The following is a 57671-nucleotide window of genomic DNA, read 5'->3' as shown; positions in this document are numbered from 1 at the left end:
CACGCAAGCCTTGCAGCAGGTCGGCAAAAATACGTTCGGCATCGCTGATATTCGGTAACGTGTCCTGGCCGCTGATGGTTTTCTCAATCATCGCCACCAGATGGTTGGTAATTTTTGCTGGTGCAGAGAGAACGGTCGCGACCTGTCCCTGTTGTGCATTGCTTTCCAGAATGTCCGCCACACGGAGAAAACGTTCCGCATTGGCTACTGAGGTTCCGCCGAATTTCAGCACTCGCATATTTGAAGCTCTCCTGAATTTTTGCCGAAAAAAAAGCCCGCACTGTTTAGGTGCGGGCTTTTTTCTTTGTTTTTCCTGTATGCGTCAGCCCGCACCGTTACCTGTGGTAATGGTGGTGGTAATAATAATTGTGGTGTTCAGGCTGAGTTTACGCATTTAGATTTTTTTCTGTCTGTCTTTGTCTTGTCCGTCTGCCTTCCAGAAGTAAAGCAAAGCGCACGTTAAGTCAACGAATTTGTCTTAGCCGCGCCGCTCTGCCCGCAGCGCAGTGCTGCGCTTGCTGGCGCGATTCATATCGGAATCGTTCAGCGGATGGCGCGGTTTCCCCGATCTGTCACTAGCAACTCAGGATTTATCCGAGCAATTATCTATAAGTTTTTTTTCTACATCGTGTAACAAGCGATGCAGCATGGCACTGTCACGCTGTTCCAGCAGACCGATACGTTGATCGATCCAGTCAGCCATTTTCACGTCATCGCTGACCTCCAACCTGACCAGCAACTGATGAAAGCGTTGACGTAATGCTTGCAGCTGATGCTCATTCGCCACTTCTGCGGTCTCAGCCGCGATCTGATTGAGTGCCGAGAGTTGATAGCAATACACCATCACTGCCTGGCCAAGATTCAGCGACGGATAATCATTTGCCATTGGAATGCCGGTTAACAGATCGACCTGATCCAGCTCCTCATTGGTTAAGCCGCTGTCTTCACGGCCAAACACCAGCGCGATACGGCTCAGCCATTGGCGCTTCTCCTGCAGGATGTTTTCGACCTGCGTCGGCGTGGCGTAATAGCGGAACTTCGCACGGCTGCGAGCAGTGGTCGCCACTGAGAAGTCGACATCTTTCAGCGCCTCGCTCAGCGTGGCAAAGGTCTTGACGTTATCAAGGATCTCACCGGCGCCGTGCGCGACACGACGCGCGGCAGGATCTTGCCAGGCATCACTCGCGACAATGCGCAGCTCGCTGAATCCCATTGTTTTCATGGCACGGGCAGCCGCACCGATATTTTCCGGACGGGCGGGAGAGACAAGGATTAAGGGGAAATGCATGATTTTTCCATCGAACTGTTAACAACTCGCATTATGTTGGCATGCAGGCGAGAAAATACCAAATGCGCTTAACAGAGAAAATAAGATGTTAACGATGTTAAAAGAGGGATAAATCCAGCGAGAGCAGAAATTCGCGGGCATAAGCTAAATTATAAGGCCTATTTAATATAAAACCCTTTTCTTTCATATTATTAAAATATAATTTTCCGCGGGTTCAAGTTTTGATTGTATAAGATATAAATGTAGCAAAAATGCTGCTTTTTGTGAGCTAAACTAGCAATCCTGGAGAAGTTTTTCATAAAAGTGTTAACGTGCTACACTTGCATTTGATATAAGTCAACGAAGCGTTGTTTTTATGCTTATCGGTTGTTGTTGGTGCTGTTAGGTTGCTGTTAATACGGTTAGGATGAGCGCCTGTCCGATATCCTCGGGGCGTGCAAATATCCATCCTGACTGGCTGAGCTAACACTGAAGTTGACGTAGATGGATGGTGTATTCCGAAGATTATTTCGTATACCGGTTACAGCAAAATAGCGTAACCGTCGTACGCCCTGTTTTCGATTTGTTGGCAAATTTTAGGTAGCGAAACATGCAGACCCCGCACATTCTTATCGTTGAAGACGAACTGGTCACGCGTAACACCCTCAAAAGTATTTTTGAGGCAGAAGGTTACGTGGTCTATGAAGCCACCGACGGCGCCGAGATGCATCAGGTTTTGACGGAAAATGACGTCAATCTGGTGATTATGGATATTAACCTGCCAGGTAAAAACGGTTTGCTGTTAGCACGCGAACTGCGTGAACAAGCAAACGTTGCGCTGATGTTCCTGACAGGTCGTGATAATGAAGTGGATAAAATTCTCGGTCTGGAAATTGGTGCCGATGATTACATCACCAAACCCTTCAACCCGCGTGAGTTGACGATTCGTGCACGCAATTTGCTGTCGCGCACCATGAATCTGGCCATGCCGAGTGAAGAGCGCCGCCAGGTTGAAAGCTATCGCTTTAACGGCTGGGAGTTGGATATTAACAGCCGTTCACTGATCAGCCCGAACGGCGATCAGTACAAGCTGCCGCGCAGTGAATTCCGCGCCATGCTGCACTTCTGCGAGAATCCAGGCAAAATTCAAACGCGTGGCGATTTGCTGAAGAAGATGACCGGTCGCGAGTTGAAACCGCATGACCGCACCGTGGATGTCACCATCCGCCGCATCCGTAAGCATTTTGAATCCACGCCAGACACGCCAGAAATCATCGCCACTATTCACGGCGAAGGTTACCGCTTCTGCGGCGAACTGCAGGATTAAGAGTTAAAAGAAAAAACGCCCGTCAGGGCGTTTTTTTATGCCTGTATTAATGCCACGGCATAATCGGCACGGCACTCAGCGCATTCTTCGGCGAGCCGTCGACCACCTTATCGGAGTAGCTTAAATACACCAGCGCATGACGTTTCTGGTCAAAGAAACGTACCACCTGCAACTTCTTAAACACCAGCGATGTACGTTTTTTGAATACCACTTCACCCTGCGCCTTGCCTTGTGCGATTTTCTCGCTAAGCTCTACCGGTCCCACCTGTTGACAGGAGATGGCCGAGTCGGACGTGTCTTCCGCTAAACCTAGTCCCCCTTTAATTCCGCCGGTTTTTGCCCGGCTGATATAACAGGTTACATTTTTTACATCGGGATCATCGAAGGCTTCGACCACGATTTTATGGTCGGGGCCAAATATCTTGAACACCGTGTCAACTGAGCCGATTTCTTCGGCCTGAACGCCAGCGCTGAACACATAAGTTGCCAGCGTGATTATAAGAATACGAGCTATTGTCATTGAGTTACCATTGCCAATCGAATAGATGAGACTGTAATGTACTGTCAATCGAACCGAGAACCAAACCTAAACGGGTTTTAACCCGCATTGATTTAGCACACTCGATTAGCAAACCGCCCCCACGCTTTTGTGCATTTCGTGCTATTATTCGACGACTTCATAGTTGCGCCACCAGAGAGTTATGAGGATGTTTTATGGACCAAGCCGGTATCATTCGCGATTTGCTTGTCTGGCTGGAGAGCCATCTGGATCAACCGCTTTCATTAGATAACGTTGCGCAGAAAGCAGGCTATTCCAAATGGCATCTGCAGCGGATGTTCAAGGAAGTAACCAGCCACGCCATTGGCGCGTATATTCGCGCGCGTAGGCTGTCGAAAGCCGCGGTGGCGCTACGCCTGACCAGTCGGCCAATCCTCGACATCGCTCTTCAATATCGCTTCGATTCACAGCAAACGTTTACCCGTGCGTTCAAAAAGCAGTTCAATCAAACGCCCGCCTGGTATCGTCGCTCATCGGAGTGGAACTCGTTTGGCATTCGCCCGCCGATTCGTCTCGACGATAACAGCATCCCGGAAGCCCAATTTGTCACGCTGCCGGAAACGGTGCTGGTCGGTCAAACGCAGAGCTACTCTTGCACGCTGGAACAGATTTCCACCTACCGCGATGAGATGCGCATGCATTTCTGGAAGCAGTTCCTGCTGGAAACCGACACGGTGCCGCCGGTGCTGTATGGCCTGCATCAGGTACGTGCCAGCCATGAAAAGGATGATGAGCAAGAGATTCTCTACACCACTGCAGTGCCCGCCGATCAGCTGGCAAAAAGCATGCAGTCGAATCAGAGCGTGGTGTTGGAAGCCGGGGATTACGTGCAGTTTACCTACAACGGTGCGCGTAGCGCCTTGGGTGAATTCATCCTGTTGCTGTACGGAACCTGCATGCCAACGCTCGGTTTAGTGCGTCGTCAGGGGCAAGACATCGAGCGCTTCTTCACGCACGGTGGCAAGAAGCGCAGCGAGCCGCCAACGGAAATCCGCTGCGAATACCTGATTCCAATTCGTCCGCAAAATAATTAGTCATATCAGTAGGGTCGCCATTCCTGGCGACCACACTTTCAGCGCTGCAACTCATCCAGCGCGGGCGCATCCAGATGCGAGACATCGCCCGCCGTCTCCACCACCCAACCGGCCGCCAGCCATGCGCTCTGCTGATGATCCACGCGAGAGATCGAGCAGTTGCGCAGACGCAAACGCCGTTCCGCATGCGCAGGCAAGCCGAGAATAGTGCTGACCAGCACGCCGAGCGCCATACCGTGGCTGACAATCAGCGGACGGCTGCCAGCAGGCAATTCCAGCAGCGCATTCAGCGCTTCATGCATACGCGCCGCCATCTCCGCCATTGATTCGCCACCCGGGATACGTCCCGCCGTGGTGCCATCCACCAGCGTTTTGCGCCAGTTTTCCTCTTCTTCCGTTAAACCATCGAGTGGACGTTGTTCCAGGCAGCCCATGTTGAGCTCACGCAGACGCGCATCGAGCGTAACGGTGCAGCCACACGCGTCGGCAATAATTTCTGCCGTGTGACGTGTACGCCCTAAATCGCTGGCAATCACGTGGGTAATGCCCAGCGATTTCACACGCTCGCCCACTTGATGCGCCTGCTGCTCACCTTTTTCCGTTAACGGGCTGTCAGACTGCCCCTGAATGCGTCGAGCCGCATTCCATACCGTTTCACCGTGACGAACAAGATAGACCTGTAGCATGCTTAATTTCCGTTATACTGCGACAAATTTGCCTCGAGGGTTCAACCAATTATGTACCACGTTGTCGCAGCCACCATCAACCCGGCAAAAATTCGCGCGATTGCTCAGGCGTTCAACGACGTTTTCGGCGAAGGATCCTGCCACATTGAAGGGGTTGAGGTCGAGAGCGGCGTTGCAGCCCAGCCACTCAGTGATGCCGAAACGCGAACTGGCGCACGTCAACGCGTGACAAACGCCCGTCAGGAACGTCCGCAGGCCGATTATTGGGTGGCGATTGAAGCGGGCATTGAAGGCGATTGCGCCTTTGCATGGATGGTGATTGAAAACGCGCAGCAGCGCGGGGAATCGCGTTCGGCCAGCTTTACGCTGCCACCGATTGTTGTGGCTGGCTTAGCGGCCGGGCATGAATTGGGTGATGAGATGGCACGCTTAACCGGCGTGGAGAATATCAAACACAAAGGTGGCGCGATCGGTGCCTTTACGCACGGCCTGCTGAGCCGCTCCAGCGTCTATCATCAGGCGTTAATTTTGGCGCTATGTCCGTTCACGCATCCGCTGTACAGCCAGCGTTAATCGCGGCCGAGACGCGCTTCCAGCCAGCGTTTTAGCTCTGGCGGCGCTTCTTTCAGACTATTGGAGCCGCGCGTAATGGTGGCGATGCCGACGCCCAACTCATTCTTCAGTTCACGCTGACTCAAATCGCCGTTCATCAACTCTTCAATAATGCGCAAACGCGTACCAAAGGATTCACGTTCATCCGGCGTCATCATCAGGTGTAACAACGGCAGCGCCACGCCATCGGCAAAGGCGTTTTGCATCAGTTCGATAAAACGCAGCCAGTTATCTTCAACAGGCTGAGCCGATTCCGGCTGGGAAGAAAGGGGTGGGCTCATGAAGGGCTTCCGTACTCATTAACGAGTACGGAAGCATAGCACAGTCAATACTGGCGATTCCACTCACTGTCGGCGAGAATCTTGTCCGGTTTGCCCATGAAGTAACGGTAATAGGCATCGTAGGCCAGCACGTTTTTCACGTAGCCACGCGTTTCTGAGAACGGAATGGTCTCGATAAACGCCACGGCATCCAGATTGCCCCCACTGGTTTTCTGCCAGCTGCGCACGCGTCCCGGGCCCGCGTTATAAGCAGCCGAGGCGAAGATGCGGTTCTGCCCAAACTGCTGATAGACATACTCCAGATACTGCGTACCGATCTGAATATTGGTCTGCGGATCCAGTAGCTGGCTGCTGTTTACATAGCCGGGAATGTTATACATCTTCACGGTATGCGTGGCCGTGCCGGGCATCACCTGCATCAATCCGCTGGCGCCCACCGGAGAACGCGCTTTTGGGTTCCACGCGCTCTCCTGACGCGAAATCGCCATCGCGTAACTCGGTGGAAGGCCTTTATCGCTGGTGTATTGCTGATAAAGATTTTGCCACGCCAGCGGGAAGCGCTCTTTCAGGCTATCCCACATTTTCGCGGTGATAGTGGCCTGCACGCTGAGATCCCACCAATCCTGCTCGTTGGCGTAACGCGCCAACATCTGCTGCTGCGCATGGGTTTTGCTGGCGATCAGATTGGCCCATTCGCTGCGCGCCAGGTTATCCAATCCCCAATACATCAGCTCGCGCACGCGCGCCATCTCGGCACCCTGCACCACGCTGTTGTCCGCTGCCGGTGCCTTATCGACCTGCAACGGATACTCGACGCCCAGACGCTGCGCCGCCACCATCGGATAGAAGCCGCGCGCCTGCATCAGCTTACGCAGAATATCGTTAGCCTCCTCTTTACGACCTTGCGAAATCAGCAAATCCGCCTGCCAGTATTGCCACTCATCTTTCTCTTTAGCTTCCACTGGCAAACGTGCGATCCAGGTATTCAGACCACGACGATCGTTCTGGCTCAGCGCCAGACGTACGCGACGCTCCACCAGCGCGGTAGATTCGCTGTTCATCACCACCGCATCACGCCAGCGCGCCTGCTCGCTGGTGAGATCCGCGCCCATCATGCGCCACACCACGGTCTCTTTCAGATCCTGCTCATCGGCCTGGCTCATCTTCTGCGCCTGCACCAGCTGCGGAATCATCATGCGCGCATTGTCCATATCCTCACGCGCCACGCGGGCGAAAGCGTAGCTGGTCGCCATGCGGGTGAAATCGGTGGGGCCCATGCTGCTGGCAAAGGTGGTGACGGTTTGCGGATTCTGCTGCAGCGCAATCAGCGCGCTGGCGGTGGTTTGATAATCCGCCGGCAGCATTTTCGCCAGATAGTTTACCAGGCTGTCATTGCCGGCTTTCATCGCCAGACGGATGCGCTCCAGAATGGTGATCGGCGAAAGTTGCCCGCTGGCTTGCCATACCGAGAACAGCTTGTCGCAGTCATTTGGCAATGCGGTGCCGCGCAGCCAAATCTCTTTCGCCCCGGCAAACGCCGCTTGCTGTTGGCCGGTCGCCCACTTGGCGTAATACCAGTTACAGCGCGCCTGCACCGGTTTCGGCTCATCGGGGCTGAAGCTGAGCACGCCCTGCCAGTCCTGACGATTGGCCAGCACATTCACAAAGCGCGTTGAGAGCGAGCGCGCCGGTGGCAGCGTGGGATATTGTTGAATAAAGTTTTTCACCGCCAGCGGCGTCTCTTGATCGAGATCCTGCGCCAGCAGCCGGTATTGCAGATACGGATAGAGCGGATAATCCTGCAGCGTTGGCATCAGCTGCGTCACCTGGTCCATCTGTTTGTTATCCCAGGCCTGCTTGATTTGCGCATAGCGCTCTCGCTGCTGATCCAGTGAATCGGCCCATGCGCTGCTGGCCGTGCTGACCAGACAGATCCCTAGCATCCAGTAACGCCACTTCTCCATTACGCTCTCCTCTCAGTGCTGCGATCCAGCTCATGCCAGACTTCCTTCATGCTAACCAGGCCAACCGCCTCTTGCCATGTTCTTCACAAAATTTACGCTCGCGCACCGCCATTGCGCACGGTTTGCGCCGTCGCTGTGCAATTTATCATCAGAAAAACGTATCACACATCAATTAACTACGCGCTTTCATCGAGTTACAAAAATGGCACGCGCTTTGCTCTGTTGAATTCCATCTTGTATACCAGTTGGAATTCACCCATGGCATCGACCTTTGGCTTTACGCTCCAGGATTGGCAACGCAGTTACCAACAGGATCCACAGCACATTAGCGCGCTGCTGGCGGCACATCTCGACGCAATCGATCCGCAGGATAACGCCTGGCTCTACCTCGCCACGCCCGCGCAGCTGCAGGCACAAATTGAACCGCTGCTGGCGAGCTACCAGCGTAATCCCGCCGCGCTGCCGCTATTCGGCGTACCGTTTGCAGTGAAAGACAATATTGATGTCGCCGGTTGGCCGACCAGCGCCGCCTGCCCGGCCTTCACCTACACCGCCGCCGCCGATGCATTTGTCGTTGCACAGCTCAAAGCCGCGGGCGCCGTAGTGATTGGCAAAACTAATCTCGACCAATACGCCACCGGTTTAGTCGGCACCCGTTCGCCGTTTGGTGCGGTGAGCAACACCTTCAATCCAGATTACGTCAGCGGCGGCTCCAGCTCCGGTTCCGCATCGGTGCTGGCGCGCGGCCTGGTCGGCTTCTCGCTCGGCACCGACACCGCCGGTTCCGGCCGTGTACCGGCCGGTTTCAACAATATCGTCGGCCTCAAACCGACCAAAGGCTGGTTCTCCGCCAGCGGCGTGGTGCCGGCTTGCCGCCTGAACGACACCATCTCCGTGTTCGCATTAACGGTGGAAGATGCCTTTGCCGTGGCCTCGGCCGCAGGCGGTTATGATGCCGGCGATGCCTATTCGCGCAGCAATCCGCATACCGCGCCCGCCAGTTTCAAAGCGCAGCCCGATTTCGCCATTCCCGCTACGCCCGAATTCTTCGGCGACCAGCAGGCCGAAGCCGCATGGCTGGCCGCGCTGGCGCAGTTACAAGCGGGCGGCGCGACGCTGCATCCCATCGATTTCTCCGTGTTCCACCAGCTGGCCGAGCAGCTCTATTACGGCCCGTGGGTCGCCGAGCGCACCGTGGCGGTGGGCGAGATGATCAATCGCCCGCAAGAGATGGATCCGGTGGTGTTTGGCATTGTCAGCAGCGGCCTGAAATATACGGCGGTGGAAGCCTATCAGGCGGAATACCTGCGCGCCGAACTGACGCGCCAGATCCAGCAAACGCTGGCGCAGTTCGATGCGCTAGTGGTGCCGACTTCGCCCACCATCCACACGCTGGCAGAAATGCAGCAGGAGCCGGTGCACTACAACTCGCAGTTCGGCACCTACACCAACTTCACTAACCTTGCCGATCTCAGCGCGCTGGCGCTGCCAGCCTCATTCCGCGCCGATGGTTTACCGGCGGGCATCACGCTGATTGCGCCCGCCTGGCAGGATCGTGCGCTGGCCGGTTTCGGTATCCGCTGGCAGCAGCAGATGGCGCTGCCGCTCGGCGCCACTGGCAAAGCCCAGCCTGTTGAATCGGTAACGTTGCCGGTTTCTGCCGATCACGTGCGCGTGGCGGTGGTGGGCGCACATCTCACCGGCATGCCGCTTAACTTCCAGCTCACCACGCGTCAGGCGGTGCTGGTGGAAGAGACACAAACCGCCAGCAACTATCGCCTGTTTGCCCTGCTCGATGGCCCGATCAAAAAACCCGGCCTGCTGCGCGGCGAGAGCGGTGCGGCGATCACCGTTGAGCTGTGGGATATCCCGCTGGCGCGCTTTGGCGAGTTCGTGGCGGAAATCCCCGCCCCGCTCGGCATTGGCTCGTTAACACTGGCCGATGGACGCAGCGTTAAAGGCTTTATCTGTGAACCGGCGGTGCTGTCGCAGGCGCTGGAAATTACCGAATTTGGCGGCTGGCGCAACTGGCTGGCTTCTCAGGGGAGTAAATAAGCATGTTCAGCACCGTTCTGATTGCTAACCGCGGCGAAATTGCCTGCCGTGCCATCCGCACCTTAAAACGCCTCGGCGTGAAAAGCGTTGCCGTCTATTCCGATGCCGATCGCAATGCGCGCCACGTCAAAGAAGCCGATGTGGCCATCGCTCTCGGCGGCGACAAAGCCAGCGACAGCTATTTACGCATCGATAAAATACTCGCCGCCGCGCAGGAAACCGGTGCCGAAGCCATCTGGCCGGGCTACGGTTTTCTTTCAGAAAGCCTGCCGTTTGCCGATGCCTGTGAAAAAGCCGGTATCGCCTTTGTCGGCCCGACCGCGCAGCAGATTGGCGAGTTTGGCCTGAAACACCGCGCGCGTGAGTTAGCTGCCAGCGCGGGCGTGCCGATGACGCCGGGCACGCCGCTGTTGAATTCGCTGGATGACGCGCTGAGCGCCGCCGACACCATCGGTTATCCGGTGATGCTGAAAAGCACCGCGGGCGGCGGTGGCATTGGCCTGACGCGCTGTGCCGATGCCGATGCGCTGCGCAATGCGTGGGAGAGCGTGCGTCGTCTTGGCGAGCAGTTCTTTAGCGATGCGGGCGTGTTTTTAGAGCGCTGTATCGACCGCGCGCGCCACGTTGAAGTGCAGATTTTTGGCGACGGCAGCGGCAAAGTGATCGCCCTCGGCGAACGCGACTGCTCGCTGCAACGTCGCAACCAGAAAGTGGTGGAAGAAACCCCGGCACCGAATCTGCCGCAGGCGACGCGTGAAGCGCTGCTCTCTTCGGCGGTGCGCCTCGGCGAATTGGTGAATTATCGCAGCGCCGGTACGGTGGAATACATCTACGATGCCGAGCAGGATGCGTTCTACTTCCTCGAAGTGAACACCCGCCTTCAAGTGGAACATCCGGTCACCGAATGCGTCACCGGCCTCGATCTGGTGGAATGCATGCTGAAAGTCGCCGCGGGCGATGCCATCGACTGGGCGCGGCTGCAACAAGCCCCACAGGGCGCGTCAATCGAAGTGCGCATTTACGCGGAAGATCCGCTGAAAAACTTCCAGCCCAGCCCCGGCGTGCTGACCCACGTTGGCTTCCCGGACGATGTGCGCGTTGATGGTTGGATCGACACCGGCACCGAAGTCTCGGCGTTTTACGATCCGATGGTCGCCAAATTGATCGTGCATGCTGAAACGCGCGAAGCGGCGCTGGCGAAGATGCAGCAGGCGCTCGACGCCACGCAGCTGCACGGCATCGCCAGCAACCTCGACTATCTGCGCCAGATCGTCGCCACCGAGGCGTTCCGCAGCGGCAAGGTGTGGACGCGCTTCCTCGACAGCTTCACCCCCTCCGCCAGCGTGATTGAAGTGCTGCAACCCGGCACCTTCAGCAGCATTCAGGATTTCCCGGGCCGCCTCGGCTACTGGGATATCGGCGTGCCGCCGTCCGGCCCGATGGACGATTTCGCCTTCCGCCTGGCGAACCGCATTGTCGGCAACCACGACAGCGCTGCGGGCCTCGAATTTACCCTGCAAGGCCCGACGCTGCGCTTCCACAGCGAGGCGGTAATTGCCTTAACCGGTGCGGATTGCCCGGCCACTCTCGATGGCGACAGCATCGCCTACTGGCAACCTATCAGCGTCAAAGCGGGACAAACCCTGACATTAGGCCGCGCACAACACGGTTGCCGCACCTATTTAGCGGTGCGCAACGGCTTCGACGTGCCGGAATATCTCGGCAGCCGCTCCACTTTCTCGCTCGGCCAGTTTGGCGGCCACGCCGGACGCACCTTGCGCGTTGCCGATATGCTGCCGATCTCCCAGCCGCAGCTGGCGGCCTGCACCACGCCCGCGCCGGTCAGCGCACCGCAGCCGCTCGATCATGCACTGGTGCCACACTACGGCAGCGAATGGCGCATTGGCGTGCTGTACGGACCGCACGGCGCACCGGATTTCTTTACTCAGGCGGCGATTGATGAGTTCTTTGCCAGCGACTGGCAGGTGCACTACAACTCCAACCGCCTCGGCGTGCGCCTGGTTGGCCCGAAACCGACGTGGACGCGCGCCAACGGCGGCGAAGCCGGCCTGCACCCCTCTAACGTGCATGACTGCGAATATGCCATCGGCGCGGTGAACTTCACCGGCGACTTCCCGGTGATTCTGACGCACGACGGCCCCAGCCTCGGCGGCTTCGTCTGTCCGGTGACCATCGCTAAAGCCGAGCTGTGGAAAGTGGGCCAGGTGAAACCAGGTGATAAAATTCGCTTCCACCCGATCAGCGCCGACGAAGCGGTGGCGCTGGAAAAAGCCCAGGCGCACAGCGTAGCTACCCTGCGCAGCGCGCACGCACCCGCCTTTGCGGTGCCCTCTTTAGCGGCCAGCGCTATCGGTTCCGCGACTCTGCTGGCGGCGTTACCGGCCACGGCCACCACGCCCGCGGCGGTCTATCGTCAGGCGGGCGACAAATATGTGCTGATTGAGTACGGCGACAACGTGCTGGATCTGGCGCTGCGTCTGCGCGTGCATCTGCTGATGAATGCGCTGCGTGAACGCGCGGTGCCGGGCGTGGAAGAGCTGTCGCCTGGCGTGCGCTCATTGCAGGTGCGCTACGACAGCCTGATCCTCAGCCAGAAACAGCTAATGCAGCTGCTGCTGGAGCTGGAAAGCGGATTGGGCGATGTCAGCCAGCTGAAAGTGCCGTCACGCATTGTCTGGCTACCGATGGCATTCGAAGACAGCGCCACGCTCGGCGCAGTCGAACGCTACAAAGAAACCGTGCGTGCCAGCGCGCCGTGGCTGCCGAACAACGTTGATTTTATTCAGCGTATTAATGGTTTAGCCAGCCGCGAAGCGGTGCGCGACACGATCTTTGACGCCAGCTACCTGATTCTCGGTCTCGGCGATGTCTATCTCGGCGCGCCGTGCGCGGTGCCGATCGATCCGCGCCATCGCCTGCTCAGTTCCAAATACAGCCCGGCGCGCACCTTCACCGCCGAAGGCACCGTCGGCATTGGCGGCATGTACATGTGCATCTACGGCATGGATTCCCCGGGCGGCTATCAGCTGGTGGGCCGCACCCTGCCGATCTGGAACAAGTTCCTCAAAAACCCGCAGTTCGCCGCCGACGAGCCGTGGCTGCTGCACTTCTTCGATCAGGTGCGCTTCTACCCGGTAACGGAAGATGAACTGACGCAGCTGCGCGATGACTTCCGCGAAGGCCGCGCTACGGTGCGCATCGAAGAAACGGTATTCGACTTCGCCGCTCATCACCAGTTCCTGGCGGAAAATGCCGCGTCGATCAGCGATTTCCGTCAGCGCCAGTCCACCGCCTTCGAACAGGAAGTGACGCTGTGGGCGCAGGAAGAGCAGAACGCGCCACTCACCAGTGAAGAGACGCTGGTGGTGGCGGAAGCCGACGACGATGCGCTGGCGGTGTGCGCCGATATGAACGGCAACATCTGGAAAGTGCTGGTACAGCCGGGCGACGTGGTGGAAGCCGGTCAAACGCTGATCATCGTGGAAGCGATGAAGATGGAACTGGCGATTGTCGCGCCACAGGCCGGCAAAGTGAAACGCATTGCCTGCCAGGCGGGACGTTCGGTGAGTCCGGGCGATGCCCTGCTGTGGCTGGAATAAGGAGTTGGCATGAACACGAGCCCGCGTAGCAAAGGCCGTCCTGAAGCGCTGGCCGAAAAGGTTTATCAGGCGTTGAAGCAGGACATTTTCGAGTTCCGCCTGATGCCGGGCGACCGCTTCAGCGAAAACGAAATCGCCGATCGGCTGGACGTCAGCCGCACGCCGGTGCGTCAGGCGCTGTTCTGGCTGGAGCGCGAGGGCTACGTCGAAGTGTGGTTCCGCAGTGGCTGGCAGGTGAAGCCGTTCGACTTCGAATATTTCGAAGAGCTGTACGACTTCCGCACCGTGCTGGAGTGCGAAGCGGTGCGCCGCCTGTGCGCGCTGCCCGCACCACAATGCATCGACATGCTTACCGCGCTGAAAAGCTTCTGGATTGATGCGCCGCCGCAGGCCGATGGCAAAGCGGTCTCCGCGCAGGATGAAGCCTTTCACATGGCGCTGGTGGCCGCTGCGGGCAATCAGGAGATGGCGCGCATTCACGCCGAATTGACCGAAAAGATTCGCATCATTCGTCGTCTCGATTTCACCCGTGACGACCGAATGGAGGCGACATACCGCGAACACGCCCAGATTTTACGGGCGATTTTCCAGCAACAGACCGAGGAGGCGCAGCGCATTTTAACCGACCACATCGCCGTCAGTAAGGCTGAGGTCAGAAAGATCACATTGCATATGTTACAGCAGGCTCGACTTCAACCCATTGAATAACAACACAAACACAGTTAGGGGTTTACTGATGAAAAGACGTTCGTTGCTCAAGGCTTTTGCGCTCTCTGCCTCTGTCGCCAGCATGGGCTTTGCCTTCGCGGCACAGGCTGCTGACACCATCAAGGTGGGCATTATGTCCTCGCTTTCCGGCACCATGGCGATCTCCGAAACGCCGCTGAAGGACGTGGCGCTGATGACCATCGATGAGATCAACGCCAAAGGCGGCGTGCTCGGCAAAAAACTGGAACCGGTGGTGGTGGATCCCGCGTCTAACTGGCCGCTGTTTGCCGAAAAAGCGCGTCAGCTGCTGACGCAGGATAAAGTGGCAGCGGTGTTCGGTTGCTGGACCTCGGTATCGCGCAAATCGGTGCTGCCGGTGTTTGAGGAGCTGAACGGCCTGCTGTTCTATCCGGTGCAGTATGAAGGCGAAGAGATGTCGCCGAACGTGTTTTATACCGGTGCCGCGCCGAACCAACAGGCGATTCCGGCAGTGGAATACCTGATGAGTGAAGATGGCGGCAGCGCTAAACGCTTCTTCCTGCTGGGCACCGACTACGTCTATCCGCGTACCACCAACAAGATCCTGCGCGCCTTCCTGCACACTAAAGGCGTGCAGGATAAAGACATCGAAGAGGTCTATACGCCGTTTGGCTACAGTGATTACCAGACCATTGTCTCCAACATTAAGAAGTTCTCTGCCGGGGGTAAAACCGCGGTGATCTCCACCATTAACGGCGACTCCAACGTACCGTTCTACAAAGAGCTGGCGAACCAGGGCATTAAAGCCACCGATATTCCGGTCATCGCCTTCTCGGTCGGCGAGGAAGAGTTGCGCGGCATCGACACTAAACCGCTGGTCGGTCAGTTAGCGGCGTGGAACTACTTCGAGTCAGTGGATAACCCCACCAACGCGCAGTTTGTGAAGGATTACCGCGCCTATGCCAAGGCACACAATCTGCCGAACGCCAATACCGTGGTGACTAACGATCCGATGGAAGCCACCTACGTGGGCCTGCATATGTGGGCGCAGGCAGTTGAGAAAGCCGGCACCACCGATGTAGACAAAGTGCGTGCCGCGATGGCGGGCCAGACCTTCAAAGCGCCGGACGGTTTCACCCTGACCATGGATAAAACCAACCATCATCTGCACAAGCCAGTAATGATTGGCGAAGTGGAAGAGAACGGCCAGTTCAACGTGGTGTGGCAAACCGAGCAACCGGTGCGCGCCCAGCCGTGGAGCCCGTACATCGCGGGTAACGACAAGAAGCCCGATCATCCGGTGAAATCAACGCAGTAAGCGATAGCGGTCGCCATAAATGGCGCCCCTACATTAACCGTGCAGTAGGGTCGCCATTAATGGCGACCTCAATCTCCATCAGGGCCAGAACCATGACAATTCGCCGTTATCTCTGCTGTCTGCTGTTACTGCTGCCCTGGCTCGCCCAGGCGGGCGATGGCGCAGACTTCGCAGCCGCCAGCCGCACCCAACAAGCCACGCTGCTGCAACAGTGGGCCACCGCGCCGCAGGCCAGCCGCTTGCCGCTGCTCGCCGCGTTGCGCAATGAAACTGTGGTCATCGACCAAAAACAACAGCCGTTCAGCAAACAGGGCGAGACATTGCAGCCGCTCGACAGCGCGCAACAGCCCAGCGGCGCGACTAAAAAGCTGTTTATGAATAACCGGCTGCGCGTATTGATCGCCAGCGCCCTCGCCGCCCACCAGCTGGTGAGTGAGGATCCGGCGATCCGCTTACGCGCGGCGCAACAGCTGCAAAACGACGGCGTCGCCGACCTGCTGCCATTGATTGAGCAGCGCCTCGCCAGCGAGAAAGACACGCAGGTACACGCGGTGCTGCTGATGGCAGCAGCCAACCTGCAACTCGCCAGCCCGGATGCGGCGCTGCGCCTTAAAGCCGTCAAACTGCTCGGTGAATCCAGCGATCCCAATATGCAGGCCAGCCTCAACCGCTTAACCCAGGCGAGTAATGAACCCGATGCCAACGTACGTGACGCCGCCACCGCCAGCCTAAAACAGATTAAACAGCGCCTGATGTGGGGCGATCTGCTCGGCCAGGCGTTTACCGGTTTGTCGCTGGGATCGATTTTGCTGCTGGCGGCACTCGGTTTGGCGATCACCTACGGGCTGCTGGGCGTGATCAATATGGCGCACGGCGAAATGCTGATGCTCGGCGCTTACGCCACCTGGTTTGTACAAAGTCTGTTTCAACAGTTTGCGCCGCAGTGGCTGGCCTGGTATCCGCTGCTGGCGCTGCCGGTGGCGTTTCTGGTCACCGCCTGCATGGGCATGCTGCTGGAGCGCACCATCATTCGCCATCTGTACGGACGCCCACTGGAAACGCTGCTCGCGACATGGGGCATCAGCCTGATGCTGATTCAGCTGGTACGCATGCTATTTGGCGCGCAGAACCTGGAAGTGGCTAACCCAAGCTGGCTCTCCGGCGGGCTGCAGCTGCTGCCAAATCTGGTGCTGCCGTACAACCGCATTGCGGTGATTCTGTTCGTGTTTGCCGTGCTGGGGCTGACCTGGCTGCTGCTGAATAAAACCCGCCTCGGCCTCAGCGTACGCGCAGTCACGCAAAACCGTGCGATGGCTGACTGCTGCGGCGTACCGACCGGACGCATCGATATGCTGGCGTTTGGCCTTGGTTCGGGCATCGCCGGACTCGGCGGCGTGGCGTTATCACAGCTCGGCAACGTTGGGCCGGAACTCGGCCAGGGCTACATCATCGACTCCTTCCTCGTGGTGGTATTGGGCGGCGTCGGCCAACTGGCGGGCACCGTGGTGGCCGCATTCGGCCTCGGCATTCTCAACAAAGTGCTGGAACCGCAGATTGGCGCGGTGCTGGGTAAAATCCTCATCCTCGTGCTGATCGTGCTGTTTATCCAGAAACGTCCGCAGGGCCTGTTTGCCTTCAAAGGGAGGGTGATTGACTGATGAGCCAGCCAATGACGTTAACCATGGCGCGCAAAGCGCCGCGCCTGACCCTCAGCCTTGGCGTGGTGATCACCGTGCTGCTGCTGGCGCTGCCGTTCTGCGCCCTGCTGCCCGCCACGCATCCGCTGGCGATCTCCACCTACACGCTGACGCTGGTTGGCAAAATTCTCTGTTATGCCGTGGTCGCGGTGGCGCTCGATCTGGTGTGGGGTTACGCCGGTTTGCTGTCGCTCGGTCACGGTTTGTTCTTCGCGCTCGGCGGCTATGCCATGGGCATGTATCTGATGCGCCAGGCATCTGGCGACGGCTTGCCGGCGTTTATGTCCTTCCTTTCGTGGAGCGAACTGCCGTGGTTCTGGGCCGGCACGCAGCATTTTGCCTGGGCGCTGTGCCTGATCATGCTGGTGCCGGGTGTGCTGGCCTTGGTGTTTGGCTTCTTCGCCTTCCGCTCGAAAATCAAAGGCGTCTACTTCTCAATCATGACGCAGGCGCTGACCTACGCCGGTATGCTGCTGTTTTTCCGCAATGAAACCGGCTTCGGCGGCAACAACGGCTTTACCGGCTTCACCACGCTACTCGGCTTTAATGTCACCGCCACCGGCACGCGCATCGGGCTGTTTGTCGCGACGGTGCTGCTGCTGCTGGTAAGCCTCGGCATTGGCTTCGCGCTGGCACGCAGCAAGTTTGGCCGGGTGCTGACGGCAGTGCGCGATGCGGAAAATCGCCTGATGTTCGTCGGTTACGATCCCAAAGGCTTCAAACTGTTTGTCTGGACGCTCTCGGCGGTGCTGTGCGGACTGGCGGGTGCGCTCTATGTACCGCAGGTCGGCATTATCAACCCGAGTGAAATGTCGCCGACCAACTCGATTGAAGCGGCGATTTGGGTGGCGCTGGGCGGACGCGGCACGCTGATTGGTCCGCTGCTCGGTGCCGCCATCGTCAACGGTGCCAAGAGCTGGTTTACCGTCGCCTTCCCGGAATACTGGCTGTTCTTCCTCGGCCTGATGTTTATCCTGGTCACGCTGTTCCTGCCGCGTGGCGTGATTGGCCTGCTGCGCCGGAGGCGTGATGACTGAACACCTGTTTACCCAACCTCATCCTTCAGATCGCCATCGCCAACAAAGCGATCCGGTGTTGCAGCTGGAGAAGATCAACGTGTCGTTCGATGGCTTCCGCGCGCTAACCGATCTTTCACTGAAGATCGGCGTCGGTGAACTGCGCTGCGTGATCGGCCCCAACGGCGCGGGCAAAACCACGCTGATGGATGTGATCACCGGTAAAACCCGACCGGACAACGGTCAGGTGATCTACGACCAGGATACCGATCTCACTAAAATGTCGCCCGTGGAGATCGCGCGCGCCGGTATTGGCCGCAAATTCCAGAAACCTACGGTATTTGAAGCGCTCACGGTGTTTGAGAATCTGGAAATTGCGCTGAAAAATGACAAATCGGTGTGGGCCAGCCTGCGCGCACGGCTGAACGGCGAGCAGCAGGATCGCATTGATGAGGTACTGAAACTGTTGCGGCTGGGCGGCGAGCGTCAGCGCAAAGCCGGTTTGCTGTCGCACGGTCAGAAGCAGTTTCTGGAAATCGGTATGCTGCTGGTGCAGGACCCGCATCTGCTGCTGCTGGATGAACCGGCGGCGGGCATGACCGATGCCGAAACCGAATACACCGCCGAGCTGTTTCGCAGTCTCGCCGGGAAGCATTCACTGATGGTGGTTGAGCACGACATGGGTTTTGTTGAAACCATTGCCGATCACGTGACCGTGCTGCATCAGGGCCAGGTGCTGGCCGAGGGATCGTTACGCGAAGTGCAAGCGGACGATCGGGTTATCGACGTTTATCTGGGGCGCTAACATGCTGCAAGTGGCGGAACTGAATCAATATTACGGCGGCAGCCACATTTTGCGCGGCCTGTCGTTTGAGGCCAAAGCGGGTGAAATCACCTGCCTGCTGGGACGCAACGGCGTGGGCAAAACCACGCTGCTGAAATGCCTGATGGGGCTGATTCCGGCTAAGTCCGGCGAAATTCGCTGGCAGGATAAAGTGATTAACAGCCGCAAACCGCACCAGCGCGTGCAGGCGGGTATCGCTTATGTGCCGCAAGGGCGCGAAATCTTCCCGCGTTTGACGGTAGAAGAGAATCTGCTGATGGGGCTGGCGCGTTTTTCTGGCACCCAGGCCAAAGCGGTGCCGGAGGAGATCTACCAGCTGTTCCCGGTGCTGCGTGAGATGAAAGCGCGACGCGGCGGCGATCTGTCAGGCGGCCAGCAGCAGCAGCTGGCGATTGGCCGCGCCCTCGCCTGCAAACCAACGTTGTTGATCCTCGATGAACCCACCGAAGGGATCCAGCCCTCGGTGATCAAGGAGATCGGCGCGGTGATCCGCCAGCTGGCGCAGCGCGGCGATATGGCGATCTTGCTGGTGGAGCAGTTTTATGATTTCGCCGCCGAACTGGCCGACAGCTATCTGGTGATGTCACGCGGCGAGATCGTGCAGCGCGGTGCCGGATCCAGCATGGAAGCCGACGGCGTGCGGGGATTGGTGGCGATTTGATTGCGTTGATGAATACAAATGGGCGGCCTAACGGCCGCTTCTAAACATTGCAGTGCTTTATTAAATTTAGCGATTTGAAGGGGTGGGGATCAAACGCGTTTAAATCAGTACAACATTTTAATTACTGTTCAAATTCAAAATCCGCCTTGCCCACTTTATTGCTTACTGCAACGATTTTCCCACTCCATCCGAAAGTGACATTACCATCAGATGCGATATTAATTGAATGGATAGATCCAACGCCTTCAATGAGAGGTTCAAGTGTTTTAAGTTTCTTTAGAATCTGCTGATCATCACCTGTAATCTCACTTGTTAAATAGTAGCGATAAACAACAGGAACGGTGGCTCCCCCAGCATTATATTCTGTCATATAAAGCCATAAAGATTGATTGATTTTTTGACTTCGTTTCAACACATCATTACTGTGTGGATTTTCATTTCCTATGACTAAAAAAATAATAATAACGAGCAAAAGAAGAGTCAGTATAAAGTGAAACCTTTTAATAACCGTGCTGTTTAGCATACTCGATTCCTTCGCGTATATTGCGTTGGTCTGTTGGGTCATCGCCATAGGGAGGAACATGATACCACTTTCCCCAGCGCGGTTTAGATGTGCCAGGTCCTAGCGGAACAAATGCCATACACCCTTCCTGGGTGCGTCATAAAATTAGATATCCATAATGCATAGCCGGTTATTACATTATTTGATCTATATCATTCGCGTATTAAAATCAGGAAAGAAGAGATGGCTTGAACGATGAAATAAAATAGTTAATTAAGACGTTTAAAATGCCAACATCAGTAATACTATTTTTCCTAAAATGACGACCAAAAGACTAATACCGATCAGTTAAGTACTGGAAAAAACATCGCACATACCGTAGCGGCGCAATTTATTGCGCAATATACAGGTCAAATGCGCGCAATAAATTGCGCCGCTACGTTCAGTGCAAATGTTGGCAGCTATACCTATAAAATTCCGGTCTCAACGCTGAAGTGGCGCTGTTCGCCGGGGGCCAGTTCCATCAAGGTGCCGGCGCGCTGTGCTGCTTTGAATCCTTCCGGGCGGCAAGTGGCCGGCAGCACGTAGGCGGCGACCTGCTGATCGCGGTTATGCAGCATCCAGCGCGTAGCGTGCGGGAATTGCTGGCTGGAGAAGCGCGTCATCAGGGCAAAGCCCTGCGGCGCGTGCAACTCAAACTGCATCTCATCGCCATACTGCTGAAGATCATCAGCGAAAAACACGATCTCCGGATCGCACATCTCGGGCTGATCCAACTGCTGAAATGCCTGCGGATCGGCGGCCAGTTTATCGGTGTAAGCGCGCCACTGTGGCGTCGGCTTGACGTGCGCCGGGATCGAGGTGCGCAGTTGAAACGCATCCGTCGGGATCGATTGCTGAAACCGGCCCTGCTCAATCCACGCGCTATTGAGATGGCACATGTACTGCAGCGGCATTGGCGCACCGGCCAGATTGGTGACGTTCATCTCGATATGTAAGCGGGCAGCATTGGCCTCAATGCGTACCGCAGGTGCGGCAAGATAATGATGGCCGAAGCCCTTCACATACTCGGTTTCACCCTCCAGCGACAGGCGATCGTTTTCCAGCACAATCCACGCGCTGTCCATGCGCGCGCAGGCCATTTCGCCGTGCAGCGGATGATCGTCATCGGCCGCCGGACAGCCGTTGGCCAGCAGGCCAGAATGGAAAGCAAAACAACCGTAGGTATCAATGATCGAACTGCCGGGCAGCGGCTGCTTAAAGCTGTGACCCATGGTCAGCGAATGGCCGTCAAAATGGGCGTCCCACACCATCTGACCGTAAAACGGCAATACGATCACCGTGCCGCGTGGGTTGCTGATGCGCACCGCTTCCACGCCCGCTGGGTAGCGAAACAGCTCGACGTGGAACGTCTCATTGCGCAGTAGCGTGCTCGGCGTGGCATGGAACTGTTCACGGCGTAACGGTAAACGGGTTTTCATGGCATCTCCTCGACTAAACGACCGGCCGCTTCAGCCTGCTTTTTATGGCGCAGCTCGCCCCAGAAGAAATAACCCACCCAGGCAAAGCACAGCAGCGACACGCCAAACGCCAGCTGCATCGATCCCACATGATCGGAGACGAAGCCCTGAATCGCTGGAATAAAGGCAGCGCCGACAATCGACATCACGATAAACGCCCCCGCCACTTCGGTGTATTTGTTATCGACGGTGGCGAGCGTACCGGCATAGATCGTCGCCCAGCATGGACCAAATAGCGCGCTGACAAAGATCGCCGCATAGACCGCAGTGAAGTTCGGCACCAACATCACATACGCCAATGCAAGAACACCCAATAGCGAGTAGGCGATCAGCACTTTTTCGGCTCGGAAGCGCGTCATCAGGAAGTTGGCGATAAATTTACCGATAAAGAAGCCGATGAAGCTATAAATCATAAAGTTAGACGCGTGACGTTCATTGCTAGCACCCAGCGTCAGCGCCAGACGAATGGTGAATGACCACACCGCCACCTGCATGCCGACATACAGGAACTGCGCCACAATGCCGCGTTTAAAGTGACGATTGGCAGCCAGATAGCGGAAGGTCTCGCCGAGAGACGGCAGGGATTTTTCACTGCTTTCCGGTTTGCAGCGCGGATAGCGGGTGAACAGGAACAGCAGCATCACCACCACCAGCACCATGACCAGATATTTGTACGGCTCCAGCGTGTGCTCCAGCATGGTAAGGCGGAACGCATGCGCCTGTTCAGCATTCATGCCCGCCAGCTGGCTTTCCAGGCTGTCTCCCTCCTGGAACACCAGATATTTGCCCAGCACGATGCCCATCAACGCGCCCACCGGATAGAACGTCTGGCTGATATTCAGGCGCAGCGTGGCATGATCGCGATGACCAATCATCGAGCTATAGGTATTAGCAGCGGTTTCCAGAAAACTTAACCCAATGGCGATAGCGAAAATCGCTGCCAGGAACATGGTGTAAGTTGCCATGTGCGAAGCGGGATAGAACAGCACACAGCCCACGATATACAGCGCCAGCCCCAGCAAAATCGCCAGTTTGTAACTGGCCTTGCGGATCACCAGCGAAGCCGGAATAGCGATCAGGAAGTAGCCGCCGTAGAACGCGCTTTGCACCAGCGCACTGGCGAAATCGCTCAACGCGAACACGCTTTTAAACTGGGTGATCAGGATATCGTTGAGACTCGCCGCACAGCCCCACAACGGGAACAGGCACGAGAGCAAAATGAACTGAAACAGCGGCGTTTTATTCAAATAGCCATCAGGTTGCTGAACAATGTTCGGTTGCATAACTCGACCTCAGTGAACGTTGAGAAAACGCTGGAAGGTTTCCGCGTCGGGATAGGAGCGCTGCGTGCCGCGACCGGTCACGCTGCAGGCGGCATAGGCAGAGGCTTGCGCCATCGCGGCCGGGATATCGCCGCTTTTCACCAGTTCGTGAGCGAAGCAGCCGATAAAGGCATCGCCCGCACCGCTGGTGTCCACCGCTTTTACTGCTGTCGGTGCAACCTGATGCACCGTGTCGCCTGACATCCACAGCGAACCGCGCCCGCCCAGCGTGATGATCAGGTTTTTCAGCCCGCGCTTAAGCAGCGATTGTCCCGCCAGTTTGACCTCTTCATCGGTGGTGACGGGCATGCCGGTGAGAATCTCCAGTTCGGTTTCATTCGGCATGAAAAAGTCGCATTTGCAGGCGTATTCGATATTGAGATCCGCCACCGCCGGTGCCGGATTGAGGATCACTTTGATGTCATGCTGACGGGCAAAATCAATGGCGTAATAGACGGTTTCCAGCGGGATCTCCAGCTGCAGGATGATCAACTTACATGTCTTCAGCGCCTCGGCGGCGGCATCGATATCCGCCGGTTTCAGCTGCTGGTTGGCGCCCTTGATGATCAGAATGCGGTTCTGCGATTGATCGTCAACGAAGATCGGCGCCACGCCGCTGGAGGTGCCGGACGCGGTGGTGACAAAGCGGGTATCAACGCCCTGCTGTTGCAGATTGGCCACGGTGTTAGGCGCAAACAGATCGTCGCCCACTTTGCTGACCATCATCACACTGCCGCCCATCTTCGCCGCCGCAACGGCCTGATTCGCACCTTTACCGCCACAGCCAATGGCAAAATCGGGTGCTTCCAGCGTTTCGCCCGCTTTAGGTAGCTGATTGGTATAGGTAATGAGGTCCACCATATTTGACCCAATAACCGCAATATCCATTGTTTTCTCCCGGTAAATTCTTAAGGTTATAATGTTATTAAAATCACAATATCAGGTTAATAAAGTTAATTATGTGATAAATTTCACACCTCACAACTGTGAAGAAAAGCAGATAAACAGCCATTCATTTAGAAAAATGAATGTTATTATTCTAACAATGCAACAACATTGAGAGCGTAAGCGGGTGATGCGCGAAGCGCGGGGATTTCGGCAATGCGTGACGTTTGCGGGCCGATCTCATTACAGGTAAGATTGAAAACTGGCCTGCTGGATACGTCGCAAATCATTAAAATATGTGAGATTTATCGTGATTTTTGACCAGGCAACTTCGACCTCAGGATTAATTACGCAGAGATGATCATGGAAACCCGGCGCGACGAACGTATTCACAAGTTGGCTCAGGCGCTGAAACGCACCGATAAACTGCACCTGAAAGACGCGGCGCAGCTGCTGGGCGTGTCGGAGATGACCATCCGCCGCGATCTCACTGAACCCGCTTCAACGGTGGTGCTGCTCGGCGGCTATATCGTCAGCGATCCGAAAAGCCACGCCGGGCACTATTTCATCTCCGACCAGCACGGACAGAACGCGGCACGCAAACAGCGCCTGGCGCAGGCGGCGGCGGATCTGATCGGTGAAAATGACACGGTGTTTTTTGATTGCGGCACCACGCTGCCCTACATCGTTGATGCAATCCCTGACGGCTTGCCGTTCACGGCGATCTGCTGCGCCATGAACACCTTCCTGGCGCTGAAAGAGAAACCGGCCTGCAACGTGATCCTCAGCGGCGGCGAATTCCATGCCGACAACGCGCTGTTCACACCGATTGGTGCCCATTCGATCCTCGATGATCTCTGCCCGACGCTGGCCTTTATTTCGGCAGCAGGCATCGATCAGGAACAAGGGGCGACCTGCTACAACATCAACGAACTGGCGATGAAGCACCACGCGATGCTGCGGGCGCGTCAGCGCGTGCTGGTGGCCGACAGCAGCAAATTTGGCAAAGTGCTGCCGGCGCGTATTGGCGAACTGCGCAGTTTTGACTTGCTGGTGAGCGATAGCGCGCCGGAAGCGGCGCTGAAACACTGGCTGGCGCAACACAATATCCCGCTGCGCCTGCCATAACGTTTTAATATTTCTAGATTAATCACATGTTGGTCGCCATGAATGGCGACCCTACGAATGATGCGCCCGCCTTTTGTAGGGTGCGCATTCTTGCGCACCTGCAGCTCGAAGTATGACGGGTATGAATAAAGGGGGAAAACGGCTAAACTTCTGCATCAGTTGTCCACCACTCACAGACCAAAAGGCTCAATACAACGTGGCTCAATTCGTCTATAGCATGCATCGCGTCGGCAAGGTCGTTCCGCCGAAGCGTCACATCCTGAAGAATATTTCTCTTAGCTTCTTCCCTGGAGCAAAAATCGGTGTCCTCGGCCTGAACGGCTCGGGTAAATCGACGCTGCTGCGCATCATGGCCGGTATCGATACCGATATCGAAGGGGAAGCTCGCCCACAGCCAGGCATCAATGTCGGTTACCTGCCGCAGGAACCGCAGCTGAACCCGGAGCACACCGTACGTGAATCCGTGGAAGAAGCGGTTTCGGAAGTGGTTGGCGCGCTGAAGCGTCTCGACGAGGTGTATGCGCTGTACGCCGATCCGGATGCCGATTTCGACAAGCTGGCCGCCGAACAGGGTCGTCTGGAAGAAGTGATCCAGGCGCACGATGGTCACAACCTCGATACGCAGCTAAACCGTGCGGCCGATGCGATGCGTCTGCCAGACTGGGACGCCAAAATCGCCACCTTGTCCGGTGGTGAACGCCGCCGCGTCGCGCTGTGCCGTCTGCTGCTGGAAAAGCCGGACATGCTGCTGCTCGATGAACCAACGAACCACCTGGATGCCGAATCCGTGGCGTGGCTGGAACGCTTCCTGCATGACTTCGAAGGCACCGTGGTGGCGATTACGCACGACCGTTACTTCCTTGATAACGTAGCCGGCTGGATTCTGGAGCTGGACCGCGGCGAAGGTATTCCGTGGGAAGGTAACTACTCTTCCTGGCTGGAGCAGAAAGATCAGCGTCTGGCGCAGGAAGCCTCTTCCGAAGCCGCACGTCGCAAATCGATTGAGAAAGAGCTGGAATGGGTGCGTCAGGGCGCGAAAGGCCGCCAGTCGAAGGGCAAAGCCCGTCTGGCACGCTTTGAAGAGCTGAACAACACCGATTACCAGAAACGTAACGAAACCAACGAACTCTTCATTCCACCTGGTGCGCGCCTTGGCGACAAAGTACTGGAAGTGACCAACCTGAAGAAATCGTATGGCGATCGTGTGCTGATTGACGATCTGACTTTCTCCGTACCGAAAGGCGCAATTGTCGGCATCATCGGTCCGAACGGCGCGGGTAAATCGACGCTGTTCCGCATGATGTCAGGCCAGGAGCAGCCGGATTCCGGCACCATCGAGCTGGGCGAAACCGTCAAGCTGGCGTCGGTGGATCAGTTCCGTGACGCGATGGACAATTCCAAAACCGTGTTTGAAGAAGTTTCAGGCGGCCAGGACATTATGCGTGTCGGCAACACCGAGATGCCAAGCCGTGCTTACGTCGGTCGCTTTAACTTCAAAGGCACCGATCAGGGCAAACGCGTGGGTGAGCTGTCAGGTGGTGAACGCGGTCGTCTGCACCTCGCCAAGCTGCTGCAAGTCGGCGGCAACCTGTTGCTGCTCGATGAACCGACCAACGACCTCGACATCGAAACCCTGCGCGCGCTGGAAAACGCCCTGCTGGAATTCCCAGGCTGTGCCATGGTGATCTCGCATGACCGTTGGTTCCTCGACCGTATCGCCACCCATATCATCGATTATCAGGATGAAGGCAAGGTGGAGTTCTTCGAAGGTAACTTTACCGAGTACGAAGAGTACAAGAAACGCACCCTCGGCGCCGACGCGCTGGAGCCGAAGCGTATCAAGTACAAGCGTATGACGAAGTAATTGTTATAACGTGGAAAAGGCGCCGATTGGCGCCTTTTTTATCGCTGCATTAACTGCCCAGCATCTGCTTAACCAACTCCACACAGCGCAGGAACCGCGCGTCGTAGTCATCTTCTTTAACGTGAACAAACTCGATATTGTTTTCGCGCAGCATGGTGATCAGCATGGTCTGGAACTCGCGGCGATCCATTGAGCTGCCAAGGCTGCGCAAGCCATCCGCCACCCACGGCACGTTATTCTCCAGCAAAATCACTAAATCAAAACGGTACTCATCAATCAGCGCCTGTACAAACGGATGTTCACGCCCTTCGTACTTGAGGCAAAACGCCTGCGTGGTGATGAAGTCGGTATCGATAAAAGCCACTTTGCTGGCGTATTTCACCGCGAAATCGATGTACTGCGCCTGGCCGAGCGCGATTTTGTCGTAGTCGGAATATTGCAGCGCCATCTCATCCCCGCCGAGGTGCGAGAAGACATAATCGCGGCCATATTCCCACGCGCTGGTGGTATTGAAGATGTTTGCCAGCTTGTTCACCAGCGTCGATTTACCGCTCGATTCGCCGCCCAACACCGCGACGGTGCGCACAAAGAACGGCTTCACTTCGGTGGGAATGTATTCCCAATAGCGGAACGGATCCTGACGAATCTGGCCGCCGCTGATGTTCATAAAGGATCGATTAGGATCGACAACCACCGCTGGAATGCCAAGATGCTGTTCATACATCGCGGCGTCGGGTTCTTCGCTGGTGTACACACAGTTCGGCTCGATGCCCTGCTCGGCCAGAAAAGTTTTCACCCCGCCGCTCCACACATCCCAACCGTGCGGATAAGGTTCGATGCCCTCTTCGTCGAATGAGTGGATGCGGATATTTTTCTGGTATTTGAAAGTTTGCAGCAGCCAGCGCAGACGATCGCTGATGGTCGGCTGTTGCGACATGGCGCTGTTTTCAAACAGTTCGCGATCGCGCGGATCGTCGTGGCCCATGATGATGTGCAGTTCATCCACCTGGCTGCAGGCGCGCTGGATCAAATAGATGTGGCCGGTATGCAGCGGATAAAATTTACCGAACACCACGCCCACGGTTTTATCGCGGCGCGGAAATTCCAGGCCAAGAAAACGGTGCAACGCTTCCAGCTTCTGCGCGCTTGGGCTTTTGATTTTGGCGTTGAGCAGCTGGCTTAAGTAGCCTTTGGTCATTCCGCTGGCGTCGGCAACCTGCTGCAGCGTGTGGCCTTGCTGGCGAATGGCTGTTTTCAGGTAGTCAAACGATGACATTTAGTGCCTCCTGCGTGGAATAAAGGGCGGTGCGGCCTTTAAGACGGTGCGCATACATGCGCACCCTACGAACGTAGGGTCGGCATTCATGCCGACCGGTAAAACTTACAACTCATCCAGAATCGCTAACGCATCCGCCAGCTTTTTCGCGCTGTACACCTTCATGCCTTCAACCGGTTTCTTCGGTGCATTACCGGCTGGTACGATGGCGCGCTTAAAGCCGTGCTTGGCGGCTTCGGAAATACGCTCCTGGCCGCTCGGCACCGGGCGAATTTCACCCGCGAGCCCCACTTCGCCGAAGATCACCAGATCCTGCGGCAGCGGACGATCGCGGAAGCTCGACACCATCGCCATCAGCAGCGCTAAATCGACGCTGGTTTCAGTGACTTTTACGCCGCCCACCACGTTGACGAACACATCCTGATCCGCCATCTGCAAACCGCCATGACGGTGCAGCACCGCAAGTAAGATCGCCAGGCGATTCTGTTCCAGGCCCACCGCCACGCGACGGGGATTGCCCATCATCGAGTGATCAACCAGCGCCTGAATCTCCACCAGCAGCGGACGCGTGCCTTCCCACAGCACCATCACCGAACTGCCCGAGGTGATCTCATCCCCGCGTGACAGGAAAATGGCGGAAGGATTGCTGACTTCGCGCATGCCCTGTTCGGTCATCGCAAACACGCCCAGCTCATTTACCGCGCCGAAGCGGTTTTTATGGCTGCGCAGGGTACGGAAACGGGAATCGGCATCGCCATCCAGCATCACCGAACAGTCAATGCAGTGCTCAAGCACCTTCGGGCCGGCCAGCGAGCCGTCTTTGGTGACGTGACCGACCATAATGATCGCCACGCCGCGCGTTTTGGCGAAGCGCGTCAGGTACGCGGCGGTTTCACGCACCTGCGCCACGCTGCCTGGCGACGACTGGATCTCCGCCATGTGCATCACCTGGATCGAGTCGATCACCATCAGTTTCGGCTGCTCCTGCTCGGCGATCAGGCAGATCTGCTCGATGCTGGTTTCCGACAACATATTCAGGTTTTCGGTAGGTAATCCCAGACGATGAGCGCGCATCGCGACCTGCTGCAGCGATTCTTCGCCGGTGACGTACAGGGTTTTCATCCCTTCTGCCAATTTGCACATTACCTGCAGCAGCAGCGTCGATTTACCGGCACCCGGATTACCACCAATCAAAATGGCGCTGCCCGGCACTACGCCGCCGCCCAGTACGCGGTCAAACTCTTTGAAACTGGTGGAGAAACGCGGCAAGGCTTCGAGACTGATCTCCGAAAGCTTCTGTACGCGACTGACGCCCGCGTTGCCGCCGGCATAGCCGCTCAGGCGCTCGTTACGCGCTGCCGCAGGCGAGGCGGCAATGCGCACCTCGGTAATGGTGTTCCACGCATGGCAGGCGCTGCATTGCCCCTGCCAGCGCGGATAATCAGCGCCGCATTCGTTACAAACGAAGGCGCGTTTTGCCGCTTTGGCCAAATCAAATCCTCAGTTAACGCTCTTCGTGAATCAGGCTGCCGGTCAGGATGCAGAACACGCCCATCAGGTCAGCATGGCGGATGATGATCTCCGTCTGCTCATTCACTTTAGGTTTAGCATGATAGGCGATACCCAGCGCCGCGGTTTTAATCATCGGCAGATCGTTCGCGCCATCGCCAATCGCCACGGTTTGTTCCGGGGCGATGTCAAAGCGTTGCGCCAGATCCTTCAGGGTATCGGCTTTACATTGGGCATCGACAATCTGCCCCAGCACCTGGCCGGTCAGCTTGCCGTCGCGAATTTCCAGCTCGTTGGCCACCGCCGCCGCTAAATGTAGCGTCTGGCGTAAATAGTCGGCATAGAAGGTGAAGCCACCGGAGGCAATCGCCACCTGCCAGCCCAGCGCCTGCAGTTTCTGCACCAGCGTGGTTAAGCCTGGCATCAGCGGCAGCGCGTCGCGCACCTGCATCAGGATGTTGGCATCGGCGCCCGCTAAGGTGCCAACGCGCTCGCGCAGGCTGGCTTTGAAATCCAGCTCGCCGCGCATCGCGCGTTCGGTGACGTCCGCCACCTGCTCGCCGCAGCCCGCCAGTTTGGCGATCTCATCAATGCACTCAATCTGGATCGCCGTGGAATCCATGTCCATCACCAGCAAACCTGGGGTTTTCAGATGCGGGATTTTGCCGAGCGGCGCGACATCAAAACCGGCGTCATGCGCCAGTTTGCTGGCGCGCGGCGTCAGCGAGCCGGCTAAGCGTACCACCTGATACTCATCGACGTTCCACGCGCTGACGATCACCATCGCCGCCCCCAGCTTATGCTGGTAATCGGTGAGCTTTTGTTTATCGAGTCCGCGCCCATACAGCAACCAGCCAGTCCGACCAGCACGGTAATCCAGCGGCATCACTTCATCACCGCTGAGGGAAAGGGGTAAACCCGGCCAAAGTGAGACATCGGCGGGCAGATCGCACCAGGTAAGACGATTTGGCATTACAGCTCCTGTAGGGACAACAAAACCACGCAAGAGGCTACCTTGTCTGCGCGGGTTCTGGCAACATAATTGCCAGCCTTTCTGCTGTTACATCACACGGGTTTCTGATGGTCAAAACCGCACTGAAATTTCGCCTGCATCGCACGGTGATTGTTCTTATCTCGCTGGCACTGTTAGTGGTGCTGATGCAAGGCGCATCCTGGTTTAGCCTCGGCCATCAAATGGCGCGTTCTGAGCAAGTGGAAGAACTGGCGCGCACCCTGACCAAACAGGTGGCGTTCAGCCTGAAACCGTTGATGGATAACAGCGATGATAACCGCACGCAGATTGCCGCCATCCTCAATCAAATGACCGATAACAGCCGCATTCTGGATGCATCGGTGTATGCCGATGATGGCAGTTTGGTGGCGCACAGCGGCGAAGGCATTAATGTGCGCGATCGTTTGGCGCTGGATGGCAAACGCGCCGGCAGTTACTTCAATCACCAAATCGTGCAGCCTTTGGAAGGCAAAGAGGGGCCGCAAGGTTTTCTGCGCGTGACGCTGGACACCCATGTGCTGGTGACGGAATCGCGCCAGGTGGATAACACCACCAATATCCTGCGCCTGATGATGTTACTGGCGCTGGCGATTGGCATCATCCTGACGCGTACGCTGCTGCGCGACCGCCGCACCCGCTGGCAGCAATCGCCGTTCCTGCTGACGGCAAGCCGCACGGTGAAAGAGGATAAAGAGGAAGAGGCAGAGGCGGCGGCAACATCAGAGACAGAGAAAGAGCGCTAATAATCTATCCGTTTTACCTCTTCTCAACCCTGCATGAATAGATTCGTGAATAGATACTTGAAAAGATTTTTTGCACAAAAAAGCCCGCACAGCGGGCTTCTTTGCATCATCACGATGACGACTGTAAATAGATACTTTTAATGTTCAGTCAGCAGCGCTTCCAGCTCGGCCAGATTTTTCACCTGCCAGGTTGGTGTGATGTGATCGGGCAATGGACGCGTGCCGTGATCGATCCAGCAGGTTTTCAGGCCGGCATTCATGCCGCCGAGAATATCCGATTCCGGCGTATCACCCACCATCAGCACGCGGCTGCGATCCGGGTTGCCGAGCAACGCCAGCGTATGATCGAAAATCGCCACGTCAGGTTTCGGTACGCCAACCTGCTCCGAAATCACCAGCGCATCAAACACATCGCGGAAGCCGGTGCGTTCCAGGCGCGCTTGTTGCAACGCGGTGAAACCGTTGGTGATGATGGCGATCTTCACCTTGCCTTTCAGGGTCGCCAATAGATGCGCGGCGCCTTCCAGCGGCAGGCAAATCTCGGCCATCGCGCTGAGGAAGTCGCTGTTCAATACTTCCGGCGCCACGCTGAGCTTTTCGCCCCACAAGGTGAAGCGGCGCGTTTGTAGCTGCAAGGCAGAAATGGTGCCGTTCTGGTAATCGACCCACAGCGGTTTGTTGATCGCCTGATAATCGCTGTAATCCTGCGCGCTGAACTGCACGTCATACTGCGCGAACATGCGCTGCAAACCGGCGTAGGCATCAAAATGAAAAAGCGTGTCGTCTGCATCGAACAGGATGCAGTCCCAATCGTTTAGCATGGTGCTCCTTACAGGGTTAGCGCCATAATGATGGCATCTTCTCGTCCGCTGGCAGTGGGATAATAGTTGGGGCGAATGCTCACCTGATGGAATTCCAGCTGCTCGTATAAGGCGATCGCCGGCGTATTCGAGGCGCGTACTTCCAGCCACAGCGTCAACACATCGCGCTGCTCCAGCTCAGCAATCAGGTGCTGCAACAGCTGGCGCGCCAGGCCACGGCGCTGGAAATCAGGATCGATGGCAATGTTGAACAGTGAAGCTTCATCCAGCACCACTTGGGTGATGGCGAATCCGGCCAGCTTACCTTCAACTTCAATACGGAAATTAACAAAACGTTCGCCCTGATTGCTGGTGAAGGTTTGCTCGCTCCACGGGAAGGCATGCGCGCGGCGCTCAATCGCCAGCAGCTGCGGCTGGTCTTCAGGGGTGACTAAAGAGATGGCTGTCATGGTTACACATCTGTTGCCACAGCGCGCGTTTGGCCGCGCCGCTGCTGATCAGTTCATTGAAAACGGCGGTGTTAAAGGTAATGCCGTTAAAGGGATGTTCGCTCTCCACGCCCAGCAACCAACCGGCGCAATCGACCTGCTCCGGTAGCATTTGCAGTTGCTCTGGCGTTAACGCCATTACCTGCGTGGGCTGAATATTCAGTGCGCGCAGCACGTCGCGAATCAGCGGTTCTTGTAGCGTTGGCGCCTGTTCGGCCACCAAAATCAAACGTGTATCGGGCGAAAGCGTGACGGCAATTTCCCCTTGCAGCACGCGTGGACGCCGCAGCTGATACTGCGTGATCCCCATTTGCTGTAGAAGCCAGTCGCGCCTTGTGCTCATGCTATTACCCGTTATGCTGCCAGAATGCGACGCTATGCTAGCAAACCCATCGAACATGCGCCAACAAAGCACTCTACACAAAATAATTCGAGTCCCTTCATCGGGCTAATACTCGTCAGTTAAGCAGCGCATTGGCTCCGGGCCGTTACCTGGTCGCCATAAATGGCGTAATGCTTGTCAGTTAAGAGATGAAAACCCCAACGACCTGGCGCACACATTGTAGCGGCGCAATTTATTGCGCGATAAATCGCGCCGCTACGTTATGTACGGTAATTAATACGGCGCTTAACTGATCGGCATTACGCCATAAATGGCGACCCTACGTTTATAGCGCTGGGTTTTCGTAGGGTGCGCATTCATGCGCACCTGCATAACCTGGCACTTTTTTGCTTAAGTGAGCGGCATTACTCCTCATCGGGCCTACTTTTGCTACAGGAAGGCGGCAAACGCGTTCACCTGATGAGCTTTCTTCAAATAAGTGATTCGGGTGAGCGAGAGCAGCCAACGCACCTGTAACTTGCAGTATGACGTGTATATAATCGCCCCACTGATTTAACAGGAGTGTTCCATGTCTGCTTTTACCCCGGCCAGCGAAGTGATTCTGCGCCACAGTGATGAATTTACCGCCCGCAACGTATTGTTTGCTGGCGACCTGCAGGATGACCTGCCCGCCCAGCTAGAAACCGCGTCGAGCCGCGTGCATACCCAGCAATATCATCACTGGCAGAACCTAAGCCATCGCCTTGGTGAACGTGCGGTTTACAGCATGGTCGCAACCGCTGCCGATGTTGAAGGCTGCGATACGCTGGTTTATTACTGGTCGAAGAACAAACCCGAAGCGCAGTTCCAGCTACAAAACCTGCTGTCATTGCTGCCGGTGGGCTGCGATATCTTCGTGGTGGGTGAAAACCGCAGCGGCGTGCGCAGCGCCGAAGGCATGCTGGAAGCATGGGCGACGCTAGAGAAAGTCGATAGCGCGCGTCGTTGCGGCCTGTATCACGGTCGTCTCGACAAGCAGCCAACCTTTGATGCCAGTGGCTATGGCAACACCTATCAGCTTGAAGATCTCACCATTCACACCTTGCCGGGCGTGTTCAGCCGCGATGGCCTGGATATCGGTAGCGATCTGCTGCTCTCCACCTTAACGCCGCACTTCCGTGGCAAAGTATTGGATATCGGCTGTGGCAGCGGCGTGCTGGCAACCGTGATGGCGAAAGTGTCCCCGCGCGTGCGTTTGTGGCTGTGTGATGTGCATGCCGCGGCGATTGAAGCGAGTAAAGCCACGCTGGCCGCCAACGATCTGGAAGGCGAAGTGTTTGCCAGTAACGTGTTCTCTGACGTCACCGGTCGTTTCGACATGATCATCTCCAACCCGCCGTTCCACGATGGCCTGCAAACCAGCCTGGAAGCTGCTAACACGCTGATTCGCGGGGCGCTGAAGCACCTGAACAGCGGCGGCGAGCTGCGTATCGTCGCCAACGCCTTCCTGCCCTATCCGCAGATTCTGGATGAAACCTTCGGTAACCACGAAGTGCTGGCGCAAACCGGCCGCTTTAAAGTTTATCGTGCGGTATATGGTCGCGGTGCCAAAACGCGTTAATCCGCGATAATACCCGCGCGGCGGCAGAAACGTTGTTTTTTACAGCGATCGTTTTGTCGCCGCGAAATATGTGTTGACGCAATGAGTAAAATCTCTAAAATGCGCCTCCGTGGTTAGCAATACTTTAGAGTGTTGTTAGTTTGCGATGGTGGCGGAATTGGTAGACGCGCTAGCTTCAGGTGTTAGTGTTCTTACGGACGTGAGGGTTCAAGTCCCTCCCTTCGCACCAAACTAACTAATCACGATGTTTGTATCTGCGCACTGAGCGATGGTGGCGGAATTGGTAGACGCGCTAGCTTCAGGTGTTAGTGTTCTTACGGACGTGAGGGTTCAAGTCCCTCCCTTCGCACCAATGCGACGATATAAACAAGACAACTAAGATGCGATGGTGGCGGAATTGGTAGACGCGCTAGCTTCAGGTGTTAGTGTTCTTACGGACGTGAGGGTTCAAGTCCCTCCCTTCGCACCAACAGTTGTCACGCCTTTCGAGCAGTACATTCCCAGATAGTTTTTCCAACGAACTTCACGCTCTCAGCGTGATGTTGTCGTTTCTGCGATTTGATCAGATGACGTGGAAATTGACCGACACCGCCGCTAACCCGCCTGCCAATGCCAGACAAGACGGCAACAATAGATAGTGACGCAGGCGATGGTGAAACAGCATCACGACGGTGAGCAGCAGCGCCACGATCATCACCACGCGCCATTGGCTGAAACTCGGTTCCCATAACGCGAAAACCGGCATCGCTGCGCAAGGTAATAACACGCCCCAGCCGCTATCCAGACGTTTACCCATTATCCAGCTCACGCCCCATAAGCCGCAGGCGGCCATCATCGCCATGATCATCGCGCAACCTCAAATGATAAATATTCGTATTATCATATGACAATATTTCTCATCTTGCAGCGACTTTTTCATGCAAAGTCCTGCCGGATGACAGAAATACTGGAAAATGCTAAATTGCCGCCGATAACCTTATCGCTAACACAACAATAACGTGCTCTCTATCCGGGCAGGCAAGCTATTAGCTGCGGGTAGCGCTTTGATATATCAGGGCTGTCACGAGAATAATAATGAAATTACAATCTTATGATGAGTTGAAACAGAGTAAATATCGGCTATCGCTGATGCTCTTTCTGTTTCTCAATGTCGCCGTTTCGCTTTTTTTCCTGCTGCCTATTTTAGGCAGTGATAACCCAATACGCTCGTTGCCGGTGGCCGTTGTGGCGGGCTTCAGCAGCACACTGCTGGTTATTTGCTTAATGGCGTCAAAACAAAAATTACCGCTATTAAATCCTGTCGCTTTTATATTGGGTGCGCTGTGGGCGTGGCATATTAACCACAGATATCATCTGGTTTATTATTTTGATGGCAGTTTTCTACTCATCAGCCTGTTAAGCGTCTTTTTTATCAGTGCCATTGCCTTAAGTGATTATTTAATCGCATTTTGTTTACACATCGCACCGCCGGTATTCACCGTGCTGTTATTGGATGATGGTCAGCATTTAATGATGATCTTATTCACTATAATGCTGCCTTTAATCGGTTTTTCACTGCACCATTTAATGCGTCGTCGTTTTGATACCTTTACCCGTCGGCTGGTGAGCCAACTGTACGAGGAAAAAGAGAGCTTCAGCGATTTGAGCATGCTCGATCCGCTTACAGGCTTGTATAACCGCCGTGGATTGAAAAATCGCCTCGATACCATCATGGAAAACCACGCTGGCAGCCACTTTGTGCTGCTGCTGGATATCGATCACTTCAAGGCCTACAACGACAATTACGGTCATGCGATGGGCGATCAGGCGCTGGCACGCGTGTCGGTGGCGATTCGCGACGCGGTACGGTCGCGGGATGTGGTGACGCGCTACGGCGGCGAAGAGTTTTTGGTGTTGATGACCAACGTCAACGCCTCAATTGCGATGAAATTGGCTGAACGTATTCGCCAGTACGTGGTGGATTTGGAGATTCCGCATCGCTTCAATGAGAAAGTCTCGACGCATGTCACCGTCAGTGCCGGAATTGCCCCGATTTTCGATGAAGATTTTGACGAGGCGGTGATCAACGCCGACCGCGCGCTGTATGTCGCGAAAAATCAGGGACGTAACACTATCCTGGCGTGGGAAGATTTGCCGAAAGTGACGCAGGTGAGTAACGAAGTTTCGTAAATATCACAGATTGCACACATCGTAGCGGCGCAATTTATTGCGCGATAAATCGCGCCGCTACGGAATGTGTACACTATTATTCCGCGTATTATGTCATTCACCTCTCGCACCGCACATGCAGAAAAGTTGTGCAATAAACCGGGAACGATTATCATTTGTCTCTCGATTCCCGTTATCACTCAGGACCGGCATGGCCATCATCACGCGTCAGGATCATCGCTTCAGCGAGCATCCCCTGATCTTTATGCAGAGCGATCGCAGTTTAGCGAGCGCGCTGGAAGATCTGATGCGCGATCAACGCAGCTACCTGCTGGATAACCTTAAGCTCGGCCAACCGGCGCCCGCCGGGACGTTAACGCTGGCCGAATGGTCCAATCCGCTTAATTATCGCCGCCTGACGCAGCGTTACAGCGATTATCTTTACCGCGATCATCCCGATGTGCAGCAGGAAGCCAAGCCGCTGCAATCACTGTGGGCGCAATGGTATTTTGGCTTGTTGCTGCCGCCGCTAATGATGGCGTTATTGCTGGAACCGCGCGCGCTGAACTGCTCGCCGCATCTGATTCACGTTGAGTTCCACGAAAACGGCCACCCTTGCGCGTTCTGGCTGGATGTGCAGGAAGATGATGATGCGCGCTACCTCAATGCGCAACAGCGTATCGATCGCCTGATTCAGCAATGCCTCATTCCGGCGGTAAACGGCATGGTGCAGCACGGCGACATCAACGCCAAACTCATCTGGAACAACATGGGCTTTTCGTTCTACTGGTTCCTCGGCGAGCTGAAAGCCCAACTGCCAGAACACACGGTTTTACAGCTGGAACAGGCGCTGTTTTTCAGCAAATCGCTGCTGGATGGCAGTGATAATCCGCTATATCGCACCATGATCCCGCGCAACGGTGAAATGGAACGGCGCAGCTGCTGCCAGCGCTATCGCATCCCCGACGTAGAACGTTGCGGTAACTGCACGTTAAAAGCGGTGTAGCGCTCGCGCATTCTGTTACAGATTCTCCTTTTCTCCCGTTTACACTTTTTAAGGCTTATGGCATTTTTCTGACTCTGTTTTTACCGGAGAAAAAAATGAGCCTGGAGTCGGTACGTCACTTCTTTGCCGAACATGCACCGGATATCGACATCATCGAGATGCCGGAAAGCACCGCCACCGTTGAGCTGGCCGCACGCGTTCATGGCGTTCTGCCGGGGCAAATCGCCAAAACCTTGTCGCTGAAAGTGAAAGATGCCATCGTGCTGATCGTGACGCGCGGCGATGCGCGTCTCGACAACCGCAAGCTGAAAGCCGCGCTCGGTGCCAAGGCGTGCATGTTAAGCGTGGATGAAGTGGTGAACTGGACCGGACATCCGGTCGGCGGCGTCTGTCCGTTCGGGCTGGAAAATCCGCTTACCGTCTACTGCGATGTGTCGCTCCGCGGTTACGATGAAGTGCTGCCAGCAGCCGGTTCGATTCATAGCGCGGTACGCATTTCGCCGCAGCGCATGGCAGAGCTCACTGCGGCGCAATGGGTTGACGTCTGCGAAGCGCTTTAATGCGACTCGCGCGCGGCAGCACCGGAGATCTCGATGCCGCGCGTCTCCCGACCAAACGCCACAAACACGCAAATCAGCACTGCCACCGTCCCGGCGACAATCGCCATGCCCAAACCATAATTACCGCCGTGCGCCTCAGCGATACGTGATTGCAAGGTGGCGTTAACGGAAGCCAGTAAATTCCCCAGCTGATAGACAAAGCCCGGCAGCACCGCACGCGCATTGGCCGGCACCAGTTCCGTGAGATACGTCGGCACCACGCCCCACGCGCCCTGCACCATAAACTGCATCAGAAACGCGCCGATTCCGATCATCCATGAACCGCTTGAGAATGCCCACAGCGGCAGCACCGGCAGCGCGAGGAATGACGCCAGAATAATTGCTTTCTTGCGGCCAATGCGTTCCGACAGCGCCCCGAAGGTGATGCCACCCAACATCGCCGCAATGTTATAGCTAATGGCGATGATGCTGACTGTGTGCGGATCAAACTGATGCTGCACCTTCAGGAAAGTGGGATAGAGATCCTGCGTGCCGTGGCTGAAGAAGTTAAAGCAGGCCATCAGCAGCACCATGTAGATACAGAGTTTCCAGTGCTGGCGGATAATCGGCAGTAATGCCGTGCTCTCTTTGCGCTCGCGCGCCGCCAGCCATACCGGCGATTCCGGTACTTTGAAGTAGATGAATGGCAGCAGCAAAATGGGCATCGCGCCAATCAGGAACATGCCGCGCCAGCCGACCGTTTCGAAGAACAGACCAAAAATCACCGATGCCAGCAGATAGCCACACGGATAACCGGCCTGGAAAATGCCAGACATTAAACCGCGTGAGCGATCCGGTATGGTTTCCAGCGCCAGCGACGACGCTACGCCCCAAATCCCACCCATCGCCACGCCGTAAATCACGCGGAAAGCGAGGAACGCGACGAAAGTGGGTGACCACGCCGACAGCAGCTCAAACGCCGAGAACATCACAATGTTGAGCATCAGAATCGGTCGGCGGCCATACTTCTCCGCCAGCCGACCAAACAGCAGCGCGCCGATTGGGCGCACGGCGAGTGTGAGCATGATGGCAATGGAAACATCGGAGACGCTGGTATGGAAATATTGGGCAAGATCGCTGAGGACAAACACTAAGATGAAGAAGTCGAACGCATCCAGCGTCCAGCTCGCGAAACTGGCAAAAGCCACGTTGCGCTGGGTCGCAGTCCAGTTGAACATGTTGGTATCCTGTCTGATTAGCTTCCGGATCGATGGCCGGATTTATTGTAGAAGTTACCGCGCGAATAATTCCACGAGTTACTATTTTGTTAACTATTTGTATATAGCATGTCAGAAAGGCGGCTTGGGGCGGGAATTGTCAGCGAGTGATTCGGGGTGTAAAAAAGCGTGTCATGCATGTAAGCACCCACTCGTAGCGGCGCGATTTATCGCGCTCTTTTCAACCGCTGCATCGCTGCTAAATAAGCGCGATAAATCGCGCCGCTACGGAGGGTGCAATTATCTGTTTTACAGCTGATTAAACGCCTTCTCAATCATATCGAGCAGCAGCGCGTTATTGACGGTTTGAATCACATGCACCAACGCGCCGGTTTGCGGCGGTACGCCAATATCCAGTCGTAGCGGCGCGCGATAACGCCAGCTTTTGCCGCGCGTCGCGCCCGGACGCAACTCAATATCAACTTGATAATCAACGCCGTCGGCCACGCGCTGATTCAGCAGCCAGGCCACCACCAGCGCATCATGAATCCAGCAACCTGGCAGATGGCGGGTACGAATCGAATAATCAATCCACGGGCGCAGCGTCTCACGTACAAACTGCGTGAGCGGATGATCGTTGGCAGTCAGTCGCGTGAGATCCTGCTGCGTCAGTAAGGTTTGCGTGGTAGCGTCCATCGGCACCAGCGTAATGGTCGCGCCGCTGTGCAGCACCTGATGCGCCGCTTCCGGATCGAGACCAAAATTGGTGTCTTTGATGTAATCATCGAGTGCGAACACGCCGCCCATAATGACAATCTCTGCCACCGATTCTGCCATCTCGGGATAACGCTGCAGCGCCAGCGCCACATTGGTCAGCGGACCGATCGCCACCAGCGTAAATTCGCCGGGATTATCACAAATCAGTTGGCCCATCACGCCAGCCGCGTCATGCCCATCCGCCGGAATGCGCTGCGGTTGGCGCACACCGCGCCACAGCTCACCCAGTTTTTCATCGGCAACATGATCAAGACGCGCACGCCACGGCGCAGGATCTTCGCGCAATGCCTGCAAGGCACCCTGTACCACGGGAATGTTGCGTCCCAGCCGCTGCAGCAGATCTTTCGCCACCTGCGCACCGACCGCACTCGGTGTATTGCCGGTCACCGTGGTAATCAGTTCCAGCGACAGCGACGTTGAGGCCAATGCTAACGCCAGCGCGAGCCCGTCGTCCGTGTTGGCGCCCGCTATACCGTTTCCCGGATCACAATCGATAATCAATCTTTTCATAAAGTTATAGTTTTATTCTTGTTGAGTAAGCTGGCAGCCACAGGACTCACCAATTTCTAAATGGTGAGGGAATTCCGCCAGTTTTGCGTCGCCATCCCAATTTTTCAGCATGGCAATCGCACTGCGCGCCATATCGCGCAGCGGCTGACGGACGGTGGTGAGGGTCGGCAGATGAAACGCCGACTGATCGGTACCGTTAAAACACACCAGCGCGACATCCTGCGGCACGCGCAATCCATGCTCCGACAGCGCGCGAATGCAGCCAATCGCCTGGCCTTCATTACTGGTAAACAGCGCGCGCGGCACACGACCGCTTGCCACCATGCGCTGCGTAGCGTCATAACCGCCCTGCCGCGTGTAACTGGCCGGGAAAATCATGGCCTCGTCGGCCAGCAACCCCTTCTGCGCCAGCGCATCGCGCCAGCCCTGAATACGATCTTGCGCATTAAGCATGTCTAGCGGACCGCTGATCATGCCCACCTGCTGATAACCGTGGCTGAGCAGATGCGCCGTCACCTGACACGCCGCTTCGCGCTCATTGACGCGTAGCATGCTGACGCCCGGGCGCGGCTCTATCCGATCCAGCATTACCAACGGCGTGCCGCTGGCCTGAATCACATCAATATAGGGATGGCGATCGACGCTGTTGTAAAACAGGCCATCGACCTGACGATTTAACAGGCTCTGAATAATCTCCAGCTCGCGTTTACGATCGTCGCCGGCATCACCCAACAGCATGACATGGCCGTGATTCATCGACTCCTGCAACAGCATGTGCGCCATCGAGGCCACAAAGGGGTTACCAATGTTCGGCACCACTAACCCAAAGGTTTTGGTGCTGCCTGAAGCTAACGCGCGTGCCACCGCGTTGGGGCGATAGCCGGTCTGTTTGATCGCCTCCAGCACGCGCTGACGCGTGGCTTCAGCCACTGGACGCGGGCCGTTATTGATCACGTAACTGACCACCGCCACCGAGGTACCGGCGATTTTTGCCACGTCCGTACGCGTTACGTTTCCGGTTGGAGATTTCGCCATTCCTTTGCCCCTGCGTAAATGCCATTGGCCGGAATCGCCGGCCAATGAGGGTTATGATTTACGCGATCCTGCTGGTCAGATGGCATCTTCCGGCAGATTGAGATCGCGTCCGCGCGTTTCCGGCGCCACGAAGGTGGTAAGGAAACCGATGCTGGCCATCGCTGAGAAGTAGACCGCAATTGGCCACCAGTGCCCGGTAAACGTCAGCAGCGCCGCCGCCACCAATGGCGCGGTGCCTCCTGAAAGGATAGACCCCAGCTCTTTTGCCACCGCCATCTTGGTGTAACGACGCTTCACGCCGAACATCTCGACGCCCCACGCCGCCTGCACGCCGAAAATACCCAATGATGCCAGCGCCATGCCGACCACAATCACGGCGATGACAGTGGTAGGATCGCGGCTGTCCATCAGGCTAAAGGCGGGCCAGGCGTAGACCATCAGCAGCAGGCAGAAGCAGCGATAGGTAATACGGCGACCAAAGCGATCCGATAACCAGCCGGCAAACGGAATGATCAGGAAACCCAGCAACGAGGCAATGAACACCGCTGTGGTCGGTACTGATTTGTCGAGCATCAGCACTTTCGCCACGTAACCGACGATAAAGCCCTGCGCCAAATAAGAGGGGCCGTTTTCGCCGATGCGTAAACCGACCATGGTCCAGAAGGCGCGAGTGCGCCGCCAGAAGCTGCGGGTATCCACTTCATCTTCAACTTTTGCCAGCGTCGCGCTGCGCTCGGCCTGCAATTCTGCCTGCTGGCGCTCAAATACCGGGGTTTCACGCAGGTTACGCCGAATCCACAACGCCACCACCGCAATCAGCACGCTACTGAGGAACGGAATACGCCAGCCCCACGCCAGCAAACTCTCTTTGTCCATCTGAATCACCGCCAGCCATACCAGCGAGGCAATCAGCGTGCCGCTGTTTGAGCCCAGCGCAATCACCGACGAGACCAGACCGCGACGCTCAACCGGCGCATATTCAGCCAGCATCACCGTGCCGCCGGACAACTCTGCGCCCGCCCCCAAACCCTGGGTAAAGCGCAGCAGCACCAGACACGCCGGTGCCCAGACGCCAATGGTGGCATAAGAAGGAATCAAACCGATTAGTGTCGTGGAGGCGCCCATCAGAATGATGGTGGCGATCATCACCGTTTTGCGGCCTTTACGATCGCCGATCCAGCCAAACAGCAAGGCACCAATCGGGCGGGCAATAAAACCAACCGACCAGGTGGCAAAACTTGAGAGTAAGGCGATAGCGGGCGTGGCTTCGGGGAAGAAGACGTCGCCAAAGATAATGCCAGCAGCGAGGCCATAGAGCGCAAAATCCGCATATTCCATCGCGGTGCCGAGCCAGCAGGAGAAGGTGGCGCGCCAGAAATCTTTGCGGCCGGAAGAACTTTCAAGCCGCGCGTCGGCAGCTGAGGAGGATGTCAGTGAGCTTTGTTGCGAAACCGTCATAACCCAATCCCTGAATGAGGTAAAAACAGCAAACGCCCTTCCCTGGGTCAGTTCCCTTGCAACGAGCGGAACTCCCCGGTGACGACGTTCAGTAGGCAAACCTGGATGAAAAATCAGTAATGAATTCCCTGGTGTTGGAATCCGCTTCTTCGCCTGTTCCCGCCGATGTAATTTTCATCGATCGCATTAGTGAGGCAAATGTAACTGGGTCATCTCAAGGCCAACTTTGTCTCTGGCACCGTGAGTTATCACTGTGAATACAGTCTATCTACGCGCGTAGATAAATCAAGCATTAATAGCGAAATTTATAAATTAAACTTCACTATATCTCATGGATAAAAGACAAAAAGGCATGAATTCATGACATTACAACCAATGCGCGTGCGAAAAAATATCTGATCACCGCGTAATTAACGATTATTGCTTACCAATTTAAGGCAAAGAGTGATTCTTCATCGCGCTGTTTTTCGCACACTTCAATGAAGGTTTAATGACATTCACGCATTACTCTTAAATTCCGCCACAGGTTAACGATTTACGCAGCATCTGCATTACACTGGAAAAAGATCACTCAGGAGCGCTATGACCATTATTCTCATGCGACACGGCAAACCCGATCATCCGGTCACTGGGCGCTTCACCGCGCGGGCATTGGCTGACTGGTGTGCAGGTTACGATCAGGCTGCTATTTGCGACTCCCCGCCGCCGCGCAGTCAGACGATTGCACGCCTGGCGAACGTGATCGCCACCAGCCCGCTGCCGCGTGCCCAATCGTCATTGACGCGTCTTGGTTTGCAGCCACACGCCGTAGATGCGGTGTTCAGTGAAGTGGCGATACCCTCGCTACCCTTTGCGCGCCTCCACCTCCCCCTCAACGTCTGGCTAGCGCTCTTGCGTTTATTATGGCTATGCGGCTACGCCGGACATGTCGAATCGCTGCAACATGCGCGTGAACGCGCCCGTCTGGCGGCAGATAAACTGGTGGCGCTGTCCCAGCAAGGGACCGTGTTATTGGTGGGACACGGCATCATGAACAAGCTGATTGCGCGCGAGTTACGCAAGCGCGGCTGGCAGGCAGAAAAACACGCCAGCAGCCGCCACTGGAGCAGTGCGATTTATCATCGCCCATTTATTTGATCCAAAGGGTTAAGCTGGAAATAGCTCAATACTTCACAACCGGTACCGGCCTGCGGCGTGGCAATCACCTTCATCTGCTGCAGATCGATCAGGCTGAGCGAACCGTCGCCCTCATTAGCAATCAGCAAGCTGTGATTGTCCTCACTGAAGCAGCCATCCATCGGCTTGTTGCCGACATGAATATCGCCGAGCGGATTAAGCAGATCGTCAAACAGCGTCACCACCGGCTCCTGATCGCCAATTGCCACCAGCCGCTCGCCGTTGGCACTGAAGCGCACCACCTGACACGGTTGCTGATGGCCCGGCAGCGTCAGGCGCTGACGGATGCGGTGGCTTTGCCGATCCACCACATACAGCAGCGGCGCATCGGCGGCGCTCGCCACCAGATAAGGATGTTTAGGCGAGGCGGCGATCCCGGAAATCGGGCCTGGCATCAGAATATTGTCAATAATCCGCCCTTCGGCTTCACACAAATCCACCACGGTAATGCTGGCGTCCTCTTCATTCTCAGTAAACAGCTTGCGGCCGCTGGGCGACAACGTGAGTCGATGCGCATTGTGCGAAGGCAACTGAATAACTTTCTCCACGCGATCGCTCACCGGATCAATCACCGCTACCGCCGCGCTATTTTCACAGCAGAGATAGACTTTGCCATCGCGTCCTAACTGGCCGCTGTGCGGCGCTTTTAACGGCGACAAATCGATGAAGCCAATGATCTGACGCAAGCGTAAATCGATGATCGCCACTTTATGGCCGGGATGCGGATTGTCACCGTGAATGCCGTCGCCGTAGATCGGCACGTAAGCTTTCTCCCATTGCGGCAGCATCAGAAGTTCGTGTGGGCGTGGCGGAAAGGCATTTAACTCTTGCTCCACGGCAAAGGTCTCGGGATTGAGAAACAGCACGCGATTGCCCTGCTTATCGACCGCCAATAATCCACGGTTGTGTCGCTGCATAGTGTCTCCTTTTTTTCATTACCTCCTTTAAGCGTAGCTAACCCTCACTCACGGTGGGATTTTCATGGCAGGCCAGTGAAAAATGCAGCAGATTAATACGTGATCTGACGCCCAATTTTTAATAAGAGCCACGACTTGCGCCACGTCATGGCTATTTTATTAGGAATAGTCTTAATGAGAAAAAATAGAATAAACAACAATTCAGTATTTTATTTTTGGTTTATTTAAAGCTTAACGGATCCTTGATTTTCCGGTTTATCTGAAAGGATCAAAAAGTGATAGCCGCGCCGCACAGAATGTTTTATTAAGCATAGGAGATGACTTTTTACACACAGCCTAAAGGACAATCAAGAGCGCTCAGCGCCGCAATCAGGGAAGCCTTGCCACCATAATCACAATAATCAGGTGCATCATGAATAAAAAACGCCTCCAGCCAGCGTTAACCCTCTGGCACAACTGGAAAAGACTCGCTTTTACCAGCCAGACTTTCCTGCAGAAAAAACAGCATAACGCTCTCTGTGCGCCGGAATATGATCCCAGTGAAGAAGACAATATCGTGTTACTTTCTGGCGAAAAAGATCTGCCAGAGATTCCAAAAAAAGTCTGGATGTATTGGGATAATGAGTATTTACCGAAATCAATGGCGTTAAATATTAAAAAGATTCGTCAGGATAATCCCGATCATGAAATCCATTTATTAAATCGCTTAACGGTAAAAGAAGTTTTACCGGATTTTATTTTTACCTCGCCCCAATTAACTGCACAGCAAAGAAGCGAAGTCATTCGCCTGGAATTATTATTGCGTTATGGCGGCATTGCCATTGATTGCAGCACCTTATTATTTGAAGATCTTTCCTGGGTACATCGCGCGCATCAGGAACGTTGTATGGATGTGATTGGTTATTATCATGAAAACGCCACCGTTAATTATCTGGCACCGGTGATTGAGAGCTGGTTCCTGGCGGCTACCGCCAATAATCCGTTTATCCGCGAATGGCAAAAACATTACGCACCGATCAAACATCTCGGCGCACAGAATTACTTCAGCGAATTAACCAAGCGAGATGATTATTCTCTGCTGACGCAGAAGATTACGCAGCCGGAGCAGCAATTAGGTTCGCTGGCACAACAGATCGCCATGCGCGAACATCGCCGGGTTAATCTCTATCTGCGTAAATGCGAGGCCAATGCCTATTACTATCAGCGTTTGAGCGGCTGGAAAAGCGAGGCATTTGCCCATGCGGTGTTGTTTCACCAGCGTCCCCATACGCCGCCGCCGGTGATTAAACTCAGTGGCAATGAGCAGCTGCATCTCGACTTCAATCTGCGTCTCGGCAATTACAACCGCAGCAGCCTGTTAGGGCAGATGATGCAGCCGCATACGCCGATCGCGCTGGCTTCACCCATCAACAAAGCGCGCGCGTAACCAGTGGATTAAGGTCGTCACCGCCCGTGGCACCTGTGCGGCATACGGGCGCACCACCCACAGACGATCGGCGAAAGCATCCACCGCTTGCCACTGCGGCAGCACCTGCTGCAGCGTGCCGCTGGCTAATGCCGCGCTGGCGCTGAAATCCGGCAGCATCGCAATGCCTAAACCTTGCAATGCGGCATCGCGGATCGACTCACTATTATTGGTGGCAAAATTGCCCTGAATCTTCACCTGCACAGTTTCGCTGTCGCCGTCCGCCAATTGAAAGCGCCACTGCGGCGATTCGAGTCCGCGCGGATAATAAAGACAATTGTGTTGCTGCAACGCCTGCGGTGATGCGGGCAGGCCGTTTTGCGCCAGATATGCCGGTGAGGCCACCAGCAGCGCGCGGGTTTCACACAGCGGCAGCGCAACATGCGTTTCTGGCAGGCTATCACTGTGGCGAATCGCCAGATCAAACCCTTCACTGCCGAGCGACACCAGACGATCGGTGACGTCCAGCTGCAAGCGCACCTGTGGATAATCCCGCAAGAAATCGCTAATGATCGGCACCAGCTGCTGACGCGCAAACGCCACTGGCGCGGTAACACGCACCATGCCACGCACCGGACCCGCTTCATCGCGCACGCTGAAAAAGCTCTGCGCGATACGCGCAAAGGGATCGCGCAGCTCATCCACCAGCTTTTCGCCTGCAGACGTCAGCCTTACGCTGCGCGTGGTGCGCTGCACCAACGCCACGCCCGCCATTTTTTCCAGCTCTTTAATCTTCTGACTCATCGCCGCTTTGCTAACGTCTAACCGTTCCGCCGCGCGCGTAAAACTGCCGAGCTCTGCCAGCACGGTTAACCAGTGCAAATGGACCCAAAGGCTATCTGTTTTAATTTCTTTCATATCGATTGTTCAAAATAATAAATAATCATTTCAACCAGCGCGCTTTTTCTTTCCTGCAGCAAGCGGCAGCATAGAGCCACATCCTACTCTTTTCATGTGAGCAAAAACGAGGTTTTATTTATGCCGTTACTGACATTCGACGTAATTCAGGGCCGTTCAGAATCAGAAATTCGCACATTGCTGGATGCCGCGCATCGTGCGGTGTTAACCGCCTTCAAAGTCCCCGCCCGCGATCGTTATCAGATTGTTCATGAAAACAAAGGTTATCAGATGGTCTTTCAGGACACTGGCTTAGGTTTTGAGCGAAGCGATAATCTGGTCATGGTGCGCGTGTATACCAGCCCAAGAAGTGAAGAACAGAAGTGCCTGTTTATGGCAGAGTTAGCGCGCGAGTTGCTGGAAAATTGCGGCGTGCAGGGCACAGATTTGATGATTAGCTTTATCACCAACGGTAAAGGTGACTGGAGCTTTGCCGATGGCGAAGCGCAATACCTCACTGGAAAACTCTGAGCCCTCTCTCTGCCTTCACTGGTAGCAGCCTTGACGTTGCTGCCAGGTCAAACCACAGTTAGCCTAAACCCGCCTTAAACGAATCGGAATGCATCGCACAAATCTGGTTGGATGTGTTGCAGCAATGTGACACCCGATATAGATTGACGCAAAAATCCCCAAAGAGGTCGTTGGCGCAAGGATTGCGTATTCATTCATGATGAGGATCTGACGTTGTCCGCAATGGTTTCGGTTGTACTCTTTTTGGCTGCGATTGCGGTCTACTCCTTTAAAGCCGGGCGCAATACTTTCTGGTTTAGTCTGATCTTGCTGCTGCTCACCCTGTTCATCGTGCTTAACGTCACGCTGGTCGCCAGCAACTATTTTACCGGCGATGGCATTAATGACGCGGTGCTATACACCTTGACCAATAGCCTGACCGGCGCGGGTGTGAGCAAATATGTGGTGCCAGCCATCGGACTGATCATTGCACTGTTCTCGCTATTTTGCCTGCTTTCGTGGCTACTGCGTCGCAAAAAAACGCCGCATCATCTCGGCTGGAGTTTGCTGGCGATCGCCTGTGCCGCCGGTTCGGTACAAACCACGCCAGCATTTCGCCAGGTAAAAGAGTTGATCGCCTCACATTCGCGCCTCGCTGATTCGGATTTCGAAACCTATTACAAAACGCCAAACAAGGTGATAGCCGAGCCGAAGCTCAATCTGGTGTATATCTACGGCGAAAGCCTCGAACGGACCTACTTTGATCAGCAGGCCTTTCCCGGCCTGGCGCCCGAACTCAGCCGCGAAAAAGATAACAGCATCGATTTTAGCCACACTGAGCAGCTGCCCGGCACCGATTACACTATCGCGGGCATGGTGGCTTCACAGTGCGGTATTCCGTTGTTTGCGCCTTTTGATGGCAACGCCTCGGCCTCGCTCTCCAGCTTCTATCCGCAGAATATTTGTCTGGGCGACATCCTGAAGAACTCCGGCTACGAGAATTGGTTTATTCAAGGCGCGGATCTGCGCTTTGCCGGTAAAGACACCTTCCTGCTGTCACACGGTTTCGATGCAGCCAATATGTATGGCTCGCAGGAGTTAAAGAGCCGCGTCGCCGATGCAAGCTATCGTAATAACTGGGGCTATTACGATGACACGGTGATGGATGAGGTGTTTGAGAAATACGAGGAGCTATCGCGCGCGCAAAAACGCTTCGCATTGTTCACGCTCACCGTCGACACCCATCACCCGGATGGTTTTATCTCGCGCAGCTGTCAGCGCAAAAGCTACAGCTATGATGGCAAACCCAACCAGTCCTTCAGCGCGGTCGCCTGTTCGCAAGAGCATGTAGCGCGTTTGATTGAACGCATTAAAGCGTCACCGTGGTTTAAAAACACCATCATCGTGGTGACGTCCGATCATCTGGCGATGAATAACACCGCACATCCCTATTTGATCAAGCAGCCGCGCCATGACCTGTTCATGGTGATTCGTGGCGACCAACCACAGGCGGAAGTGCTCGACAGCAAACGCAGTACGCTGGATAACGGCGCTACGGTGCTGGATATCCTTGGCGGAGATAATGCGATTGGCCTTGGCCGCAGCGGCCTTTCTTCGACATCGCTGTCAACGCAGTTTGACGATATGGCGAAGAAGGTTACGGCGTGGAAGGCGGATATCATCCAGCTGTGGAATTTCCCCAGCAAAATGGACAGTTTCACCGTCGATCAGCCAAAAAATACCTTCAGCTTCTCGGGCGCGACCTTTAAGTTACCGATCCTATTCCGCGTCTCCGATAAGCATGTTGAACCGCTGCCCGAAGGCGAATACGCGGAGCCATTGCGTTATCAGCTGGCTAAATTTGCTGCCGACGACAAGTTCGTGTGGGTTGATCGCTGCTTCAAGATGGCCCGGCTGTGGCAGCCAGACTTAGCACTGTCGAACGATTTGTGTGTTTCGATGGGACAGATGGGCGCCAAACCGAGCGTAACCCGCATTGATAAACCGCAGTGGAAAGCGAAAGTCAGCTTCCCGAAAGCGGAAGTCAGTGCCGCAACCTTCCAGCTTAACGAGCAGCAGATCCGTATTGAAGATAATGCCATCCGCTACAACGCGGACAGCTTCCTGTTAACGGTGCCCGGCGCACCAAACAGCGTTAAGAGCTTTAAAGGGATCTCACGTCCGGAAGACTGGGGACGCTGGTCGAACGCCAATCTGGCCCCTGAAGTGAATATTGAGTACACCGATCCGCTGCCTGCACGCTTTGACGTGGTGATCACCGCGCGAGCATACGGTCCGAATGCGCATCGACCGATTCCGGTGCGCGTTGGCGATCAGGAGCAGCAGTTGAATTTGGGGGATGATCTCTCCACCACCACGCTGCATTTCACCAATCCCACCGGCAGCCGCAATCTGATTATTGCGCCACCGGAGCCGCAGGAGTCGAACGTCGGCAATATTATCGGCCAGGATCCGCGCAAATTAGGGATCGGCATGGTGGATATAAAAATAATTTCGCAGCCGCAAGGTTAAGCAAATTCGGCTGAGGTTCAAGGCCTGCCTGCGCGCAGGCCTTTTTTATTGGTTGAACGCGTTACTCGTTGTACAGATTGATTTTTTTCGAGGCGTCGCGCAAAGTTTGCACCGATAAAATAACTGCAGGAAAGCATGTAGCGGCGCAATTCATTGCGCGATAAATCGCGCCGCTACGGAGTGTACAGGGATTTGATGTCGTGCTTAACGCATCGGCATGACGCGGCGACTCACTTTCCTGGTGCGCATAAATGCGCACCCTACAAGCGCAGCGCCTCCAGCCTTTGGCGTTGCGTACCTTCCGCCGTAAAGTTTTCTGCCGCCAGCCAGCGTTCGAAGCCCTGTTTCACCTGCGGCCAGTCGCTATCGATAATCGAGAACCAGCAGGTGTCCCTACTGCGGCCTTTATAGACAATCGCCTGACGGAAGGTGCCTTCAAACTGAAACCCTAAACGCAGCGCCGCGTTTCGTGACGGCTGATTACAGCTGTCGCACTTCCATTCGTAGCGACGATAGCCCAGTTGTTCAAAGGCGTAACGCATCAGCAGGTAGTGCGCTTCGGTCGCCATACGCGTTTGCTTGAGTAGCGGCGAGAAGGCCACGTGGCCGATCTCCACCGATCCGTGCGTGGCATCAATACGCATCAATGCCAGACTGCCAACCGCGCGGTGGCTAACCGGATCGATCACGGCGAAATGCATCGGATCGCGCCCATTTTCTAGCTGGCGCGCATAGGCAATATACTCCGCCTCATCGGCAAAAGGTTCTGCGAACATGTAAGTCCAGTCACGGCCATCTGCTGCCAGCGCATAGGCGGCATAAAGTTCTCGTCCATGCCGCTCGGCACTCAGCGGTTCAAGGCGGCAATAGTCACCGGTAAAGGTTTCATAGGCTGGCCAGGCGCAGGGTTGCCATTCTGGCAGCGGAAATCCTACCGGTTGTCCGTAAGCATTGGTGTATTGCGACATTCATCAATTCCTTTATCAGTGAGAGCCTGAAGCGCAGAGTGTCACTTTGCTGGCGTGTTAAAAAGCGCCACAATGAATGAAATTTATGGATCCACGGAGGTACCTCATTGCGTGATGTTGAGTTGCATCGATTACTGCTGGCACCACTGGAGATGAACGGCGCGTTGACGCTACAACAGCAACTTTTCCAGCGCATTAAGCAGGCGATCCTGGCAGGCAAGCTCGCCGCCGGTACACGCTTGCCCGCCACTCGTCAGCTGGCGCTGGATCTCTGCGTTTCGCGCAATACGGTGATTGGCGTCTGGGCGCAGCTGCAGGCTGAAGGATTTTTGCTAAGCGATCGTCAGGGCAGCCGTATCAGCAATATGGTGCAGCTTCCAGAGGAACGTCTGTCGGACGCCAGCAGCGAATTCACCTTATCGCCGCGCATCGCCCAATTGCGATCCAGCCATCGCGCCTTCAGTCAGGAGATGGCGCTGCGGCCCGGCGTTCCTTCACTGGCGCATTTCCCGCTGGCACAGTGGCGACGGGCGCTGAACCGCGTGATGCTGCATCAGCCGCAGCAACTGCTGGGCTACGGCGATCCGCTCGGTGAACGCACGCTGCGCGAAGCGCTGGCGCAGCATCTGGCATTGGTGCGCGGCGTGCGCTGCACGCCCGAGCAAATTGTGATTACCGAAGGCGCACAGCAGGCGCTAACGCTATGCGTGTCGCTGCTCAGCAGCCCCGGTGATATCGGTTGGGTGGAGGAACCGGGCTATCGCGGCGCGAAAGCGGCTATGCGCCTGGGGGGAATGCGGATTGAACCGGTAGCAGTCGATGCGCAAGGTCTGGCGGCACAGCCACAGGACTGGCAGCTGCGTGCGCCGCGCCTGATTTACACCACGCCAACTCACCAATATCCCACCGGCGCGATCATGAGCGCACCGCGTCGTCTGGCACTGCTGGCGGCAGCGCGCGAGCATCAAACGTGGATTATTGAAGATGATTACGACAGCGATTTCCGCTACAGCGGCGAGCCGATCGCCGCCATGCAAGGCATGATGCAGCCAACGCCGGTGATTTACGTGGGCTCATTCAGTAAAACGTTATTTCCAGCGCTGCGCCTCGGCTTTATGGTGCTGCCGCAGCAGCTATTGCCGGCGTTGCGCCCTGCCCTGCATGAACTGCTACGCGGCGGTAATCGACCTGAGCAGCAAGCGCTGGCGCTGTTTTTACGCAGCGGTGATTTTAGTCGTCATCTGAGCAAGATGCGTCGTCTCTATCGTCAACGGCAAGCCACTTTGCGTCAGGCCTTACACCAGACGTTTGGCGCGCAGATTGCGTTACTGGGCGGCGAATGCGGGATGCATTTGGTGCTATTACTGGCAGAGGATCTAAGCGATATGGCGTTGGTGGATCGGCTGATCCAGAGTGGTTACGCGCCGGGTGCGCTGTCGGGATTTTATCTGGGCGAAAACACACAACAAGGGCTGGTGCTGGGTTACGGTAACACCAGCACCAGCCAGATTACGGCGGGCGTCGCGCAGTTAGCGCGTCTGCTGCACGGGGATTAACCGCGGAAGAAGATTTCGCCGGATTTGCCCATCACGATCTTACCGGTATCATCGGTGATCAGGATGTAGTTAGCATTGATGTAAGCCCAATGTGTGCCAGGCTGCGGCGCTGGCAGATGACGTGGCTTCCACTCAACAATGGTGTACTGCTTTTTGCGGTATTCATCAGGTACCACATCGCCCACTTTGTACTCTTTGTAGTCGATGATGATGGTGGTCAGATCGTAGTTGTTTGGCGCTGTAGCACCGCCGCTTTGCGGTGGACGAATCGGTGCGACATCGCCGCTTGATTCAGCCGGTTCATTGCTGGCTGGCGCATCGACCGCTGGAGCCTGGGTTTGTGCATCTGCGGCTGGTGCCTGGGTTTGCGCGTCGGGTGCGGTTTGCTGCACCTGCGGCGGCATTGGAACGCTATCCGTTTGCTCGCCTTCAGCCAGCGCGGCCGGAGCAAGGCTTAAAGCGCCCAGAAAAATTCCTGCAGAAAGAAGATTGACGTGTGTCCTGCGCATTGGTGATTTCCACTCTGGTTAATTATTAACTGTCCATTTAACTGACAAGTTAAGCACGCAGAAGGTTCCCCCGGCGCGCTTAGCGCGTCAAATTTCGCTGCTCAGCATACCTCAGCTCACGCGCTTTTTGGCGCAGTAAAATTGCAAGCAACCATGTTATGGGTTGTCTTGAGCTTTCTGCGCCAGATCCATCAATAACGCGATGCCCAGATAGTTACTCCAGTTAAAGGCGTTCTGCAGCACCACAATCGCATTACCGTTCTGCTTATCAAAACCAATAAAGCTGGAGTAACCCCCAATATAGCCAACCTGATAGGTGATCTGCTGATCGCCATAGCTATCGGTCACCCAGGCGATATTTTGCGACTGATTGCCGTGCTGTTCATAGCCGTGATTGACCTGCGCAAATGCCGCGTTGAGCGACGCGCCCGCGCCATCATGCAGGTGCGCATCCAGATAGCGAATCAAATCGCGCGCATTACTGTAGAGGCTGGCGGCCGCCACCATATTGTTGTTAAACGTCCAGTCCGGTGTCATTTGACCGCGTGGAATCAGCTTAGGCTGATCGCCCGCATGGCCGAGCGCACGCCACGGATAGCCACGCAGGCTTTGCGGCTTAAAGCTGCTGCTGGTCATGCCAAGCGGCTGGAACATATTGCGCTGCGCCAGCGTTTCGATGTCCTGGTGGAAGCGATGTTTGAGGATGTAACCCAACAGTGCATAGCCCAGATTGGAATAGCGCGCGATGGGATGCGCGGGCGCCTCAAAATCAGCGAGATAATCCAGTACCGCATCACTATCCAGATTGCCGTAGAAGTTCTCACCGCTGCGCAGATAGCCCATAAACTTCATGAACATTGGCAAATCCATATCCTGGCGTGGCAAGCCCGAGGTGTGCGTTACCAGTTGCAACAGCGTGATGCGTTTGGCATCTGCGCTCAGCGGCACGTTAGGGGGCAAAAGTGTGGCCAGCGTATCGTTCCAGCGCAGCTCACCGCGATCCACCAGCTCAATAATCACCTCTGCGGTGATGCCTTTACTCAACGAACCCAGCGCAAATAAGGTGTCTGGCGTGATGGGATAACGGTGCACCGCATCGGTAACGCCAAAACTGTAGAATGTAGGCTGACTGCGCTGATGGATAATGGCGATGCTGATGCCAGAAACCTGCTTTTGCTGCATGTAATGACGCACGATGTCATCGACGTTTTCATTAAACGTGGCATGCGAAAGATAGACTTTATCGCTGACGGGGGCGGACGTTTGCGACAGCGTACCGCAAGCGCTGAGCAGCAGGCTCATACACAGCAGAATGATGCATGCTGCTAAACGATGGCAAGGCACCCGTTTATTCCTGGCAAAGGTAATCATGGCAATGGATTGAGTGAATATTTATTATTTTATCGGTGGTGCGACGGGTGTTGGTGGCGAAATATAGCACAGAAGAAACGCAGCGCCACCTGCCAAAAACAGGTGGCGGCGGGGATTATTGATTAACGGGAATAACCGATCCTTTGTAGTGCTGGTTGATAAATTCAGCAGTTTGCTTTGACTCCAGATCTTTCGCTAATTCCAGAATACGCGGATCGTGGGCCAGTTTCGGCGTGGTGACCAACACGTTGGCATAGGGATTATCCTTCGCCTGTTCCAGCGCCAGCGCATCCTTCGACGGCACTAAACCGGCCTGCAGCGCATAGTTGCCATTGATGATTGCTAACTGGGCATCATCTAGCGCGCGCGGCAGCTGCGGCGCTTCCACTTCAATAATCTTCAGATGGTGCGGGTTGTCCGTAATATCTGCGACGGTCACCAGCGTAGCGGCGCTGCTGCTCTTCAGTTTGATCAAGCCATTGGCCTGCAACAGATAAAGTGCACGGCTCAGATTGGTGACGTTATTCGGCACCGCCACCTGCGCGCCATCAGGCAAATCTTTCAGTGATTTCACTTTGTGCGAGTAGATACCAAGGGGCTCAATATGCACGGTAGCGACCACAGAAAATTTCTCGCCCAGCGCTTTTTCCTGATCGCGCAGATAAGGCACATGCTGGAAGTAGTTCGCATCCACGTCACCGCGCGCCAGCAATTCGTTGGCGTTAAGGTTGCCGTTGAGTTCAATCACCTTAAGATCGAGCTTCTTGTCGATTTGTTTAATGTGGTTGAGAATTTCACTGTGCGGCACGGCATCTGCCGCCACACGCAGCGCCGCCGCCGACGCGTAAGTGCTGAAAACTGACACCATTGCCAACGCTGCTATCACCTTTTTATTCATCTGCTTCCCTTAGTTTCTTATGATTTAACGCTATTGAGAGTGTCAGCGTAATAACGCTGCGCCACGTCGCGATGCGATCGCAAACGTCCTTTGAGATAGTTCCAGCCCACTTCCCGCAGCAGCGGATTGCTGGGATCGCTGGTCGGTCCGCGCGCTTCGGCCGCCAGCTGTGGCGGCAATTGATACAGCGGCACTTCGGCGTCGAGCTGTGCGCCGAGGAAGAAAGCGATGGAAATACGCTGCTGATGGGCGGGCGGCGATACCACGCGATGCACGGTGGCGCGCAGATAACCATTGGTAGCAATTTCCAACAGTTCGCCGATGTTCACCACAAAAGCGTCCGGTTTCGGCAGCGCATCGACCCAATGATCCGGTGTGACTTCTACCTGCAATCCGGGTTGATCGTCTTGCAACAGAAAAGTCAGAAAGCCGGAATCCTTGTGCGCGCCAACACCTTGCTGGCTGGCATCGGCATCCTGGCCTGGATAGCGAATCAGCTTCACATGCTCGTTGGGGTGCGTGCCGTATAGCGCGTCAAACGCGTTTGGCTGCAGCGACAGGGATTTGGCGAAGGCGCGCAGTAGACGCAGCGCCACGTCGGTCATCGCCTGCTGCCACGCGTGGATCACCGGACGCAGCTGCGGCAGTGCCTGCGGCCACAAATTGGGTCCTTGCAACTGCTTCCACGCGGGATCGTCTGGCTGCAACGTCAGCGCTGCGCGCTCGGCACCGATATCAAACTGCTCACGCTGATCGCGCTGCTCGCGGGTGTATTCCACGCCCGCACGGTTGTAGCCGCGAAAATGCGGCGAATGGATCATCGAAACACGCTGCTTCTCTTCATCCGGTAAGGCAAAGAACGCGCGCGTGATGCTTTGCACATTCTGCAACAGCTGCGGATTGATGCCATGATTCATCAGATAAAAGAAGCCTACGTCACGCGCGGTTTCACGCAGTTCGGCAAGGTATTGCGCCTGTTCCGCATCCGGCAGTTCCAGCAGGGCTAAATCCAGAACCGGCAATGAGCTGGCCATAGTTTTGCATCCTTTATGCAGAAAAATTCTGCCTTTACGCTGCCATCTGACGACAAAAGCAGCCAATACTGTTGCGCGATAAGTTATGGCGAATCATTTTTAGCAGAGGTTCAGCAATCGATATGCAAAAAGCGATAAATCGCCCCCGCTTCCCGCTATAATCGCCGCCAATATCCTTTGGGCATTGCCCATCAATGAAAAGCAGGAGACGCCGCATGAACCAGGGCCCATTAACCGAAAAAGAGCTGAACTGGCTTGAAGATATGCTGGAGAAATACGGCAACGAACACGCGGTGGTGGATACCTCAGAGCTGGATGGCATGCTGACGGCGCTGCTCTCTGGCCCGAACGATATCGAACCGAGCGAATGGCTGGTGGCGATGTGGGGCGGAAAAAAGCACATTCCAAAATGGTCTAATGAGCGCGAGATGGATCGCTTTATGACGCTGACTTTCCAGCATCTGAACGACATTGCCGAGCGCCTGGCCGAATTCCCGGATCAGTTCGATCCGTTGTTTGGTACGCAAGAGATGGAAGGCCAGGAATTTACCGTGGTGGAAGATTGGT

53 protein-coding genes, 3 tRNA genes and 1 other annotated feature (2 of these 57 running past the window's edge) are annotated in these 57671 nt (G+C 55.7%); of the genes, 27 read left to right on the top strand and 29 right to left on the bottom strand.

Going from position 1 to position 57671, the window contains the following annotated elements:
• The 3 genes from thrA to AC6I8K_RS03115 all read right to left on the bottom strand — a co-directional run.
• A protein-coding gene (gene thrA, locus AC6I8K_RS03125) for a bifunctional aspartate kinase/homoserine dehydrogenase I (protein ID WP_497826220.1) crosses the window boundary here: on the bottom strand, positions 1-238 show its start. It extends 2225 nt beyond the left edge of the window; the window shows 238 of its 2463 coding nt (coding positions 1-238); it begins with the start codon at positions 236-238; its stop codon lies off the left edge, out of view.
• A 26-nt stretch (positions 239-264) separates the two neighbouring features.
• Positions 265-387 (bottom strand) — a sequence feature (Thr leader region).
• Positions 323-394, bottom strand: coding sequence for a thr operon leader peptide (thrL, locus tag AC6I8K_RS03120; protein ID WP_071531027.1), 72 nt, complete (start codon positions 392-394; stop codon positions 323-325). Its footprint overlaps the feature before it by 65 nt.
• Positions 395-583: 189 nt before the next feature.
• Positions 584-1288 carry a tRNA/rRNA methyltransferase gene (locus tag AC6I8K_RS03115; protein ID WP_497826219.1) on the bottom strand — a complete coding sequence of 235 codons (705 nt, stop codon included), beginning with the start codon at positions 1286-1288 and terminating at the stop codon, positions 584-586.
• 589 nt (positions 1289-1877) lie between these two features.
• Here AC6I8K_RS03115 and arcA point away from each other — a divergent pair.
• Positions 1878-2594, top strand: coding sequence for a two-component system response regulator ArcA (gene arcA / locus AC6I8K_RS03110; protein ID WP_007884933.1), 717 nt, complete (start codon positions 1878-1880; stop codon positions 2592-2594).
• 46 nt (positions 2595-2640) lie between these two features.
• Here arcA and creA read toward each other — a convergent pair whose 3' ends face one another.
• Positions 2641-3114: a protein CreA gene (gene creA / locus AC6I8K_RS03105; RefSeq protein ID WP_064737631.1), complete on the bottom strand. Its 474-nt coding sequence runs from the start codon at positions 3112-3114 to the stop codon at positions 2641-2643.
• 194 nt (positions 3115-3308) lie between these two features.
• Between creA and robA the strand changes: the two genes are divergently transcribed.
• Positions 3309-4187, top strand: a complete 879-nt coding sequence (robA, locus tag AC6I8K_RS03100; RefSeq protein WP_483816774.1) for an MDR efflux pump AcrAB transcriptional activator RobA — start codon at positions 3309-3311, stop codon at positions 4185-4187.
• Between the two features lie 38 nt (positions 4188-4225).
• Here the strand turns inward: robA and gpmB are convergent, their stop codons facing one another.
• On the bottom strand, positions 4226-4873 hold the full coding sequence (gene gpmB, locus AC6I8K_RS03095) for a 2,3-diphosphoglycerate-dependent phosphoglycerate mutase GpmB (protein ID WP_064737633.1): 648 nt from the start codon (positions 4871-4873) through the stop codon (positions 4226-4228).
• A 51-nt stretch (positions 4874-4924) separates the two neighbouring features.
• Between gpmB and yjjX the strand changes: the two genes are divergently transcribed.
• Positions 4925-5446 carry an inosine/xanthosine triphosphatase gene (gene yjjX, locus AC6I8K_RS03090; protein WP_064737634.1) on the top strand — a complete coding sequence of 174 codons (522 nt, stop codon included), beginning with the start codon at positions 4925-4927 and terminating at the stop codon, positions 5444-5446.
• Here the strand turns inward: yjjX and trpR are convergent.
• Both trpR and sltY read right to left on the bottom strand, forming a co-directional pair.
• Positions 5443-5766 (bottom strand): trp operon repressor, encoded by a 324-nt coding sequence (gene trpR / locus AC6I8K_RS03085; RefSeq protein ID WP_064737635.1) that lies wholly within the window; start codon positions 5764-5766, stop codon positions 5443-5445. The genes yjjX and trpR overlap by 4 nt on opposite strands.
• A 44-nt stretch (positions 5767-5810) precedes the next feature.
• Entirely contained in the window at positions 5811-7730 is a 1920-nt protein-coding gene (gene sltY, locus AC6I8K_RS03080; RefSeq protein ID WP_497826218.1) for a murein transglycosylase, read from the bottom strand.
• A 258-nt stretch (positions 7731-7988) separates the two neighbouring features.
• Between sltY and atzF the strand changes: the two genes are divergently transcribed.
• The 8 genes from atzF (at position 7989) to urtE (ending at position 19628) form a co-directional block, all read left to right on the top strand.
• Complete coding sequence (gene atzF / locus AC6I8K_RS03075) at positions 7989-9785, top strand: allophanate hydrolase (protein ID WP_497826217.1); 1797 nt, start codon at positions 7989-7991, stop codon at positions 9783-9785.
• A gap of 2 nt (positions 9786-9787) precedes the next feature.
• Complete coding sequence (gene uca / locus AC6I8K_RS03070; RefSeq protein WP_497826216.1) at positions 9788-13405, top strand: urea carboxylase; 3618 nt, start codon at positions 9788-9790, stop codon at positions 13403-13405.
• Positions 13406-13414: 9 nt separating this feature from the next.
• Positions 13415-14113, top strand: coding sequence for a GntR family transcriptional regulator (locus AC6I8K_RS03065; protein ID WP_497826215.1), 699 nt, complete (start codon positions 13415-13417; stop codon positions 14111-14113).
• 28 nt (positions 14114-14141) lie between these two features.
• Positions 14142-15410: an urea ABC transporter substrate-binding protein gene (gene urtA / locus AC6I8K_RS03060; protein ID WP_277976763.1), complete on the top strand. Its 1269-nt coding sequence runs from the start codon at positions 14142-14144 to the stop codon at positions 15408-15410.
• A gap of 92 nt (positions 15411-15502) precedes the next feature.
• Entirely contained in the window at positions 15503-17068 is a 1566-nt protein-coding gene (urtB, locus tag AC6I8K_RS03055) for an urea ABC transporter permease subunit UrtB (protein ID WP_497826214.1), read from the top strand.
• Positions 17068-18144 (top strand): urea ABC transporter permease subunit UrtC, encoded by a 1077-nt coding sequence (gene urtC, locus AC6I8K_RS03050; RefSeq protein WP_064737642.1) that lies wholly within the window; start codon positions 17068-17070, stop codon positions 18142-18144. Before urtB ends, urtC begins: the two co-directional genes overlap by 1 nt.
• Entirely contained in the window at positions 18137-18928 is a 792-nt protein-coding gene (gene urtD, locus AC6I8K_RS03045; protein WP_064737643.1) for an urea ABC transporter ATP-binding protein UrtD, read from the top strand. Before urtC ends, urtD begins: the two co-directional genes overlap by 8 nt.
• Before the next feature lies 1 nt (position 18929).
• On the top strand, positions 18930-19628 hold the full coding sequence (gene urtE / locus AC6I8K_RS03040) for an urea ABC transporter ATP-binding subunit UrtE (protein ID WP_064737644.1): 699 nt from the start codon (positions 18930-18932) through the stop codon (positions 19626-19628).
• 121 nt (positions 19629-19749) lie between these two features.
• On the opposite strand, the gene AC6I8K_RS03035 is transcribed toward urtE, so the two are convergent.
• The 4 genes from AC6I8K_RS03035 to rbsK all read right to left on the bottom strand — a co-directional run bounded on the left by AC6I8K_RS03035 (position 19750) and on the right by rbsK (position 23860).
• Complete coding sequence (locus AC6I8K_RS03035; RefSeq protein WP_064737645.1) at positions 19750-20151, bottom strand: hypothetical protein; 402 nt, start codon at positions 20149-20151, stop codon at positions 19750-19752.
• A 446-nt stretch (positions 20152-20597) separates the two neighbouring features.
• Positions 20598-21611 carry an aldose 1-epimerase family protein gene (locus tag AC6I8K_RS03030; RefSeq protein ID WP_497826213.1) on the bottom strand — a complete coding sequence of 338 codons (1014 nt, stop codon included), beginning with the start codon at positions 21609-21611 and terminating at the stop codon, positions 20598-20600.
• Complete coding sequence (gene fucP / locus AC6I8K_RS03025; RefSeq protein WP_483816766.1) at positions 21608-22933, bottom strand: L-fucose:H+ symporter permease; 1326 nt, start codon at positions 22931-22933, stop codon at positions 21608-21610. The genes AC6I8K_RS03030 and fucP overlap by 4 nt, the downstream gene beginning before the upstream one ends.
• A 9-nt stretch (positions 22934-22942) precedes the next feature.
• Entirely contained in the window at positions 22943-23860 is a 918-nt protein-coding gene (gene rbsK, locus AC6I8K_RS03020) for a ribokinase (protein WP_483816765.1), read from the bottom strand.
• 360 nt (positions 23861-24220) lie between these two features.
• On the opposite strand from rbsK, the gene deoR reads away from it, so the two are divergent.
• Both deoR and ettA read left to right on the top strand, forming a co-directional pair.
• Positions 24221-24985: a DNA-binding transcriptional repressor DeoR gene (gene deoR / locus AC6I8K_RS03015; protein ID WP_483817949.1), complete on the top strand. Its 765-nt coding sequence runs from the start codon at positions 24221-24223 to the stop codon at positions 24983-24985.
• Between the two features lie 196 nt (positions 24986-25181).
• Positions 25182-26849, top strand: a complete 1668-nt coding sequence (ettA, locus tag AC6I8K_RS03010) for an energy-dependent translational throttle protein EttA (protein ID WP_008101764.1) — start codon at positions 25182-25184, stop codon at positions 26847-26849.
• A gap of 49 nt (positions 26850-26898) precedes the next feature.
• Here the strand turns inward: ettA and nadR are convergent, their stop codons facing one another.
• The 3 genes from nadR to serB form a co-directional block, all read right to left on the bottom strand.
• Positions 26899-28125, bottom strand: coding sequence for a multifunctional transcriptional regulator/nicotinamide-nucleotide adenylyltransferase/ribosylnicotinamide kinase NadR (gene nadR, locus AC6I8K_RS03005; RefSeq protein ID WP_064737651.1), 1227 nt, complete (start codon positions 28123-28125; stop codon positions 26899-26901).
• Between the two features lie 105 nt (positions 28126-28230).
• Positions 28231-29616, bottom strand: coding sequence for a DNA repair protein RadA (gene radA, locus AC6I8K_RS03000; RefSeq protein ID WP_007886867.1), 1386 nt, complete (start codon positions 29614-29616; stop codon positions 28231-28233).
• 13 nt (positions 29617-29629) lie between these two features.
• On the bottom strand, positions 29630-30607 hold the full coding sequence (gene serB / locus AC6I8K_RS02995; protein WP_497826212.1) for a phosphoserine phosphatase: 978 nt from the start codon (positions 30605-30607) through the stop codon (positions 29630-29632).
• 107 nt (positions 30608-30714) lie between these two features.
• Here serB and AC6I8K_RS02990 point away from each other — a divergent pair, with 107 nt between their 5' ends.
• Positions 30715-31389 (top strand): YtjB family periplasmic protein, encoded by a 675-nt coding sequence (locus tag AC6I8K_RS02990; RefSeq protein ID WP_483816762.1) that lies wholly within the window; start codon positions 30715-30717, stop codon positions 31387-31389.
• Positions 31390-31526: 137 nt separating this feature from the next.
• Here the strand turns inward: AC6I8K_RS02990 and yjjG are convergent, their stop codons facing one another.
• Genes yjjG through AC6I8K_RS02975 form a run of 3 tightly spaced genes read right to left on the bottom strand, consistent with a single transcriptional unit; the run spans position 31527 to position 33041 of the window.
• The gene (yjjG, locus tag AC6I8K_RS02985; protein WP_497826211.1) at positions 31527-32210 is read right to left on the bottom strand and encodes a pyrimidine 5'-nucleotidase; all 684 of its coding nucleotides are present in this window, start codon (positions 32208-32210) and stop codon (positions 31527-31529) included.
• Between the two features lie 8 nt (positions 32211-32218).
• The gene (gene rimI / locus AC6I8K_RS02980; protein WP_064737660.1) at positions 32219-32659 is read right to left on the bottom strand and encodes a ribosomal protein S18-alanine N-acetyltransferase; all 441 of its coding nucleotides are present in this window, start codon (positions 32657-32659) and stop codon (positions 32219-32221) included.
• The gene (locus AC6I8K_RS02975) at positions 32631-33041 is read right to left on the bottom strand and encodes a DNA polymerase III subunit psi (RefSeq protein ID WP_064737661.1); all 411 of its coding nucleotides are present in this window, start codon (positions 33039-33041) and stop codon (positions 32631-32633) included. The genes rimI and AC6I8K_RS02975 overlap by 29 nt, the downstream gene beginning before the upstream one ends.
• A 568-nt stretch (positions 33042-33609) precedes the next feature.
• On the opposite strand from AC6I8K_RS02975, the gene rsmC reads away from it, so the two are divergent.
• The 4 genes from rsmC (at position 33610) to AC6I8K_RS02955 (ending at position 35110) form a co-directional block, all read left to right on the top strand.
• Positions 33610-34641, top strand: coding sequence for a 16S rRNA (guanine(1207)-N(2))-methyltransferase RsmC (gene rsmC / locus AC6I8K_RS02970; protein WP_483816759.1), 1032 nt, complete (start codon positions 33610-33612; stop codon positions 34639-34641).
• Positions 34642-34783: 142 nt separating this feature from the next.
• Positions 34784-34870 (top strand) — tRNA-Leu (locus tag AC6I8K_RS02965).
• Between the two features lie 36 nt (positions 34871-34906).
• A tRNA-Leu gene (locus AC6I8K_RS02960) sits at positions 34907-34993 on the top strand.
• A 30-nt stretch (positions 34994-35023) separates the two neighbouring features.
• Positions 35024-35110 (top strand) — tRNA-Leu (locus tag AC6I8K_RS02955).
• A gap of 93 nt (positions 35111-35203) precedes the next feature.
• On the opposite strand, the gene AC6I8K_RS02950 is transcribed toward AC6I8K_RS02955, so the two are convergent.
• Positions 35204-35488, bottom strand: a complete 285-nt coding sequence (locus AC6I8K_RS02950; RefSeq protein ID WP_007886848.1) for a DUF1435 domain-containing protein — start codon at positions 35486-35488, stop codon at positions 35204-35206.
• Positions 35489-35715: 227 nt separating this feature from the next.
• Between AC6I8K_RS02950 and AC6I8K_RS02945 the strand changes: the two genes are divergently transcribed.
• The 3 genes from AC6I8K_RS02945 (at position 35716) to AC6I8K_RS02935 (ending at position 38355) form a co-directional block, all read left to right on the top strand.
• Positions 35716-36810 carry a GGDEF domain-containing protein gene (locus AC6I8K_RS02945; protein ID WP_497826210.1) on the top strand — a complete coding sequence of 365 codons (1095 nt, stop codon included), beginning with the start codon at positions 35716-35718 and terminating at the stop codon, positions 36808-36810.
• A gap of 190 nt (positions 36811-37000) precedes the next feature.
• On the top strand, positions 37001-37795 hold the full coding sequence (fhuF, locus tag AC6I8K_RS02940) for a siderophore-iron reductase FhuF (RefSeq protein ID WP_483816757.1): 795 nt from the start codon (positions 37001-37003) through the stop codon (positions 37793-37795).
• Positions 37796-37890: 95 nt separating this feature from the next.
• The gene (locus AC6I8K_RS02935; RefSeq protein WP_497826209.1) at positions 37891-38355 is read left to right on the top strand and encodes a YbaK/EbsC family protein; all 465 of its coding nucleotides are present in this window, start codon (positions 37891-37893) and stop codon (positions 38353-38355) included.
• On the opposite strand, the gene AC6I8K_RS02930 is transcribed toward AC6I8K_RS02935, so the two are convergent.
• The 4 genes from AC6I8K_RS02930 to AC6I8K_RS02915 form a co-directional block, all read right to left on the bottom strand.
• Entirely contained in the window at positions 38352-39572 is a 1221-nt protein-coding gene (locus tag AC6I8K_RS02930; RefSeq protein ID WP_064737666.1) for an MFS transporter, read from the bottom strand. The two genes, AC6I8K_RS02935 and AC6I8K_RS02930, sit on opposite strands and share 4 nt — an antisense overlap.
• A 288-nt stretch (positions 39573-39860) precedes the next feature.
• Complete coding sequence (locus AC6I8K_RS02925) at positions 39861-40838, bottom strand: nucleoside hydrolase (protein ID WP_064737667.1); 978 nt, start codon at positions 40836-40838, stop codon at positions 39861-39863.
• A 12-nt stretch (positions 40839-40850) separates the two neighbouring features.
• Positions 40851-41873, bottom strand: a complete 1023-nt coding sequence (locus AC6I8K_RS02920) for a LacI family DNA-binding transcriptional regulator (protein ID WP_064737668.1) — start codon at positions 41871-41873, stop codon at positions 40851-40853.
• A gap of 75 nt (positions 41874-41948) precedes the next feature.
• Entirely contained in the window at positions 41949-43331 is a 1383-nt protein-coding gene (locus AC6I8K_RS02915; protein WP_497826208.1) for an MFS transporter, read from the bottom strand.
• Between the two features lie 582 nt (positions 43332-43913).
• Between AC6I8K_RS02915 and AC6I8K_RS02910 the strand changes: the two genes are divergently transcribed.
• On the top strand, positions 43914-44468 hold the full coding sequence (locus tag AC6I8K_RS02910; RefSeq protein WP_497826207.1) for a histidine phosphatase family protein: 555 nt from the start codon (positions 43914-43916) through the stop codon (positions 44466-44468).
• Here AC6I8K_RS02910 and AC6I8K_RS02905 read toward each other — a convergent pair.
• Entirely contained in the window at positions 44450-45424 is a 975-nt protein-coding gene (locus tag AC6I8K_RS02905; protein ID WP_497826206.1) for a beta-propeller fold lactonase family protein, read from the bottom strand. The genes AC6I8K_RS02910 and AC6I8K_RS02905 overlap by 19 nt on opposite strands.
• Positions 45425-45836: 412 nt before the next feature.
• Here AC6I8K_RS02905 and AC6I8K_RS02900 point away from each other — a divergent pair, with 412 nt between their 5' ends.
• Positions 45837-46850, top strand: coding sequence for a glycosyltransferase family 32 protein (locus AC6I8K_RS02900; protein WP_483816753.1), 1014 nt, complete (start codon positions 45837-45839; stop codon positions 46848-46850).
• Here AC6I8K_RS02900 and AC6I8K_RS02895 read toward each other — a convergent pair.
• Positions 46824-47747, bottom strand: coding sequence for a LysR family transcriptional regulator (locus tag AC6I8K_RS02895; protein WP_064737673.1), 924 nt, complete (start codon positions 47745-47747; stop codon positions 46824-46826). The two genes, AC6I8K_RS02900 and AC6I8K_RS02895, sit on opposite strands and share 27 nt — an antisense overlap.
• A 120-nt stretch (positions 47748-47867) precedes the next feature.
• On the opposite strand from AC6I8K_RS02895, the gene AC6I8K_RS02890 reads away from it, so the two are divergent.
• Together AC6I8K_RS02890 and opgB are read left to right on the top strand one after the other, a co-directional pair.
• Positions 47868-48257, top strand: a complete 390-nt coding sequence (locus tag AC6I8K_RS02890) for a tautomerase family protein (protein ID WP_064737674.1) — start codon at positions 47868-47870, stop codon at positions 48255-48257.
• Between the two features lie 213 nt (positions 48258-48470).
• Positions 48471-50768, top strand: coding sequence for a phosphatidylglycerol--membrane-oligosaccharide glycerophosphotransferase (gene opgB, locus AC6I8K_RS02885; protein ID WP_064737675.1), 2298 nt, complete (start codon positions 48471-48473; stop codon positions 50766-50768).
• 260 nt (positions 50769-51028) lie between these two features.
• Here opgB and AC6I8K_RS02880 read toward each other — a convergent pair whose 3' ends face one another.
• A complete protein-coding gene (locus tag AC6I8K_RS02880) occupies positions 51029-51736 on the bottom strand; it encodes a GNAT family N-acetyltransferase (RefSeq protein WP_064737676.1) in 708 nt (235 codons plus the stop codon).
• Positions 51737-51843: 107 nt separating this feature from the next.
• Here AC6I8K_RS02880 and pdxR point away from each other — a divergent pair, with 107 nt between their 5' ends.
• Positions 51844-53292, top strand: coding sequence for a MocR-like pyridoxine biosynthesis transcription factor PdxR (pdxR, locus tag AC6I8K_RS02875; RefSeq protein ID WP_497826205.1), 1449 nt, complete (start codon positions 51844-51846; stop codon positions 53290-53292).
• On the opposite strand, the gene AC6I8K_RS02870 is transcribed toward pdxR, so the two are convergent.
• The 4 genes from AC6I8K_RS02870 to AC6I8K_RS02855 all read right to left on the bottom strand — a co-directional run bounded on the left by AC6I8K_RS02870 (position 53289) and on the right by AC6I8K_RS02855 (position 57104).
• Positions 53289-53801, bottom strand: coding sequence for an RcnB family protein (locus AC6I8K_RS02870; protein ID WP_483816750.1), 513 nt, complete (start codon positions 53799-53801; stop codon positions 53289-53291). The two genes, pdxR and AC6I8K_RS02870, sit on opposite strands and share 4 nt — an antisense overlap.
• Positions 53802-53957: 156 nt before the next feature.
• Positions 53958-55103: a serine hydrolase domain-containing protein gene (locus tag AC6I8K_RS02865; RefSeq protein WP_064737679.1), complete on the bottom strand. Its 1146-nt coding sequence runs from the start codon at positions 55101-55103 to the stop codon at positions 53958-53960.
• 184 nt (positions 55104-55287) lie between these two features.
• A complete protein-coding gene (locus AC6I8K_RS02860; protein WP_483816749.1) occupies positions 55288-56070 on the bottom strand; it encodes a MetQ/NlpA family ABC transporter substrate-binding protein in 783 nt (260 codons plus the stop codon).
• Between the two features lie 17 nt (positions 56071-56087).
• Positions 56088-57104 (bottom strand): isopenicillin N synthase family dioxygenase, encoded by a 1017-nt coding sequence (locus AC6I8K_RS02855; protein WP_497826204.1) that lies wholly within the window; start codon positions 57102-57104, stop codon positions 56088-56090.
• A 215-nt stretch (positions 57105-57319) separates the two neighbouring features.
• Here AC6I8K_RS02855 and AC6I8K_RS02850 point away from each other — a divergent pair, with 215 nt between their 5' ends.
• Positions 57320-57671: the 5' portion of a YecA/YgfB family protein gene (locus AC6I8K_RS02850; RefSeq protein WP_483816747.1), read on the top strand. Its footprint extends 326 nt past the window's final position; 352 of the gene's 678 nt are visible here — the first part of the coding sequence; its start codon is at positions 57320-57322; its stop codon lies off the right edge, out of view.

Source organism: Pantoea sp. X-Soil-ISGK-421 (assembly GCF_059730785.1).
This window is presented reverse-complemented; position numbering and strand designations above follow the sequence as displayed.

Bases quoted from the DNA above. Each gene is read 5' to 3' on its own strand.
- AC6I8K_RS03115 (WP_497826219.1), bottom strand. From the start codon at position 1,288: ATGCATTTCCCCTTAATCCTTGTCTCTCCCGCCCGTCCGGAAAATATC.
- arcA (WP_007884933.1), top strand. From the start codon at position 1,878: ATGCAGACCCCGCACATTCTTATCGTTGAAGACGAACTGGTCACGCGT.
- creA (WP_064737631.1), bottom strand. From the start codon at position 3,114: ATGACAATAGCTCGTATTCTTATAATCACGCTGGCAACTTATGTGTTC.
- robA (WP_483816774.1), top strand. From the start codon at position 3,309: ATGGACCAAGCCGGTATCATTCGCGATTTGCTTGTCTGGCTGGAGAGC.
- gpmB (WP_064737633.1), bottom strand. From the start codon at position 4,873: ATGCTACAGGTCTATCTTGTTCGTCACGGTGAAACGGTATGGAATGCG.
- yjjX (WP_064737634.1), top strand. From the start codon at position 4,925: ATGTACCACGTTGTCGCAGCCACCATCAACCCGGCAAAAATTCGCGCG.
- trpR (WP_064737635.1), bottom strand. From the start codon at position 5,766: ATGAGCCCACCCCTTTCTTCCCAGCCGGAATCGGCTCAGCCTGTTGAA.
- sltY (WP_497826218.1), bottom strand. From the start codon at position 7,730: ATGGAGAAGTGGCGTTACTGGATGCTAGGGATCTGTCTGGTCAGCACG.
- atzF (WP_497826217.1), top strand. From the start codon at position 7,989: ATGGCATCGACCTTTGGCTTTACGCTCCAGGATTGGCAACGCAGTTAC.
- uca (WP_497826216.1), top strand. From the start codon at position 9,788: ATGTTCAGCACCGTTCTGATTGCTAACCGCGGCGAAATTGCCTGCCGT.
- AC6I8K_RS03065 (WP_497826215.1), top strand. From the start codon at position 13,415: ATGAACACGAGCCCGCGTAGCAAAGGCCGTCCTGAAGCGCTGGCCGAA.
- urtA (WP_277976763.1), top strand. From the start codon at position 14,142: ATGAAAAGACGTTCGTTGCTCAAGGCTTTTGCGCTCTCTGCCTCTGTC.
- urtB (WP_497826214.1), top strand. From the start codon at position 15,503: ATGACAATTCGCCGTTATCTCTGCTGTCTGCTGTTACTGCTGCCCTGG.
- urtC (WP_064737642.1), top strand. From the start codon at position 17,068: ATGAGCCAGCCAATGACGTTAACCATGGCGCGCAAAGCGCCGCGCCTG.
- urtD (WP_064737643.1), top strand. From the start codon at position 18,137: ATGACTGAACACCTGTTTACCCAACCTCATCCTTCAGATCGCCATCGC.
- urtE (WP_064737644.1), top strand. From the start codon at position 18,930: ATGCTGCAAGTGGCGGAACTGAATCAATATTACGGCGGCAGCCACATT.
- AC6I8K_RS03035 (WP_064737645.1), bottom strand. From the start codon at position 20,151: ATGCTAAACAGCACGGTTATTAAAAGGTTTCACTTTATACTGACTCTT.
- AC6I8K_RS03030 (WP_497826213.1), bottom strand. From the start codon at position 21,611: ATGAAAACCCGTTTACCGTTACGCCGTGAACAGTTCCATGCCACGCCG.
- fucP (WP_483816766.1), bottom strand. From the start codon at position 22,933: ATGCAACCGAACATTGTTCAGCAACCTGATGGCTATTTGAATAAAACG.
- rbsK (WP_483816765.1), bottom strand. From the start codon at position 23,860: ATGGATATTGCGGTTATTGGGTCAAATATGGTGGACCTCATTACCTAT.
- deoR (WP_483817949.1), top strand. From the start codon at position 24,221: ATGGAAACCCGGCGCGACGAACGTATTCACAAGTTGGCTCAGGCGCTG.
- nadR (WP_064737651.1), bottom strand. From the start codon at position 28,125: ATGTCATCGTTTGACTACCTGAAAACAGCCATTCGCCAGCAAGGCCAC.
- serB (WP_497826212.1), bottom strand. From the start codon at position 30,607: ATGCCAAATCGTCTTACCTGGTGCGATCTGCCCGCCGATGTCTCACTT.
- AC6I8K_RS02990 (WP_483816762.1), top strand. From the start codon at position 30,715: ATGGTCAAAACCGCACTGAAATTTCGCCTGCATCGCACGGTGATTGTT.
- yjjG (WP_497826211.1), bottom strand. From the start codon at position 32,210: ATGCTAAACGATTGGGACTGCATCCTGTTCGATGCAGACGACACGCTT.
- rimI (WP_064737660.1), bottom strand. From the start codon at position 32,659: ATGACAGCCATCTCTTTAGTCACCCCTGAAGACCAGCCGCAGCTGCTG.
- AC6I8K_RS02975 (WP_064737661.1), bottom strand. From the start codon at position 33,041: ATGAGCACAAGGCGCGACTGGCTTCTACAGCAAATGGGGATCACGCAG.
- rsmC (WP_483816759.1), top strand. From the start codon at position 33,610: ATGTCTGCTTTTACCCCGGCCAGCGAAGTGATTCTGCGCCACAGTGAT.
- AC6I8K_RS02950 (WP_007886848.1), bottom strand. From the start codon at position 35,488: ATGATCATGGCGATGATGGCCGCCTGCGGCTTATGGGGCGTGAGCTGG.
- AC6I8K_RS02945 (WP_497826210.1), top strand. From the start codon at position 35,716: ATGAAATTACAATCTTATGATGAGTTGAAACAGAGTAAATATCGGCTA.
- fhuF (WP_483816757.1), top strand. From the start codon at position 37,001: ATGGCCATCATCACGCGTCAGGATCATCGCTTCAGCGAGCATCCCCTG.
- AC6I8K_RS02935 (WP_497826209.1), top strand. From the start codon at position 37,891: ATGAGCCTGGAGTCGGTACGTCACTTCTTTGCCGAACATGCACCGGAT.
- AC6I8K_RS02930 (WP_064737666.1), bottom strand. From the start codon at position 39,572: ATGTTCAACTGGACTGCGACCCAGCGCAACGTGGCTTTTGCCAGTTTC.
- AC6I8K_RS02925 (WP_064737667.1), bottom strand. From the start codon at position 40,838: ATGAAAAGATTGATTATCGATTGTGATCCGGGAAACGGTATAGCGGGC.
- AC6I8K_RS02920 (WP_064737668.1), bottom strand. From the start codon at position 41,873: ATGGCGAAATCTCCAACCGGAAACGTAACGCGTACGGACGTGGCAAAA.
- AC6I8K_RS02915 (WP_497826208.1), bottom strand. From the start codon at position 43,331: ATGACGGTTTCGCAACAAAGCTCACTGACATCCTCCTCAGCTGCCGAC.
- AC6I8K_RS02910 (WP_497826207.1), top strand. From the start codon at position 43,914: ATGACCATTATTCTCATGCGACACGGCAAACCCGATCATCCGGTCACT.
- AC6I8K_RS02905 (WP_497826206.1), bottom strand. From the start codon at position 45,424: ATGCAGCGACACAACCGTGGATTATTGGCGGTCGATAAGCAGGGCAAT.
- AC6I8K_RS02900 (WP_483816753.1), top strand. From the start codon at position 45,837: ATGAATAAAAAACGCCTCCAGCCAGCGTTAACCCTCTGGCACAACTGG.
- AC6I8K_RS02895 (WP_064737673.1), bottom strand. From the start codon at position 47,747: ATGAAAGAAATTAAAACAGATAGCCTTTGGGTCCATTTGCACTGGTTA.
- AC6I8K_RS02890 (WP_064737674.1), top strand. From the start codon at position 47,868: ATGCCGTTACTGACATTCGACGTAATTCAGGGCCGTTCAGAATCAGAA.
- AC6I8K_RS02880 (WP_064737676.1), bottom strand. From the start codon at position 51,736: ATGTCGCAATACACCAATGCTTACGGACAACCGGTAGGATTTCCGCTG.
- AC6I8K_RS02870 (WP_483816750.1), bottom strand. From the start codon at position 53,801: ATGCGCAGGACACACGTCAATCTTCTTTCTGCAGGAATTTTTCTGGGC.
- AC6I8K_RS02865 (WP_064737679.1), bottom strand. From the start codon at position 55,103: ATGAGCCTGCTGCTCAGCGCTTGCGGTACGCTGTCGCAAACGTCCGCC.
- AC6I8K_RS02860 (WP_483816749.1), bottom strand. From the start codon at position 56,070: ATGAATAAAAAGGTGATAGCAGCGTTGGCAATGGTGTCAGTTTTCAGC.
- AC6I8K_RS02855 (WP_497826204.1), bottom strand. From the start codon at position 57,104: ATGGCCAGCTCATTGCCGGTTCTGGATTTAGCCCTGCTGGAACTGCCG.